At 73.8% G+C, this 56,431-nt stretch carries 54 protein-coding genes (1 of these 54 cut by a window edge); 23 read left to right on the top strand and 31 right to left on the bottom strand.

What is annotated here, in order from left to right:
• Positions 1-1,332, bottom strand: partial view of an acetate--CoA ligase gene (gene acs / locus AC2A1K_RS15885; protein WP_483897271.1) — the 5' portion only. The gene continues 606 nt to the left of window position 1, outside the view; 1,332 of the gene's 1,938 nt are visible here — the first part of the coding sequence; the start codon lies at positions 1,330-1,332; its stop codon lies off the left edge, out of view.
• Between the two features lie 173 nt (positions 1,333-1,505).
• Here acs and AC2A1K_RS15880 point away from each other — a divergent pair, with 173 nt between their 5' ends.
• From AC2A1K_RS15880 to AC2A1K_RS15870, 3 genes are all read left to right on the top strand, one after another.
• A complete protein-coding gene (locus AC2A1K_RS15880) occupies positions 1,506-3,071 on the top strand; it encodes a DUF7782 domain-containing protein (protein ID WP_483897270.1) in 1,566 nt (521 codons plus the stop codon).
• Entirely contained in the window at positions 3,068-3,532 is a 465-nt protein-coding gene (dtd, locus tag AC2A1K_RS15875) for a D-aminoacyl-tRNA deacylase (protein WP_483897269.1), read from the top strand. The genes AC2A1K_RS15880 and dtd overlap by 4 nt, the downstream gene beginning before the upstream one ends.
• Before the next feature lie 177 nt (positions 3,533-3,709).
• Positions 3,710-4,708 carry a sigma-70 family RNA polymerase sigma factor gene (locus AC2A1K_RS15870; RefSeq protein ID WP_483897268.1) on the top strand — a complete coding sequence of 333 codons (999 nt, stop codon included), beginning with the start codon at positions 3,710-3,712 and terminating at the stop codon, positions 4,706-4,708.
• Positions 4,709-4,943: 235 nt separating this feature from the next.
• Here AC2A1K_RS15870 and AC2A1K_RS15865 read toward each other — a convergent pair whose 3' ends face one another.
• Positions 4,944-5,366: a DUF4267 domain-containing protein gene (locus AC2A1K_RS15865; protein ID WP_483897267.1), complete on the bottom strand. Its 423-nt coding sequence runs from the start codon at positions 5,364-5,366 to the stop codon at positions 4,944-4,946.
• A gap of 84 nt (positions 5,367-5,450) precedes the next feature.
• Between AC2A1K_RS15865 and AC2A1K_RS15860 the strand changes: the two genes are divergently transcribed.
• Positions 5,451-6,026: a TetR/AcrR family transcriptional regulator gene (locus AC2A1K_RS15860; RefSeq protein WP_483897266.1), complete on the top strand. Its 576-nt coding sequence runs from the start codon at positions 5,451-5,453 to the stop codon at positions 6,024-6,026.
• Positions 6,027-6,030: 4 nt separating this feature from the next.
• Here the strand turns inward: AC2A1K_RS15860 and AC2A1K_RS15855 are convergent, their stop codons facing one another.
• The 4 genes from AC2A1K_RS15855 to AC2A1K_RS15840 form a co-directional block, all read right to left on the bottom strand.
• Entirely contained in the window at positions 6,031-6,549 is a 519-nt protein-coding gene (locus AC2A1K_RS15855) for a hypothetical protein (protein ID WP_483897265.1), read from the bottom strand.
• A gap of 82 nt (positions 6,550-6,631) precedes the next feature.
• Positions 6,632-9,322, bottom strand: a complete 2,691-nt coding sequence (locus tag AC2A1K_RS15850) for a bifunctional acetate--CoA ligase family protein/GNAT family N-acetyltransferase (RefSeq protein WP_483897264.1) — start codon at positions 9,320-9,322, stop codon at positions 6,632-6,634.
• A 48-nt stretch (positions 9,323-9,370) separates the two neighbouring features.
• Positions 9,371-10,570, bottom strand: coding sequence for an acetoin utilization protein AcuC (locus AC2A1K_RS15845; RefSeq protein ID WP_483897263.1), 1,200 nt, complete (start codon positions 10,568-10,570; stop codon positions 9,371-9,373).
• Positions 10,571-10,592: 22 nt separating this feature from the next.
• Positions 10,593-11,552, bottom strand: a complete 960-nt coding sequence (locus AC2A1K_RS15840) for a sulfurtransferase (protein WP_483897262.1) — start codon at positions 11,550-11,552, stop codon at positions 10,593-10,595.
• 85 nt (positions 11,553-11,637) lie between these two features.
• Between AC2A1K_RS15840 and AC2A1K_RS15835 the strand changes: the two genes are divergently transcribed.
• Both AC2A1K_RS15835 and galE read left to right on the top strand, forming a co-directional pair.
• Positions 11,638-12,363: an iron-dependent transcriptional repressor DtxR gene (locus AC2A1K_RS15835; RefSeq protein ID WP_483897348.1), complete on the top strand. Its 726-nt coding sequence runs from the start codon at positions 11,638-11,640 to the stop codon at positions 12,361-12,363.
• A 36-nt stretch (positions 12,364-12,399) separates the two neighbouring features.
• Positions 12,400-13,413, top strand: coding sequence for a UDP-glucose 4-epimerase GalE (gene galE, locus AC2A1K_RS15830; RefSeq protein WP_483897261.1), 1,014 nt, complete (start codon positions 12,400-12,402; stop codon positions 13,411-13,413).
• Between the two features lie 3 nt (positions 13,414-13,416).
• Here the strand turns inward: galE and AC2A1K_RS15825 are convergent, their stop codons facing one another.
• Positions 13,417-14,520, bottom strand: coding sequence for a DUF4192 domain-containing protein (locus AC2A1K_RS15825; protein WP_483897260.1), 1,104 nt, complete (start codon positions 14,518-14,520; stop codon positions 13,417-13,419).
• A gap of 143 nt (positions 14,521-14,663) precedes the next feature.
• Between AC2A1K_RS15825 and sthA the strand changes: the two genes are divergently transcribed.
• The gene (gene sthA, locus AC2A1K_RS15820; RefSeq protein WP_483897347.1) at positions 14,664-16,112 is read left to right on the top strand and encodes a Si-specific NAD(P)(+) transhydrogenase; all 1,449 of its coding nucleotides are present in this window, start codon (positions 14,664-14,666) and stop codon (positions 16,110-16,112) included.
• A 10-nt stretch (positions 16,113-16,122) separates the two neighbouring features.
• On the top strand, positions 16,123-17,295 hold the full coding sequence (locus tag AC2A1K_RS15815) for an aminotransferase class V-fold PLP-dependent enzyme (RefSeq protein WP_483897259.1): 1,173 nt from the start codon (positions 16,123-16,125) through the stop codon (positions 17,293-17,295).
• A 30-nt stretch (positions 17,296-17,325) separates the two neighbouring features.
• On the opposite strand, the gene AC2A1K_RS15810 is transcribed toward AC2A1K_RS15815, so the two are convergent.
• The gene (locus AC2A1K_RS15810) at positions 17,326-18,453 is read right to left on the bottom strand and encodes a baeRF2 domain-containing protein (protein ID WP_483897258.1); all 1,128 of its coding nucleotides are present in this window, start codon (positions 18,451-18,453) and stop codon (positions 17,326-17,328) included.
• A 375-nt stretch (positions 18,454-18,828) separates the two neighbouring features.
• Between AC2A1K_RS15810 and AC2A1K_RS15805 the strand changes: the two genes are divergently transcribed.
• From AC2A1K_RS15805 to AC2A1K_RS15780, 6 genes are all read left to right on the top strand, one after another.
• Positions 18,829-19,287: a cupin domain-containing protein gene (locus tag AC2A1K_RS15805; protein WP_483897257.1), complete on the top strand. Its 459-nt coding sequence runs from the start codon at positions 18,829-18,831 to the stop codon at positions 19,285-19,287.
• Positions 19,284-20,162 (top strand): endonuclease/exonuclease/phosphatase family protein, encoded by an 879-nt coding sequence (locus AC2A1K_RS15800; protein WP_483897256.1) that lies wholly within the window; start codon positions 19,284-19,286, stop codon positions 20,160-20,162. The genes AC2A1K_RS15805 and AC2A1K_RS15800 overlap by 4 nt, the downstream gene beginning before the upstream one ends.
• 33 nt (positions 20,163-20,195) lie before the next feature.
• Complete coding sequence (locus AC2A1K_RS15795) at positions 20,196-20,942, top strand: dienelactone hydrolase family protein (protein ID WP_483897255.1); 747 nt, start codon at positions 20,196-20,198, stop codon at positions 20,940-20,942.
• 5 nt (positions 20,943-20,947) lie between these two features.
• Complete coding sequence (locus AC2A1K_RS15790; RefSeq protein WP_483897254.1) at positions 20,948-21,205, top strand: DUF6295 family protein; 258 nt, start codon at positions 20,948-20,950, stop codon at positions 21,203-21,205.
• Between the two features lie 167 nt (positions 21,206-21,372).
• Positions 21,373-22,134 (top strand): PadR family transcriptional regulator, encoded by a 762-nt coding sequence (locus tag AC2A1K_RS15785; RefSeq protein ID WP_483897253.1) that lies wholly within the window; start codon positions 21,373-21,375, stop codon positions 22,132-22,134.
• 231 nt (positions 22,135-22,365) lie between these two features.
• Positions 22,366-23,214, top strand: coding sequence for an alpha/beta fold hydrolase (locus tag AC2A1K_RS15780; RefSeq protein WP_483897346.1), 849 nt, complete (start codon positions 22,366-22,368; stop codon positions 23,212-23,214).
• A 1-nt stretch (position 23,215) separates the two neighbouring features.
• On the opposite strand, the gene AC2A1K_RS15775 is transcribed toward AC2A1K_RS15780, so the two are convergent.
• The gene (locus AC2A1K_RS15775; protein WP_483897252.1) at positions 23,216-24,268 is read right to left on the bottom strand and encodes an alpha/beta fold hydrolase; all 1,053 of its coding nucleotides are present in this window, start codon (positions 24,266-24,268) and stop codon (positions 23,216-23,218) included.
• 40 nt (positions 24,269-24,308) lie between these two features.
• Between AC2A1K_RS15775 and AC2A1K_RS15770 the strand changes: the two genes are divergently transcribed.
• Positions 24,309-26,381, top strand: a complete 2,073-nt coding sequence (locus AC2A1K_RS15770; RefSeq protein WP_483897251.1) for a prolyl oligopeptidase family serine peptidase — start codon at positions 24,309-24,311, stop codon at positions 26,379-26,381.
• A 114-nt stretch (positions 26,382-26,495) separates the two neighbouring features.
• Here AC2A1K_RS15770 and AC2A1K_RS15765 read toward each other — a convergent pair whose 3' ends face one another.
• Positions 26,496-26,696, bottom strand: coding sequence for a DUF397 domain-containing protein (locus AC2A1K_RS15765; protein WP_483897250.1), 201 nt, complete (start codon positions 26,694-26,696; stop codon positions 26,496-26,498).
• A gap of 96 nt (positions 26,697-26,792) precedes the next feature.
• On the bottom strand, positions 26,793-27,632 hold the full coding sequence (locus tag AC2A1K_RS15760; RefSeq protein WP_483897345.1) for a helix-turn-helix domain-containing protein: 840 nt from the start codon (positions 27,630-27,632) through the stop codon (positions 26,793-26,795).
• 663 nt (positions 27,633-28,295) lie between these two features.
• On the opposite strand from AC2A1K_RS15760, the gene AC2A1K_RS15755 reads away from it, so the two are divergent.
• Positions 28,296-28,556, top strand: coding sequence for a plasmid mobilization protein (locus AC2A1K_RS15755; RefSeq protein ID WP_483897249.1), 261 nt, complete (start codon positions 28,296-28,298; stop codon positions 28,554-28,556).
• 3 nt (positions 28,557-28,559) lie between these two features.
• Here AC2A1K_RS15755 and AC2A1K_RS15750 read toward each other — a convergent pair whose 3' ends face one another.
• The 4 genes from AC2A1K_RS15750 to AC2A1K_RS15735 form a co-directional block, all read right to left on the bottom strand.
• Entirely contained in the window at positions 28,560-28,964 is a 405-nt protein-coding gene (locus AC2A1K_RS15750; protein WP_483897248.1) for a hypothetical protein, read from the bottom strand.
• 63 nt (positions 28,965-29,027) lie between these two features.
• On the bottom strand, positions 29,028-29,195 hold the full coding sequence (locus AC2A1K_RS15745) for a hypothetical protein (RefSeq protein ID WP_483897247.1): 168 nt from the start codon (positions 29,193-29,195) through the stop codon (positions 29,028-29,030).
• Between the two features lie 59 nt (positions 29,196-29,254).
• Positions 29,255-29,743, bottom strand: coding sequence for a GNAT family N-acetyltransferase (locus AC2A1K_RS15740; protein WP_483897246.1), 489 nt, complete (start codon positions 29,741-29,743; stop codon positions 29,255-29,257).
• A 21-nt stretch (positions 29,744-29,764) separates the two neighbouring features.
• Complete coding sequence (locus tag AC2A1K_RS15735) at positions 29,765-30,160, bottom strand: VOC family protein (protein WP_483897245.1); 396 nt, start codon at positions 30,158-30,160, stop codon at positions 29,765-29,767.
• A 65-nt stretch (positions 30,161-30,225) separates the two neighbouring features.
• Between AC2A1K_RS15735 and AC2A1K_RS15730 the strand changes: the two genes are divergently transcribed.
• The gene (locus AC2A1K_RS15730) at positions 30,226-30,969 is read left to right on the top strand and encodes a TetR/AcrR family transcriptional regulator C-terminal domain-containing protein (protein ID WP_483897244.1); all 744 of its coding nucleotides are present in this window, start codon (positions 30,226-30,228) and stop codon (positions 30,967-30,969) included.
• Between the two features lie 98 nt (positions 30,970-31,067).
• Here the strand turns inward: AC2A1K_RS15730 and AC2A1K_RS15725 are convergent, their stop codons facing one another.
• The 7 genes from AC2A1K_RS15725 to AC2A1K_RS15695 all read right to left on the bottom strand — a co-directional run bounded on the left by AC2A1K_RS15725 (position 31,068) and on the right by AC2A1K_RS15695 (position 38,654).
• Entirely contained in the window at positions 31,068-32,273 is a 1,206-nt protein-coding gene (locus tag AC2A1K_RS15725; protein ID WP_483897243.1) for a CynX/NimT family MFS transporter, read from the bottom strand.
• Entirely contained in the window at positions 32,270-33,169 is a 900-nt protein-coding gene (locus AC2A1K_RS15720; RefSeq protein WP_483897242.1) for a patatin-like phospholipase family protein, read from the bottom strand. Before AC2A1K_RS15720 ends, AC2A1K_RS15725 begins: the two co-directional genes overlap by 4 nt.
• Positions 33,170-33,228: 59 nt before the next feature.
• Entirely contained in the window at positions 33,229-34,191 is a 963-nt protein-coding gene (locus tag AC2A1K_RS15715; protein ID WP_483897241.1) for an esterase-like activity of phytase family protein, read from the bottom strand.
• A gap of 106 nt (positions 34,192-34,297) precedes the next feature.
• On the bottom strand, positions 34,298-36,736 hold the full coding sequence (ppsA, locus tag AC2A1K_RS15710) for a phosphoenolpyruvate synthase (RefSeq protein ID WP_483897240.1): 2,439 nt from the start codon (positions 36,734-36,736) through the stop codon (positions 34,298-34,300).
• Positions 36,737-36,853: 117 nt separating this feature from the next.
• Entirely contained in the window at positions 36,854-37,264 is a 411-nt protein-coding gene (locus AC2A1K_RS15705; RefSeq protein WP_483897239.1) for a DUF3037 domain-containing protein, read from the bottom strand.
• Positions 37,261-38,091 (bottom strand): HipA family kinase, encoded by an 831-nt coding sequence (locus AC2A1K_RS15700; protein ID WP_483897238.1) that lies wholly within the window; start codon positions 38,089-38,091, stop codon positions 37,261-37,263. The genes AC2A1K_RS15705 and AC2A1K_RS15700 overlap by 4 nt, the downstream gene beginning before the upstream one ends.
• A complete protein-coding gene (locus AC2A1K_RS15695) occupies positions 38,088-38,654 on the bottom strand; it encodes a nucleotidyltransferase family protein (protein WP_483897237.1) in 567 nt (188 codons plus the stop codon). The genes AC2A1K_RS15700 and AC2A1K_RS15695 overlap by 4 nt, the downstream gene beginning before the upstream one ends.
• Positions 38,655-38,707: 53 nt before the next feature.
• Between AC2A1K_RS15695 and AC2A1K_RS15690 the strand changes: the two genes are divergently transcribed.
• A complete protein-coding gene (locus tag AC2A1K_RS15690) occupies positions 38,708-39,466 on the top strand; it encodes an endonuclease/exonuclease/phosphatase family protein (protein WP_483897236.1) in 759 nt (252 codons plus the stop codon).
• Between the two features lie 106 nt (positions 39,467-39,572).
• On the opposite strand, the gene AC2A1K_RS15685 is transcribed toward AC2A1K_RS15690, so the two are convergent.
• The 3 genes from AC2A1K_RS15685 to AC2A1K_RS15675 form a co-directional block, all read right to left on the bottom strand.
• Positions 39,573-42,431 carry a vitamin B12-dependent ribonucleotide reductase gene (locus AC2A1K_RS15685; RefSeq protein ID WP_483897235.1) on the bottom strand — a complete coding sequence of 953 codons (2,859 nt, stop codon included), beginning with the start codon at positions 42,429-42,431 and terminating at the stop codon, positions 39,573-39,575.
• Positions 42,432-42,552: 121 nt separating this feature from the next.
• Positions 42,553-43,095: a transcriptional regulator NrdR gene (nrdR, locus tag AC2A1K_RS15680; RefSeq protein WP_483897234.1), complete on the bottom strand. Its 543-nt coding sequence runs from the start codon at positions 43,093-43,095 to the stop codon at positions 42,553-42,555.
• Between the two features lie 411 nt (positions 43,096-43,506).
• Positions 43,507-44,097: a LysM peptidoglycan-binding domain-containing protein gene (locus tag AC2A1K_RS15675; protein ID WP_483897233.1), complete on the bottom strand. Its 591-nt coding sequence runs from the start codon at positions 44,095-44,097 to the stop codon at positions 43,507-43,509.
• A gap of 216 nt (positions 44,098-44,313) precedes the next feature.
• Here AC2A1K_RS15675 and lexA point away from each other — a divergent pair, with 216 nt between their 5' ends.
• Entirely contained in the window at positions 44,314-45,078 is a 765-nt protein-coding gene (gene lexA, locus AC2A1K_RS15670) for a transcriptional repressor LexA (protein ID WP_483897232.1), read from the top strand.
• Positions 45,079-45,258: 180 nt separating this feature from the next.
• On the opposite strand, the gene AC2A1K_RS15665 is transcribed toward lexA, so the two are convergent.
• The 5 genes from AC2A1K_RS15665 to dapF all read right to left on the bottom strand — a co-directional run bounded on the left by AC2A1K_RS15665 (position 45,259) and on the right by dapF (position 50,175).
• Complete coding sequence (locus tag AC2A1K_RS15665) at positions 45,259-45,561, bottom strand: hypothetical protein (RefSeq protein WP_483897231.1); 303 nt, start codon at positions 45,559-45,561, stop codon at positions 45,259-45,261.
• Positions 45,562-45,619: 58 nt separating this feature from the next.
• A complete protein-coding gene (locus AC2A1K_RS15660; protein WP_483897230.1) occupies positions 45,620-46,519 on the bottom strand; it encodes a LysR family transcriptional regulator in 900 nt (299 codons plus the stop codon).
• Between the two features lie 108 nt (positions 46,520-46,627).
• Entirely contained in the window at positions 46,628-47,695 is a 1,068-nt protein-coding gene (locus AC2A1K_RS15655; RefSeq protein ID WP_483897229.1) for an NHL repeat-containing protein, read from the bottom strand.
• The gene (hflX, locus tag AC2A1K_RS15650) at positions 47,653-49,218 is read right to left on the bottom strand and encodes a GTPase HflX (RefSeq protein ID WP_483897228.1); all 1,566 of its coding nucleotides are present in this window, start codon (positions 49,216-49,218) and stop codon (positions 47,653-47,655) included. The genes AC2A1K_RS15655 and hflX overlap by 43 nt, the downstream gene beginning before the upstream one ends.
• Positions 49,219-49,317: 99 nt before the next feature.
• A complete protein-coding gene (dapF, locus tag AC2A1K_RS15645; protein WP_483897344.1) occupies positions 49,318-50,175 on the bottom strand; it encodes a diaminopimelate epimerase in 858 nt (285 codons plus the stop codon).
• An 89-nt stretch (positions 50,176-50,264) separates the two neighbouring features.
• On the opposite strand from dapF, the gene AC2A1K_RS15640 reads away from it, so the two are divergent.
• From AC2A1K_RS15640 to AC2A1K_RS15630, 3 genes are read left to right on the top strand one after another with little or no spacing between them, the layout of a single operon-like run.
• Positions 50,265-50,867, top strand: a complete 603-nt coding sequence (locus AC2A1K_RS15640; protein WP_483897227.1) for an acyl-CoA-like ligand-binding transcription factor — start codon at positions 50,265-50,267, stop codon at positions 50,865-50,867.
• A 56-nt stretch (positions 50,868-50,923) separates the two neighbouring features.
• Entirely contained in the window at positions 50,924-52,888 is a 1,965-nt protein-coding gene (locus tag AC2A1K_RS15635) for an MFS transporter (RefSeq protein ID WP_483897226.1), read from the top strand.
• A 42-nt stretch (positions 52,889-52,930) separates the two neighbouring features.
• A complete protein-coding gene (locus tag AC2A1K_RS15630) occupies positions 52,931-53,662 on the top strand; it encodes a VOC family protein (RefSeq protein ID WP_483897225.1) in 732 nt (243 codons plus the stop codon).
• Here AC2A1K_RS15630 and miaA read toward each other — a convergent pair.
• Positions 53,640-54,623 (bottom strand): tRNA (adenosine(37)-N6)-dimethylallyltransferase MiaA, encoded by a 984-nt coding sequence (gene miaA / locus AC2A1K_RS15625; protein WP_483897224.1) that lies wholly within the window; start codon positions 54,621-54,623, stop codon positions 53,640-53,642. The two genes, AC2A1K_RS15630 and miaA, sit on opposite strands and share 23 nt — an antisense overlap.
• A 128-nt stretch (positions 54,624-54,751) precedes the next feature.
• Here miaA and AC2A1K_RS15620 point away from each other — a divergent pair, with 128 nt between their 5' ends.
• Complete coding sequence (locus AC2A1K_RS15620; RefSeq protein ID WP_483897223.1) at positions 54,752-56,179, top strand: DUF349 domain-containing protein; 1,428 nt, start codon at positions 54,752-54,754, stop codon at positions 56,177-56,179.
• Positions 56,180-56,431: the final 252 nt, after the last annotated feature.

Genomic DNA, 56,431 nt, shown 5'->3' with positions numbered 1-56,431 from the left:
CACGCCCGGGAACGGCTGCTGGGCCATGCCCGGCTTGAGGGTGGTGATCCCGGGCAGCGGGGTGATGAGGATGTGCCCGGTCTCGGTCTGCCACCAGGTGTCCATGATCGGCGCCTTGCCGCCGCCGATGTGCTCCCGGTACCACTCCCACGCCTCGGGGTTGATCGGCTCACCGACGCTGCCGAGGATCTTGATCGACGACAGGTCGTGGGCCTGGGCGTGCTTCTCGCCGGCCTTCATGTGCGCGCGGATGGCCGTCGGCGAGGTGTAGAGGATCGAGACGCCGTACTTCTCGATGATCTTCCACCAGACCTCCTGGTCCGGGTAGCCGGGCACGCCCTCGAAGAGCACCTGGGTCACGCCGTTGGAGAGCGGCCCGTAGGTGATGTAGCTGTGCCCGGTGATCCACCCGACGTCGGCGGCGCACCAGTAGACGGAGTCGTCCTTCACGTCGAAGACGAGGTTGTGCGTCGCCGTGGTGCCGAGCAGGTAGCCGGCCGTGGTGTGCACGACGCCCTTGGGCTTGCCGGTCGAGCCCGAGGTGTAGAGGAGGAAGAGCAGGTCCTCCGAGTCCATCGGCTCGGGCGGGCAGCTCGCCGGGTCGTCGGAGACGTCGGCGACGAGGTCGTGGAGGTAGACGTCGCGGTCGTTCATCGGGATGTCCGCGCCGCTGCGCTTCACCACGACGATCTTCTCGACGGTCGTCGGGCCGGCGTCGAGGCCGTCGTCGGCGTTGGTCTTCTGCGCGCCGGCCTTGCCGCCGCGCATCGCCTCGTCCTGCGTGATGAGGACCTTGCACTCGAGGTCGTTGCAGCGCTCGGCCACGGCCTTGCCGCTGAAGCCACCGAACACGACGGTGTGCGGGGCGCCGAGGCGCGCGCACGCGAGCATCGCGACGACGGCCTCGGGGATCATCTGCATGTAGATGCCGACCGGCACGCCCTTGCCGACCCCGAGGTTCTTCAGGCCGTTGGCGAGCTTGACGACCTCGCGCTGCAGCTGGGAGTACGTGATGTCGCGGGCCTCGGACGAGTCCGGTCCGTCGTCGGGCACCACGTGCAGCGCGACCTTGTCGCCGCGCCCCTCGTCGACGTGGCGGTCGACGCAGTTGTCGCAGGCGTTGAGCTTCCCGCCGACGAACCACTTGGCGTACGGGAGGTCCCACTCGAGGACCTTGTCGTACGGCTCGATCCAGCGCAGGCGCGCCTTGGCCTGCTCGTCCCAGAACTCCTCGAGCCCCTGCTCCTTCATCTCCGGCCGCACGTTGGCCGTCTCCGACAGCTCCGGGTCCGGCGGGTAGGTCTTCCCCTCGGTGGCCGTCTGTTCCGACATCCGCGTGTGCCTCCCGGTCGATCTGCGGGCACCGGTCGTCACCGGTCGACGCCAGGTGCCCCCTTGCTGATGCGCAGCGTCTTGCACAACCCGTTCCGTGACAACGGTGCGTTCGGAGGGGTCGCGGACAGGGTGGCGAGGACCGACTGCGCGAGCAGTGTGACGATCTCACCGTGCCCCGACCCGACCCACCGGACGCGGACCGTCGCCCCGCGGACGGTGTCGACGTCTCAGATGCCCGATTGTGGCGTGGCTTACGCGCCGCTCTCGTCCGCGGCGGTTTCACCGTCGACGGGGTGGCCGAGCTGCTCGGTCCCACGGCCCGCGCCGCGCTCGACCGCGGGGAGCCCACGCCGGCCCGCCGGGCGGTCCGCCAGGCCGGCATCGCCGGCACGCTCGTGCGTCTGTTCCTGCTCGGCGACCCCGTCACCCGTGCCGAGGCCGCCGCCGCCCTCGAGCCCGTCGACGTCGACGAGGCGGTCGCCGTCGGGCTGCTGAGCGTCGACGGCGACCTGGTCAGCGCGGCCCTCGACCTGCGCCCCCACGGCGACGCGGCGCTCGCCGACGCGCCACCGTGGTGGGTGCTCTCGGACCTCGAGGTGGCCCCGCATGGTCGGACCGCCGACCGCGAGCACGTCCTCGGGACCGGGGCGGCGTCGCTCTCGCTGGCCCGCGCGACGGTGCGGCGCCCCGTCGCGACGCTGCTCGACGTCGGGACGGGGTGCGGGGTGCAGGTCCTGCACTGCTCGGGGCACGCCGCCCAGCTCACCGCCACGGACGTCTCGCGGCGCGCGCTGGACATGGCGCGGGTGACCTTCGCGCTGTCGGACGTCGACGTCGAGGTGCTCGCCGGGCCCTGGCTGGAGCCGGTCGGCGGGCGGCGCTTCGACCAGATCGTCAGCAACCCGCCGTTCGTACCCGGACCGCCGCAGGTCGACCACGTCTACCGCGACGCGGGGCTCGGCGGGGACGGGGCGTCGGCGCTGCTGGTCGGCGCCCTGCCGGCCCACCTCGCCGAGGGCGGGGTCGCGCAGCTGCTCGCGTCGTGGCTGATCACCTCGGAGGACTGGACCGAACGCCCGCGCACGTGGCTCGACGAGGCCGCCCGGTCGGCGGCACCGGGGGGGCTCGACGCCTGGATCGTGCAGCGCGACGTCGCCGACCCCGCCCTGCACGTCGGGACCTGGCTGCGCGACGCCGGCGTCGACCCCGCCTCGCCGCAGGGGACGGCCGTGTCCGAACGGTGGCTGGACTTCCTGACCGCCGAGGGCGTGCACGCCATCGGGTTCGGGTTCGTCACGCTGCGGCGCACCGCCCCCGACGTCGCGGGCACCGTCGTCTGCGAGGACCTGCGCCAGTCCCACGACGACCCCCTCGGCCCGGAGATCGAGGCCTGGCTCGACCGCACGGCCTGGCTGGCGCAGCACCCCGGCGACGCGCTGCTCGAGGCCCGCCTGCGGGTCCCGGACACCGTCGCGCTGGAACGCGGGCTCGTGGGCACCGACGAGGGGTGGGACCCGGTCGCCGCGACCCTCGTGCGCCTCGACGGGCCCCGGTGGCGCCACGACGTCGACGAGCTCGGCGTCGCGCTGCTCGCCGGCTGCCGCGGGTATCTCCCGCTGAGCGACCTCGTCGGGCTCCTGGCGCTCGCGCACGGGCGCGATCCCGACGAGCTCGCCGCCGCCGCGCTGCCCGTGGTCCGGGACCTCGTGCACCACGGGATGCTGGTGCCCGCGTGAGAGCCGTCGTGAGCCGGGTGGTGTGGGCACGGGTGGCCGTCGACGACGAGGTCGTCGGGGAGCTCGACGGGCCCGGACTGCTCGTGCTGCTCGGCGTGCACCGTGACGACGGCCCCGACGCGCCGGCCACCATGGCCCGCAAGCTGCACGAGCTGCGCATCCTGCGCGACGACGAGCACTCCCACGCCGATGCTCGAGAGCCTCTGCGCTCCGTCTCCTGCGCCGAGACGGGGGCCGGACTGCTCGTCGTCAGTCAGTTCACCCTGTACGGGGACACCCGCAAGGGCCGGCGTCCCTCCTGGTCCGCCGCCGCCCCGCCGGAGGCCGCCCGCGACGCCGTCGACGCGGTCGTCGCCGTGCTGCGTGATCGCGGCGCACCCGTCGCGACCGGGAAGTTCGGCGCGGACATGCGCGTTGAATCCTGTCACGACGGCCCGCTCACGGTGATCGTCGAGATCTGAACGTCGAGATCTTCAATCCCGCCCCACGTTGCCTCCGAGTGGCGTCCGCCATGCGTCACGCACGACACAGCGGGCACCCGTGACCGGAAGCCCTCGGCGGGAACGAACGCCGATCCCGACGCGTTCGACCTAGTGACGCGGCGCCCCAGCACCTTCGCGCCGCGCAGGGAGGAAGCAATGACGGCGACACTCGCACCGCAGACCGGGTCCGAGGCGGCTCTGCCTTCTGTGCCTGCTGAGAGCGACCTCGACGCCCAGGGCCCTGCGGCGGACCTCGTCCGCGTCTACCTCAACGGTATCGGAAAGACCGCGCTGCTGACCGCCGCCGACGAGGTGGAGCTGGCCAAGCGCATCGAGGCCGGCGTGTACGCCGCGCACCTGCTCGAGGAGTCCGGTCAGGACCTCGAGAAGCAGCGCGCCGCCGACCTGCGCGCGGTGGCCCGCGACGGCCGCCGCGCCCGTGCGCACCTGCTCGAGGCCAACCTGCGCCTCGTGGTCTCGCTGGCCAAGCGGTACACCGGACGCGGCATGCCGCTGCTCGACCTGATCCAGGAGGGCAACCTGGGTCTGATCCGGGCCGTGGAGAAGTTCGACTACACCAAGGGCTTCAAGTTCTCGACCTACGCGACGTGGTGGATCCGCCAGGCCATCACCCGCGGCATGGCCGACCAGGCCCGCACCATCCGACTGCCCGTCCACCTGGTCGAGCAGGTCAACAAGCTGGCCCGCATCAAGCGTGACCTCCACCAGACCCTCGGCCGCGAGGCGACCAACGAGGAGCTGGCGGAGGAGTCGGGGCTGACGCCGGAGAAGGTGGCCGACCTCCTCGACCACAGCCGCGACCCGGTCAGCCTGGACATGCCGGTCGGCTCGGAGGAGGAGGCCCCGCTCGGGGACTTCATCGAGGACGCCGAGGCCACCGACGCCGAGTCGACGGTCATCTCCGGCCTGCTCCACGACGACATGCGCCGTGTCATCGCGACGCTCGACGACCGCGAGCAGAACGTCATCCGCCTGCGCTACGGCCTCGACGACGGCCAGCCACGCACGCTCGACCAGATCGGACGCCAGTTCGGGCTGTCCCGTGAGCGGGTCCGCCAGATCGAGCGCGAGGTCATGGTCAAGCTCCGTGACGGTGACCGCGCCCGGCGGCTCAAGGCCTACGCCGCGAGCTGATCCGGACCGATCCAGATACACGCTGCGTGACCGGATCGGTCCGGCAGCGGCCACCGGGTCGACGCATTGACGGTGACTCGCCGGTAACGGCAGTCTGAAGCGCACGGGCCGGATGTGACCCCACTCACGTGGGGTCACCCGGCCCGGCCAATGCCACGGGACGGGCTGGCCCTCACAGCTCGTCGACGACGGGAGACCGGGACGGTCGGGGGCCGGCCCGGTCTTCCGGCTTTTCTCACTCCGCTCGCTCGACCGCCGGACCTGCGGCCACCAACGTCGCTCCGGCACCGGCGACCACGAGCGCCGTGGCGCCGTGGACACCGAGGGCGGTGCCGACCGTCCCGCCGCGGGCCAGCACCACGCTCATGTCCCCGGCCGGGATCGCGCTCGCGGCCACGAGTGCCCATCCGAGCGCGCGCCGGTCCCCGACGGCGAGCAGCGCGGCGATGATCAGGCCGGAGCCGAGGTCGCGGACGCCCTTGACCAGGAGGAACGCGTCGTCCGCCGGCGCGGGGACGCCGAAGCCCGCGGCCGCTTCGGCCGGCCGGCGCAGGAAACGCACCCCGATCGCCCCGATCCCCACGCCCACGAGGGCGGCGACGACCGTCGCGCTCCGAGCGAGGGGGCCGCCGGAGGTCGGACGAGCGAGCTTGGTCATGATGAGCTCCTAGCAGTGACAGATTTTCGGTCGATGATAGACAACCCTCGAGCTCGCTCGCTAGCGTTGCTAGCATTCCGGTCCGTGACAGCGTCGGAGCGACGGAGCCGCGAGCGGGCGCGACGGCACGCGACGATCCTCGACGCCGCGCGGGCCCTGGCCGAGGCGGACGGATGGGACGCGGTGACCACGCGCCGGCTCGCCGAGCGGATCGAGTACAGCCAGCCCGTGCTCTACAGCCATTTCGCGAGCAAGGGCGACATCGTCGACGCCGTGGCCCGCGAGGGGTTCGCCGACCTCGCGGCCGACCTGCGCGCCCGTGTGGACACCGCACCGGACCCCCGCGCCGCCCTGGCGCGCGTCGCCGAGGGCTACCTGGCGTTCGCCCGTGATCGGCCCGCGGTCTACGCCGCCATGTTCACTCGGCCGACCTCGCTGCCCTTCGCCGCGCCGGACACCCCGGCCGAGCTGGTCGCGGGGTTCGCCGCCCTGCGGGACGCCCTCGCCGGCGTCACCGCCGACCCCGCGGAGATCGACGTGCGCACCGAGCTGACGTGGAGCACCCTGCACGGCCTCGCCAGCCTCACCGCCGCCGGCCGCGTCCCGCGTGAGACCGAGGACGCGCGACTCGACCTCCTGGTCCGCTCGCTCGCCGGGTGAGCGGCTAGGGCACCGCTCCGGTCAGGACGACCGGACGCTCCCCCAGCGGCGACTGCAGCGTCGCTTCGAGCGGCGGGTACACGAGTTCCCGCGTGCACGGGCCCGGGCCGGTGCTGAACTGCTCCACGCGCAGCACGACGCGCTCCGCGCCCTGCTCCACCACGGTCAGGCGCGCGTCCGTGCAGCCGCCCGCACGCCCGTAGACGCCCACCACGTTCTGCCCGCGTGTCCACACCAGCGTCGGCAGACCGCCCGGGAGCGCGCTCGCGTCCACGCGCCCGGTCGGGAGCGCCGTGGCACCGGGCGGGGGTGCCGCGGTCAGCGGGTCGGGTTCAGCCGGGACCGGACGGTTCGACGGCGGCGGCGCGCCGGTCGGGATCAGCGGCGGGGTGCCGGGCGCACTCTGGGGTGTGCTCGGCGGCTGCTCGGGCGTGCCCGACTGCCCGCACCCCGCGGCGAGCAGCACGGCGGTCGCGAGCAGGCCGAGGCGCAGGGTCGTCGGGAGGGCACGAGGTCGGCGCATGGTCCGACCGACCGTAGGGCGAGCCGGACGCCGACGCCGCCCCGGCGCGGTCACTCCTTCGAGGCGTCCTGGGTGCGGCGCGTCAGCGCAGCCGGCGCGGACCGCCGTCGCGCGGCCCGGGCGGCGGGCCGAGGGTGACCGTGACGCCCGTGGGGTGCGCGCCCCGGTCGGCGGCGAGCACGGGGTCGAGCACGAGCGAGCGGATCTCCGGGATCGCGTCGGCGAGCACGCCGACGCGCAGCACCAGGTCCTCGAGGGCCGGGAGATCCGCGCGGCGGGCACCCCGGTAGCCGTCGAGCAGCGGGGCGGCGCGGGGTGCGCGCACGAGCGTCGCGGCGTCCATCGTCGACAGCGGGGTGGCCCGATAGGCCCGGTCGCTCAGCAGCTCGCTGACCACGCCCGCGAGGCCGAACGAGACCAGCGACCCGAACGACGGGTCGTCGCGGATCTCGACCACGCACGGGATGCCCGGGGGCGCCTGCACCTGCACGTACACCTCGTCGGTGCCCGAGAGCTCCACGAGCTGGTCGTAGGCGCTCGTGATCGCCGACGACTCGGTGAGCCCGACGTGGACGCCGCGCAGGTCGGTGCGGTGCCGCCAGCGCCGGTCGGCGGTCTTGAGCACCACCGCGCCGCCGAGCTCGCGGGCCACCGTCACGGCCGCGTCGGCCGAGTGGACCCGGCGGAACGGGGCGACGACGACGCCGACGCAGCGCAGCAGCGCGTCGGCCTGCTCGTCGCTGAGCACCGTGCGCGGCCCCGGGGCGATCTCGTCGACCAGCGCCCGGGCGGCGTCGACGTCGACGCTCTCGGGGACGACGAAGTCGCCGACGGGCCGCGAGCGCCACTGTGTGTACCGCACGGCCCGGGACAGGGCCAGCACCGCGCGCTCCGGGCTCGGATACGAGGGGATGCTGCCGCGCTGGGGCCCGGCGTCCCCGTCACCGACCGTCAGCACCTCGGGCACGCCCTCGGAGGCGAGGAACGTCGAGACCACCGGCTTGTCGGCGCCGCGCACGGCGTCGGCCAGGGCGCGGGCGTGATCGGTCGGGTCGGTGGTGACCGCGGGGACGAAGACGACGACCAGCGAGTCGCACTGGTCGTCGGCGAGCAGGTCGGCGACGGCGGCGTGGAGCTGCTCGGCACCGGCCGACGTGCCGAGGTCGACGGGGTCGCGCGCCAGGAACAGCCCCTGGGCGAGGACGACGTCCGCGGCGAGGATGCCGAGCGCGGTCGAGTTGCCGACGATCCCGACCCGCGGGCCGGGCGGCAGCGGCTGGTGGGCCAGCAGCTGAGCGGCGTCGAAGAGCTCGTCGACCGAGTCGACGCGGATGACCCCGGACTGGTCGAACACCGCGGCCACGGCGGCCTCGTCGATCGGCTGCGCGCTGGCCGCGAGGCCCGGCGCCGCCGCGACGTGGCGGCCGCTCTTCACCGCGACCACGGGCTTCTGCCGGGCGAGCCGGCGGGCGACCCGGGCGAACTTGCGCGGGTTGCCGAAGGTCTCCAGGTAGAGCAGCACGACGTCGGTGTCGGGGTCGGTGTCCCAGTACTGCATGAGGTCGTTGCCGGACAGGTCGGCGCGGTTGCCGGCCGACACGAACGACGAGAGTCCCAGGCGCCGCTCGGCGGCGGCGGCGAGGATCTGGATGCCCAGCGCACCGGACTGGCAGAAGAACCCGACCCGGCCCGGCGGCGGCAGGTGCGGCGCCAGCGAGGCGTTGAGGGACACCTTCGCGTCGAGGTTGACCACGCCCAGCGCGCTCGGCCCGACCACCCGCATCCCGTTCGCGCGGGCTTCGGTGACGAGCTCGCGCTGCGCGGCGAGCCCGGTCGGGCCCTTCTCCCCGAAGCCCGAGGTGATGACGACGAGCGCGCGCACGCCCTTCGACAGGCAGGCGTCGAACACGCCCGGCACCTCGTCGGGCGGCACCGCGAGCACGGCGAGGTCGACGTCGTCGGGGATGTCGGTGACCGACGGGTACGCCCGCACGCCGCGCACCGACCGCGCCTCGGGGTGCACCGGGTACACCGGGCCGGTGAACCCGCCGCGGAGCAGGTTCGCGAGGACGACGTGGCCGATCTTGGTCCGGTCCGGCGAGGCCCCGACGACGGCCACCGACCGCGGGGTGAGGATGTTCGCGACGCTGCGGGCCTCGGCGCGCTGCTCGCGGGAGAGCTGCACCTCGCGGGCGCGGGGGGTCGAGGCGACGTCGAACTCCAGGTGCAGCGTCGAGCCCTCGAGCGCGCGGCTGACCTCGAACCCGGCCTCGCGGAACACCCGCACCATCTGGTGGTTCTCGGTGAGCACTTCGGCGACGAAGCGCGTCAGCCCGCACTCGCGGGCGGCCGCCGCGAGGTGCTCGAGCAGGATCGAACCGAGCCCGCGACCCTGGTGGTCGTCGCGCACGACGAACGCGACCTCGGCGGCGGGCGACTCCGCGAGCCGCACGTAGCGCCCGATCGCGATGATCTCCCGGCCGAGCCAGACGACGAGGGCGACCCGGTCGTGGTGGTCGACCTCGACGAAGTTCTTGAGGTCGCGCTCGGGGATCTGCGGGTAGGGGCTGAAGTACCGGAAGTAGCGGGTGCGGTCCGAGAGCTGCCCGTGGAAGGCGACCACGGCCTCGGCGTCCTCGGTGGAGATCGGCCGCAGATGGGCCGTCGCCCCGTCGGAGGCGACGACGTCGGCCTCCCAGTGGGCGGGATAGGGCGCGTCCGGTACCGCCCGGACCTCTGCGGTGATGGCGTCGGGGTCCGCCGTCTCGGTCATCCTCGCCCTCGGGGGGTCTCAGGGGGCCCGCTGTCGAGCCCGCTGTCGTCAGTCGCGGGAGTCCGCGGGATCGAGGCCGTGCAGCGGGAACACCGCGCGCCGGGTCTCGAGCAGGAACGGGTCGACCTCGACCTCGGTGAACCCGCCCCACGGCTCGAAGTCGGTGGGCGCGTCCTCGGTCATGGAGGTCGGCAGGGGCCGCCGGGTCTTCTGGGTCGCGTAGGACGTCCAGTCGGCCGGGATGGTGCGGTTCGGCTCGACGTCGCGGTCGAGCACCGTGGCCAGCAGGTGGGTCCACGACCGCGGCACCGCCCGGAACAGGCCGTAGCCGCCTCCGCCGAGGGCGAGCCACTTCCCGCCGCTGTGCTCGGCGGCCAGCCTGCGCAGGCTCCGGTAGATCGTCCGGTGCCCGTCCACGGACAGCGAGAGCTCGGCCAGCGGATCCTCGTGGTGGGTGTCCACGCCGCACTGCGTCACCAGGATCTGGGGCTGGAACGACCGCAGCAGCCCGGGCACCACCGCGTGGAAGGCGCGCAGCCAGCCGGCGTCGCGCGTGCCCGGCGGGAGCGCGAGGTTCACCGCGCTGCCCGACGCGCGGCCGCTGCCGAACTCGGAGGCGAAGCCGGTGCCCGGCCACAGGGTGCGTGGGTGCTGGTGCAGCGAGATCGTCAGCACCCGGTCGTCGTCGTAGAACGCGGCCTGGACGCCGTCGCCGTGGTGGACGTCGGTGTCGATGTAGCAGATGCGCTCGTAGCCGTGGTCGAGCAGCCAGGAGATGGCCACGGCGCAATCGTTGTAGACGCAGAAGCCCCAGGCGTGGTCGGCCATCGCGTGGTGCAGGCCGCCCGCGATGTTGACCGCCCGGTCGGCGCGCCCCTCGGCGATCTCCCGGGCCGCGGCGATCGAGCCGCCGCACACGAGGGCACTCGCCTCGTGCATCCCCTCGAAGATCGGGTTGTCGGACGTGCCGAGCTGGTGGACGGGGTCGTCACCGCTGGTCGGGGCCCGGCGCACCGCGTCGAGGTACGACGCGAGGTGGATGCGCTCGACCTCGGAGTCCGGGGCGGGTGCGGGCACCAGCGGCTCGATCCCCTCCAGCACCCCGAGGGAGCGGGCCAGGCGCATGGTGAGGTCGAGACGCACCGGGTGCAGCGGGTGCTCCTCGGAGAGCTTGTAGCCCAGGAGGCTCTCGTCCCACACGACGGCCACGCGGGCCGGGTCCACGGTCGGCGCGCCGGAGCTCGTCACGGACCCGACGGTACCGGTCGCGCTACGTCTCCCCCGTCTCGATGGGCCGCCCGGTGCCGCACCAGTGCGACCAGCTGCCGACATAGAGCCCGGCGGGGTCCTCGGGCGGGCGCAGGCCGGCGTGCTCGAGGCCGAGCACCAGCATCGCCGCGCTCACCCCGGACCCGCAGTACGCCCCGACCGCCCCGGCCTCCTCGACCAGCGGGCGCAGGACCGCGGCCGCGTCGTCGGGGGCACGCCAGTGACCGTCGGCGACCAGCGACGCCGCCGGGAGGTTCGCCGCGCCCGGGACGTGTCCCGCGACCGGGTCGATGGGCTCGGTCTCGCCGCGGAAGCGCTCGGCGGCCCGGCCGTCGAGCAGCACGCCCTCGCTGCCGGCGGCGAGGCCGGCCGCGTCCTCCGCGGTGAGCACGGGCATCGCCCCGGTCCGGATCTGCAGGCCGCCGGGGCGTCGGACCCCGCCGCCGGTGGTCGACACCTCGCCGCCGGCGGCGACCCACGCGGGGAACCCACCGTCGAGCACGGCGACCTGGCCGGGGCGCAGGCCCGCCCAGCGCAGCACCCACCACGCGCGCGCCGACGCCATTCCGTCGCCGCCGTCGTAGAGGACGATCTCGGAGTCGGCGTCCGCACCGGCGCGCTGCAGCGTCTCCTCGAGCACGTCGGGATCGGGCAGCGGGTGGCGGCCCGCGGGCCCCGGCGGACCGGCGAGCTCGGTGTCGAGGTCGACGTAGACCGCGCCCGGGACGTGGCCCGCGTCGTGCTCGACGAGACCCGGCGGGTCCTCCCGCGCGGCGGCCTTGCGTTCCTTCGCGGTGCGGGGTGGCGGGCGCAGCGTCCAGCGGACGTCGAGCACGACCGGGCGCCGCCCGCCGTCGGTCGAGCTCCGCTCTGGTTCGTCTCCCCCGGGGCGCTCGAGTGCGTCGCGCAGCCACGCGACGGGGACGACCGGCGTGGGCAGGGGACCCGGCGAGGTGGCCATGGGACGATCGTGCCCTGCCCCACGCCGTGACCGCCGTCCGGTGTCTGGCGTCGTCGGTACCATGGGTGTGCAGAAAGGGGTGGGCATGAACGACCTCATCGACACCACCGAGATGTACCTCCGCACGATCTACGAGCTCGAGGAGGAAGGGGTCGTCCCCCTCCGAGCCCGCATCGCCGAACGTCTCGAGCAGAGCGGGCCGACCGTGAGCCAGACCGTGGCGCGCATGGAGCGCGACGGTCTCGTCCACGTGGCCGGCGACCGCCACCTCGAGCTCACCCCTGCCGGCCGCGCCAAGGCCGTGGCGGTCATGCGCAAGCACCGCCTCGCCGAGCTGCTCCTCGTCAACGTCATCGGTCTCGAGTGGGAGCACGTCCACGTCGAGGCGTGCCGCTGGGAGCACGTCATGAGCGACGCGGTCGAACGCAAGCTCTTCACGCTGCTCGGCGAGCCGTCGGTGTCGCCCTACGGCAACCCGATCCCCGGCCTGGAGTCCCTGCGGAGCAACGACGGGGACGGCGAGGCCGCGCTGCCGGCGCGCACGCCGACACCCGACGAGGCGGGCCTCGTGCGCCTCGACGAGTTCGCGCGCAGCGGAGGCGGCAAGGTCGAGGTGCGCCGCATCGCCGAGCACATCCAGCTCAACGAGCCGCTCATGGCCCACCTCAAGAAGGCGGGCGTCCTGCCGGGCAGCGACGTCGACGTCGTCGCCATCCCTCGCTTCGGGGACGCCGTGGGCGTGGGGCACAAGGGCTCGCGCTCGGAGGTCGACCCGCTGGTGGCCCACGCCGTGCTGGTGCGGGCCCAGTAGCGGATCCGCCGCACCGCGCCCGGCACACTGACGTTCATGACGTTGGTGGTCACGGGCGGGGCGGGGTATGTCGGCAGCGTCTGCGCGCAGCACCTGCTCGACGCCGGGCACGACGTGGTGGTGGTCGACGACCTCTCCACCGGCCACGAGGACGCCGTCCCCTCGGGCGCGCGGCTCGTGGTGGGAGACGTCGCGGAGGTCGCCGACGAGGTCCTTGACGCCGGCGGGATCGACGGCGTGATCCACTGCGCGGCGCGCTCGCTGGTCGGCGAGTCGGCCGAGAAGCCCGCGAAGTACTGGCACGGCAACGTCGTCACGACGATCCGGCTGCTCGACGCGCTGCGCCGGCACGAGGTGCCGCGCCTGGTGTTCTCGTCGACCGCGGCGACGTACGGCGAGCCGGAGTCCTCGCCGATCACCGAGGACGCGCCGACCCGGCCGACCAACACCTACGGGGCCACGAAGCTCGCCGTGGACCACGCGATCGGCACCTACGCCGCGGCGTCGGGGCGGGCGTTCGGCGCGGTGAGCCTGCGCTACTTCAACGTCGCCGGCGCCCACGGCGGGACGACCGGGGCCCCGGCACTCGGCGAGCGGCACACCGTCGAGACCCACCTCATCCCGCTCGTGCTCCAGGTCGCGCTCGGGCAGCGCGAGGAGATCGCGATCTTCGGTGACGACTGGCCGACCGCCGACGGCACCTGCGTGCGCGACTACATCCACGTCGACGACCTCGCCGAGGCCCACCTCCTCGCGCTCGACCTGCTCGCCCGCGGCGACGCCCCTGCGATCGACGAGGCGGGCGGGCACCTCGTGTGCAACCTCGGCAACGGCACCGGCTTCTCCGTGCTCGAGGTGATCGAGGCGTGCCGGCGGGTCACCGGCCACCCGATCCCGGCGCGCGTCGCGCCCCGGCGCACCGGCGATCCCGGCGTCCTCGTCGCCTCGTCCGCGCGCGCTCGCGACGAGCTGGGCTGGAAACCGACCCACACCGACCTCGACGGCATCGTGGCGGACGCCTGGGCCTTCGCCCGGTCCCGCGCGAGCTGAGGATCACCCCGCCCGTCCCCACCCGGCCCGCCCGCGCAGGCGCTCGGCGGTCTCCGCGCTGGAGTCGCGGATGATCGAGCGCACGGCGTCCGGGCCGGCCCCCGTGGCCAGGAGCGCCTCGACGATGGCCGCGAGACGGTGCCCGGGGTCGGCGCGTCGGGCGCGGTCGAGCGCGATCCGGACCAGCGCCCCGCCGCCTCGCACGAGCAGCGCGCAGGCGAGCAGCACCGCCGGGTCGGCGACCGCCGGAGCCGGCACCACGCGCACCAGCAGGGTCCACAGCTGCTGCGCAGCGCCCGCCACGGCCTCGTCGGGGTCGAGCGCCCAGCCCATGGCGACGTCGCGCACCGCCGGGTCGCCCAGCGCGACGGCGAGCCGCGCGATCTCGACGTCGGTCAGCACGCGGCCGGCCGCCACCTCCTCGCGGGCGGCGACCACGGCGGCGAGGTCGCGGCGCGCGGCCGCCGGACCCCCGAGCTCGCGGTCGAGGACCGCCGCCTCGAACTCGGCGCGGATCAGCTCGACGAGGCGCGGGTTCGGCGGACCCGGGGCCAGCGAGGCCTCGAGCTCGGCGCGGGAGCCGTACGTGACGTGACCCAGCCAGGCCGCCGCGGCCGCGAACGGCGAGTCCTGCGTCGGGCCGACCGTGCCCCGGCAGTCGCAGGGCGGGTAGCAGCGCCACGGCGCCCCGCCGGCGATCCGCGGCACCCACAGCCGCGTGGGCGCGCCGATCCGGTGGCCGGCGAAGGCCTCGCCGACGGCGTCGGCGACGTCCTGACGCGGGGGCTCGTCGGTGTCGTCGGTCTCACCGCCGCCCACCACGATCGCGATGACCTCGCGCGGACCGGTCGGCGCCATGCGGGCGGCCGTGCCGTGCACGGCGTCGTCGACCTCGGGCGGGGGCGGCAGATCGGTGCGAGCGACCGCCCCGAGGCGACGGCCTCCCGGCGGGCCCTCGGTGCCGTGGACGGCGACGAGGACCAGGGACTCGGCGGGCGGGAAGCCGATCAGGTGCGGGACGGCGGCCACGAGCTCTCCGGGGTCGCGCAGGCGCAGCTCCAGGCGATCTCCGGCGTCGGGCGGGCGAGGGCGGTGGTCGGTGCTCATACGGTCTCGGACGCTGCCGCGGTTCCCACGGATCCCTCGGATTCCGGGCCTGTGGACAACTCCCCACGCGGTGTTCGCGCGACCGTCACGGCGATGCGCTTGCCGGGGTGCGCGGCGACGGCGAGGGTGAGCACGTGCACCCGGTGGATCCGCCCGCTGAGACCTCGCCCGAACCCGCTCCCGAGCCCCGCCGCGACTACGACCTCGTCGTCATCGGCTCCGGACCCGGCGGGCAGAAGGCAGCGATCGCCGCGGCCAAGCTGGGCAGGCGCGTCGCCGTCGTCGAGCGCCGCGGCATGATCGGCGGTGTCTGTACGCAGACCGGCACCATCCCGTCGAAGACGCTGCGCGAGGCCGTCCTGTACCTCACCGGCTACGCGATGCGCGGGCTCTACGGCGAGAGCTACCGCGTCAAGCAGGACATCACCGTGCAGGACCTGCTCGCGCGCACCCATTTCGTCATCGGCCGCGAGGAGGAGGTGATCCGCGCGCAGCTGCAGCGCAACCGGGTCGACCTGCTCGCGGGCGCCGCCCGGTTCGTCGACGACCACAGCATCGAGGTCCTCGGTGAGCGCCGCGGCGAGCACCAGATCGTCACCGCCGACCGCATCGTCATCGCCACCGGTACCCGGCCCGCGCGGCCGCCGCAGGTCGAGTTCGACGACCGCCGCGTGCTCGACTCCGACGGCATCCTGACGATGGAGCACATCCCGTCGAGCATGGTCGTCGTCGGTGCCGGGGTGATCGGCATCGAGTACGCCTCGATGTTCGCCGCGCTGGGCACCCGCGTCACCGTCGTCGAGAAGCGCCCGCAGATGCTCGACTTCTGCGACGCCGAGGTGGTCGAGTCGCTGAAGTTCCACCTGCGGGACCTCGCGGTCACCTTCCGCTTCGGCGAGGAGGTCTCCGGGGTCTCGGTGTCCGAGCGCGGCACCGTCACGACGCTCGTGTCCGGCAAGAAGATCCCGGCCGAGACGGTCATGTACTCGGCCGGGCGCCAGGGCGTCACCGACGAGCTCGACGTGGAGCGCGCCGGGCTCGAGGCCGAAGCGCGCGGCCGCATCAAGGTCGACGAGCACTTCCGCACCGCGGTCCCGCACATCTACTCGGTCGGCGACGTCATCGGCTTCCCCGCGCTCGCGGCCACGTCGATGGAGCAGGGCCGGCAGGCGGCGTACCACGCGTTCGGGGAGCGCGTCCACTCGATGGCCGAGGTGTCGCCGTACGGGATCTACACGATCCCCGAGGTCAGCTACTGCGGGGCGACCGAGGCCGAGCTGACGGAGGAGGCCATCCCGTACGAGGTCGGCATCTCGCGCTACCGCGAGCTCGCGCGCGGCCAGATCGTCGGCGACGACTACGGCATGCTCAAGCTGCTGGTGTCGCCGGACGACCACGCGCTGCTCGGGGTGCACGTCTTCGGCACGTCGGCCACCGAGCTCGTGCACATCGGGCAGGCGATCATGGGGTGCGGCGGGACCGTCGACTACCTCGTCGACGCCGTCCTGAACTACCCGACGCTCTCGGAGGCCTACAAGGTCGCCGCCCTCGACGCGACGAACAAGATCCGTGCCCTCGAGCAGTTCGCCTGAGGCCTCCTCGATGGTCGAGCGCCCCTCTGCTCCGTCTCCCGGCTGGGCGCGCTCCCGGTTCTCGCTCCCGCGCGCTCCCGACGGCTCCGACGCGGTGTACCTGGCCGGCAACTCGCTGGGCGCGCAGCCCCACACCGCACGGTCGGCGCTGCTGTCCGCCGTCGACGAGCAGTGGGCGGCGGTGGGCGTCGCGGGCTGGGAGGAGTGCGGCTGGTGGGCGACCCCGCAGCGACTCGGCGACCGGGTCGGCGCGCTCGTCGGGGCGGCGCCGGGCCAGGTCGTCGTCGGCGATTCGACGTCGGTGCAGCTCTTCGGCGCGCTGATCGCGGCCGCGCGACTGCGTCCGGAGCGCCGGGTGCTGCTCTCCGACGGCGGCCACTTCCCCACCGACCGCTACCTCGCGGCGTCGGTGGCCCGGCTGACGGGGCTCACGCTGGTCACCGCCGCGCCCGACGCGATGACCCCGGACACCGACACCGCGGTGGTCGCCGTACCCGCCGTCGACTTCCGCACCGGGGAACGCTGGGAGCTCCCCGGCATCGTCCGGCGGGCCCACGAGGCGGGCGCCGTCGTGCTCGTCGACCTCTCGCACGCGGTCGGCGTGATGCCCGTGGCGCTCGACGCGCTCGGCGTCGACCTCGCCGTGGGCTGCACGTACAAGTACCTCAACGGCGGGCCCGGCGCGCCGGCGTTCGCCTACGTCGCGGCGCGCCACCACCAGACCCTCGATCCCCCGCTCACCGGCTGGACCGGGCACGCCGACCCGTTCGCCATGACCGAGGTCTGGACGCCGGCGCCGGGCGTGGGGCGCCTGCGCGTCGGGACCCCGCCGATGCTCTCGATGCTCGCGCTGGACGGGGCGCTCGAGGTGTTCGACGGCTCCGACAGCCCTGACCTCGCCGGCGTCCGCGCGGCGTCGCTGGCGCTCGGCGACGCGTTCCTCGACGCGCTGCCCGCGAGCGCTTCCGGGGCCGACGTCGTCACCCCGCGGGAGCACGAGCGGCGGGGCGGGCACGTCGCGGTCCGGGTCCGCGACGCCGACGGTCTGTGCGCGGCGCTGGCCCGGCGGGGCGTCGTCGTGGACGCGCGGCCGCCGGACCTGCTGCGCTTCGGCTTCGCAGCGCCGTACGTGACGCTCGGCGACGCCCGCACCGCGGCCGGCGAGCTCGCCAACCTGCTCTGAGCGTCACCTCGAGAGCAACCGACGGAGTGCTCAGCTCCCGGTCGGGAAGCGCAGGTTCGCGCCGACGCCGTCCTGCAGCGACGCGCCGCCGCCGAGGACCTCCACGTCGCCGCCGAGCGCGCCGACGGCACGCAGCAGCACCTGCTCGGCCGGGCGGGCGACGGGCTCGACGTCCGAAATCTCCTTCAGGTTCTTCGGGTCCGTCGAGATCTGCTCGGGCGACGACCCGACGTAGAGCTGGCCCGGCACCTCCTGGCCGTCGACCAGCAGCAGCGTGTCGACGGCGCCGGTGCGCGCGGCCGCGAGGACCGGCTCGAGGCCCTCGACGGCGTTGGCGTGGCCCTTGCCCTCCTCGAACCGCTGGCGCACGCGCGACTCGCGCTCGGTCGCGACCTCGCCGGCGACGGTGAGCAGCGCGTCCTCGAGCGCGTCCTCCGAGGCGCCCGCGGCGCGGCTGCCCGCCTCGATCTCGCGGGTGATGTCGGCGAGGTCGCCGGTCAGCTCGTTGCGCACCGCCGAACGGCCCTGGATCTCGCCGGCGATGGCGATCACCTCGGGCCGGAACTGCGACGCCGCGCTGCGGATGCCCTTGACCACGGCGGCGGCGTTCTCGTAGGACGCCATCTCGTGGCGGTTCTGCCGGGTGCGGTTGCCGACACCGCCGCCGCGCGCCTTGTGCACGCTCTCGATGGCGTCGCCCGTGACGGTTTCCTCGCCGAGCTCGCGCGCGCCCTCGGCGTTGTCGGCGATCACCTGGTAGAGGTCACCGCCGGTCTGGTCGACGACCGCGAGCAGCACGCGGACCGAGCCCGTCTGGCTGCGGTAGTAGCGCCCGAGCTCGGGCAGCGGCGACCACACCGCGAGATCGCCGGCCGCGTCCACGGCCTCGACCTCGTCGTCGAAGAGCACGCCGTCGGCCGACGCCACGAGGACGCGGCCGACCCCGGTCACCGAGCCGGCCCGCTCGCCGCTGAGCTCGTCGTCGAGCGCCGCGAGGGTCTTGTCGTCCGCGCCGTCGTTCTTCAGCTGCTTCTGCAGGTCGCGCCAACGGAGCTCGACCTGCTTGGCCGAGTTCTCCCCGGCCTGCACGGCCTCCAGGTAGACCGTCGCGAACGGCCCCGGCCGCTCGACGATCTCACGAGTGCGCGACAGGTCCATCCGGTGTTCCTCCTTGCGGTCCCGCGGGGGTCGCGGGGTCGTTTCTCGGGGTGTCCCCTCGCCTACCCGATGGCCCCGTGGCACATGCGTCTTCGCCCCCGGTGCGGCAAGCCGGACGGCGTGCGGCAGATACCGGTCGACGAGATGGCCGACACCGTCCGGCGTACCCGACGCCCATCGCCGCCTTCCCCGTCGCGATCAACCTCGACTGCCACTCCCACCGCGTGCGGAGTGACCCCCTGTGACCGGCCCGTCGGCCCCACCCCGCGCTCGTCGTCAACGACCTCCACGGCGGCGACCTACCGCGACGGCCCGGCCCGCTGGCGGCGCACGCCTTCCTGAGGCGGCCGGAGGCCGGGAGGAATCATGGACGGCATGAGCACGATCGCGTTCCCCGACGGCCAGGTGATCACCGTCGAGGCCTCCGGCCCCGACTTCGTGTTCTCGGCGGTCCTGCCGCCCCAACACGGCGGTCCGCCCGCCCATCGGCACCGCCGCGAGACCGAGGTGTTCACCGTCGAGTCCGGGCTCCTCGAGGTGCGGCTCGGGCGCGAGCGGCGACTGCTGCAGCCCGGCGAGACCGTCGCCGTACCGCCCGGCACGACCCACGGGTTCGCCAACCCGTTCGACGAGCCGGTCCGCCTGCGCACCGTCGAGACCCCGGCCGGCCCGCTCCAGGCCCAGCTGCGTGCCCTCGCCGCCGCGCCCGGGCGACCGCCGCTGCTCGAGCTCGCTCGCATCAACGCCGAGCACGGCTTCTCGTTCACCGCGGCCGGTCTCCCCGACCGCCCGCAGCGGGTCCTCTGGGCGCTGCTCGCCCGGTGGGCCCGGTGACGGCCCTGCGCGTCGCCACCTGGAACCTCTGGTGGCGGTTCGGCGACCCCGAGCGGCGCCGGCCGGCGATCACGGCCGCGCTGCGGGAGCTGGACGCCGACCTCGTCGGGCTCCAGGAGGTCTGGTCGCGCGACGGGCACCATCTCGCCGACGACCTCGGGGAGGAGCTCGGGCGCCACGCCGTCTTCGCCGCTGTCGAGGACCCCTCGCCCTGGACCGGGCGGCTCGGCGACGACGCCTTCGGCATCGGCAACGCGGTGCTGAGCCGGTGGCCGCTGCGCGACGTCCACACCGAGATCCTGCCGACGGGAGGCGGGCCGGAGGCGCAGGTGCTGGTCTCCGTCGTCGCCGACACCCCGGCCGGCTCGCTACGCCTCCTGACGACACACCTCACCCCGGCGCTGACCGACTCCGCCCGGCGCGTCGCCCAGGTCCGGGCGATCGCCCGGCACGTCGCGCACGCCGCCCCGACCGACCTCCCGTCGATCGTGACCGGCGACTTCAACGCCGAACCGGCATCCGACGAGATGCGTCTGCTCGAAGGCCACCTGACCGCGCCGGCGCAACCTGGCCTGCTGCTCGCCGACGCGTGGCGCTGGGCGACGGGTGCCGATCCCTTCGACGGGGCCACCTGGCGGCCCGACAACCCCTATGTCGCCGAGCGCGGGGACCCGCCCTCCCGCGTCGACCGCGTCCTGCTCGGGCTCGGCCGCGGCTCGGTGCCGGTGCGCGTGGACGGTGTGGGGCTCTTCGGGACGCGCCCCGAGGAAGACGTGTGGCCCTCCGACCACGCCGGGGTCGTCGTCGACCTGCGAGCGGGGCACTTCGGTCGAACCGCTCCCCCGTGCGGTGCCGCCGGGCCGTCAGTGCTCTGATCGACCTCACCAGACGAGAGCGGAGGTCGGAGCATGCAGTACGACGCGATCCTGGCCGAGACGATCGGCATCCGCGGGCACGCGGACGACGCGATCGAGGCCTACACCGCGCGACCGATGGACGGCGGGTCCCGCGGCGGCATGATCGTCATTCACCACATGCCGGGCTACGACGCCGGGACGAAGGAGATCACCCGACGGTTCGCGACGATGGGCTACAACGCCGTCTGCCCCAACCTCTACACGCGCGAGGCCCCCGGCGCCGACCCCGACGACGCCGCCGCCACCGCCCGCGCGCAGGGCGGGGTGCCCGACGAGCGGTTCGTCGGCGACGCCGCGGGGGCTGCGCGCTGGCTGCGCTCGCTGCCGACGTCCAACGGCAAGGTGGGCGCGATCGGGTACTGCTCCGGCGGGCGCCAGGCGGTCCTCGCCGGCATCGACGTCGACATCCAGGCCGCGGTCGACTGCTACGGCGCCTTCGTCGTCGGCACGCCCCCGGAGGGCTTCCCGCTGCAGGTCGCCCCGCTCGCCGACCGCATCCCCGAGCTGGGCGCGCCGCTGCTCGGACTCTTCGGCAACGAGGACTCGTACCCTTCCCCCGACCACGTCGACGAGCTCGAGAAGCTGCTCAGGGAGAACGGCAAGACCTACGAGTTCCACCGCTACGACGACGCCGGCCACGCGTTCTTCTCCGTCGACCGCCCGGCGTACCGCGTCGCGGCCGCCGTCGACGGCTGGGAGAAGATCCGCGACTTCCTCGCGCGCCACCTGGGGGCCTGACGACCATGTGCACCTACAGCACCGAGAAGCTCGCCCTCGCGAAATCCAGTGGCAAGGGCCCCGACGGCTGGTTCCCGCTCGAGGCGGCGACGGTCTACTACGACCACCCCGTCCACGCGCCCGACGCGCACACCGTCAACATCGACTTCCTCAACCCCGACCGCGGCCCCGGCGCGCGGGTGGCCGTCGAGCTGAGCCTGGACTCGGCCCGCGAGCTCCTGGCCGCCCTCGCCGTCACCGTGGAGCGCGCCGCCCACCATTGAGCCGCTGACCCCCTCCTGGTGATCAGGGGCGACGTCGGGTGCACCCCCGGGCCGCCTCGAGGTGTACGGCGCCGCCCCTGATCACGGTTCGGACACGGCTTCTTGCTCTGCCGACAGTCGCGATATATCGTTGACGTGTCGCGACCGAACGAAGAAGGAGGAGCGACATGACAACCCACGAGATTCCCGGCGGACGCCGGGACGTCGGAGGCGGCCCCGACGACGAGGGCCGCGGATTCGACGGTCGACACGGACACGGTCCGCACCGCCACGGCGGGTTCGCCCGCGAAGCGATGTTCGGCGAGTTCCCGGGCGGCCCGCGCGGCAAGTTCCGCCGCGGACGGCGGGGCGGCCCCTTCGGCCGGCCGGGTGGCCCCGGCTTCGGCCCTGGAGGGTTCGGACCGGGCTTCGGGCCCGGCTTCGGCGGCCCGCGCGGCGGGCACCGCGGACGCCGGGCGCGCGGGGACGTGCGCACGGCGGTGCTCGCCCTCCTCGCGGAGGAGCCGATGCACGGCTACCAGATCATCCAGGAGATCGGCGAGCGCTCCGGCGGGTCCTGGCGGCCCAGCCCGGGGTCGGTCTACCCGACCGTCTCCCAGCTCGCCGACGAGGGTCTGGTGCGCACCGAGAAGGCCGAGGGCCGCTCGGTGATCCACCTGACCGACGCCGGTCGCGCCTACGTCGACGAGCACCGCGAGGAGCTCGACGCCGTCTGGAACACCGCGGCCGCCGAGGACGGCTTCAGCGCCCTGCGCGAGGCCGGGGCCGGGCTGGCCGGCGCGGTGGCGCAGGTCGCCCAGGTCGGGCGGGACGAGCAGGTCGCCGAGGCGGTGCGCCTGCTCGACGAGACCCGCCGACGCCTCTACCTGCTGCTCGCGGGTGAGGAGACGACCACGGCCACGGAGCCCGACCCGGACGACGAAGGGTGAACGTCACCGGCCGGCAACACACGCGACACATCGCGACACACGGTCGGCCTAGCCTCAGGGTCCCGCTGACCTTGCTGTCCCCGCGAGACCGAGGAGGCCGCAGAACCGGCCGTGTTGCTGCGCCGACCGCCGTCCGGACCCCCCTCGCCCGGCCCCGTCCTGCGGGACGTGCCGGGCGAGGAGTGGGGCCTGCAGTACCGCACCGTGCACGGGTATCGTCGCGCCTTCCGCATGGCGGGCTCGGGCCCGGTGCTGCTCCTGATCCACGGCATCGGCGACGACTCGTCGACGTGGGCTCCCCTGCTCGACGACCTCGCCCGTGACCACACCGTCCTGGCCCCCGACCTGCTCGGTCACGGCGGCTCGGACAAGCCCCGCGGCGACTACTCCGTCGCCGCCTACGCCAACGGGATGCGGGACCTGCTCGGGGTCCTCGACATCGACCGGGCCACCCTCGTCGGGCACTCGCTCGGCGGCGGCGTGGCGATGCAGTTCGCCTACCAGTACCCCGAGCGCACCGAACGGATCGTCCTCGTCGGCGCCGGCGGGGTCTCGCAGTCGGTGAGCCCGGCGCTGCGTGCGGCGTCGCTGCCCGGCGCGCAGCTCGTCCTCGGGATGCTCGGGCTGCCCGGCGTGCGCCTCCCGACCGAGGCCGCCATGTGGACGCTCGCCCGCCTCGACCACCCGCTGGGCCGCGACGCCGAGGACCTCGTCCGGATCGTCGACGCCCTCCCCGACGCCACCAGCCGCAGCGCGTTCCTGCGCACGCTGCGCGCGGTCGTCGACTGGCGCGGGCAGGTCGTCACGATGCTCGACCGCTGCTATCTCACCGCCGGCATGCCGACGCTGTTGCTGTGGGGTTCCGACGACATGATCGTGCCGACCGAGCACGCGCAGACGGCCCACGAGGCCATGCCCGGCAGCAGGCTCGTCGTGTTCGAGGGGGCGGGGCACTTCCCGTTCCACACCCACCCGTCGCAGGTGCTGGCGGCGCTGCGCGACTTCCTCGCCGACACCGAGCCCGCCCACTGGAGCCCCGCCGAGTGGCGCGAGCTGCTCCGTCGCGGCCGGGAGACCTAGACTAGCCGGCCGAGCCCAGCATCTCGGCCATCACCTCGTGGATGCGCCGGGTGTCCTCCTCGAGGAGCCCGAACATCGCGAAGTGCCCGGCCGGGGTGTCGATCACGCGCAGCTCGCCGTGCGGCAGGTGCCCCGCCTCGGTCTCGCAGTCCTCGACCGGGAAGAACTGGTCGCCGCCGAAGGGCACGACGAAGAAATGCGCGGGGATCCGCCCGAGCGCCTTGTGCAGCGAGCCGTTGCCGTGCGGGGAGAGGTCGCCGTGCCACCACTTCGAGGCCTGGCAGATCAGGTTGTTGGGGTCCATCGGCGCGAAGTAGCCGCGGACGAAACCCTGCCGGAAGTCGTCGACGCTCGCGAACCCGAGCCGGCGCCAGTGCTCCCCGCGGTACCACTCGGGGGTGAGGCCCTGCAGCGAGAACGCCAGCGCGTGGCGGGTCAGGCCGAGGCGGACGTCCGCGGAGTCGGCGTAGAAACCGCCGGCGAAGGCCGGGTCGGAGCGCAGGAGCTCGAGGTGCAGGTCGATGAAGATCCGGTTGTGGATCGGGGTCCGCGCCGTGCCCGCGAAAGCCGCGGCGCGCGGGACCATCGCGGGGAACCGCACGGCCCACTCGTAGGTCTGCTGCGCGCCCATCGACCAGCCGAGGACCGCGTGCAGGCGCTCGATCCCGAAGTGCTCGGTGACGAGGCGATGCTGGGCGATCACGTCGTCGGCGATGGACACCGACGGGAACTGGCCCCGGTCGAACGGCGCCGCGGTGTTCGACGGCGAGCTGGACATCCCGCCACCGAGCTGCCCGGGGCACACGATGAACCATCGCTCCGGGTCGAGCGGCAGGCCGGGCCCGATGTGCATGTCCAGCGACGACGGCGTCCCCGAGTACATGTGCGGGAAGACCACCGCGTTGTCCCGCGTGGCGTTGAGCGTGCCGTGGGTGCGGTAGCCGAGCGTGGCGCCGGGCAACGTGTACCCGGACCGGAGGACGAACGAGCCGAGGTCGAAGTACTCGTGCTCGCCCTGCTGCGCGTGGGTGTAGAAGCCGCGCCCGTCGGTCACGGGCACATGAGATCACGCCCGCGAGCCTCGCCGTCCCGCGATGGGTGAGGATGGACGGGTGAGCTCCCCGGCAGGCACGTCAGACACCCCCGACGACCCCTACCTCTGGCTCGAGGACGTCACCGGCGACGACGCGCTGGCCTGGGTGACGGAGCGCAACGACGAGACGCTCGGCGTCCTGACCGGCGGTGGGGACACGGGGCGGTTCGCCGAGCTGCGCGACGACCTGCGGGCGATCCTCGACGCCGACGACCGCATCCCCTACGTCCGCCGGCGCGGCGAGCTGCTCTACAACTTCTGGCAGGACGCCGAGCACCCCCGCGGGCTCTGGCGCCGCACGACGCTCGAGAGCTACCGCACCGGCGACCCCGACTGGGAGCTGCTGCTCGACGTCGACGCGCTCGCCGAGGCCGAGGACGAGAACTGGGTGTGGGCCGGCGCGGGCGTGCGCTACCCCGACTACTCGCGCGCGCTCGTCCAGCTCTCGCGCGGCGGCGCCGACGCGACCGTCGTGCGCGAGTTCGACCTGCCCACCAAGGGCTGGGTCACCGACGGTTTCACGCTCCCCGAGGCCAAGAGCCGGGTCGGCTGGATCGACGAGGACACCGTCTTCGTCGGCACCGACCTCGGGACCGGGTCGCTGACGACGTCGGGCTATCCGCGGGTGATGCGCCGGTGGCGGCGCGGGCAACCGGTCGCCGAGGCCGAGGTCGTGTTCGAGGCGGCGGAGAGCGACGTGTCGGCCTTCGCCGGCCACGACCACACCCCGGGCTACGAGCGCGACTTCGTCGGGCGCAGCCCCGACTTCCACACCACCGAGGAGTTCCTGCTGCGCCCCGACGGCACGCAGGTGCTCATCGACGTCCCGTCCGACGCCGACACCGACATCGAGCGGGAGTGGCTGCTCGTCCGGACCCGCTCGCCGTGGTCGGTGGAGGGCGTGGAGCACCCGGCGGGCGCGTTGCTCTGCTTCGACTTCGAGGCCTACCTCACCGGCGACCGGACCGCGCGCGTGCTGTTCGCGCCCACGCCGAGCCGGTCGCTGAGCTCGCACGCGTGGACCCGGAACCACCTCGTGCTGTCGGTGCTGACCGACGTCGTGACCCGCCTCGAGGTGCTGACACCGTCGCGCGACTGGGCGCGTCGGGAACTGCCTGCCGGACCGGACCTCGGCTCGGTCGACCTCGTCGGCGTCGACCCCGACCAGAGCGACGAGTACTTCCTCGACACCGACGGGTACACGCAGCCGTCGACGTTCCTGCGCGGCGAGCTGGGTCTGGACAGCGATCCCGACCCCGAGGTGCTGCGTACGGCGCCGGCACGCTTCGACGCGACCGGGCTCGAGGTACGCCAGTTCTTCGCCACGTCCGACGACGGCACGCGAGTCCCGTACTTCGTGGTGGGCCGGCCCTCCGACACCCCCGGCCCGACGCTGATGACCGGCTACGGCGGCTTCGAGATCGCGCTGACGCCGGGCTACAGCGGGCTCGTCGGGCGCGCCTGGCTCGCCCGGGGTGGCACGTACGTCGTCGCCAACATCCGCGGCGGCGGCGAGTACGGGCCGACCTGGCACACTGCGGCGCTGGGCGAGCACCGACATCGCGCCTACGAGGACTTCGCCGCCGTCGCCCGCGACCTCGCCGACCGCGGGATCACCACCGCGCGGCAGCTGGCGATCCACGGCGGCAGCAACGGCGGGCTGCTCATGGGCGTCATGCTCACGCGCTACCCGGAACTGTTCGGAGCGATCGTGGTGATGGTGCCGCTGTTCGACATGCGGCGGTTCCACCTGCTGCTCGCGGGGGCGTCGTGGATGGCGGAGTACGGCGATCCGGACGACCCCGTCGCGTGGGAATGGATCTCGCAGTACTCGCCGTACCAGAACCTGCACGCCGACGAGGCCTACCCGCCGGTGCTGGTGACGACCTCGACGCGCGACGACCGCGTGCACCCCGCCCACGCACGCAAGGCCGTCGCGCGCCTGCGCGAGCAGGGCCACCAGGTCGAGTACTACGAGAACATCGAGGGCGGGCACGGCGGCGCGGCCGACAACGCCCAACGCGCGTTCCAGTGGGCGCTCGTGTTCGAGTTCTGCTGGCGCCAGGTGGGCTGAGCGCGCGCTGTCAGCCAACGGGCGCGCGCCCGAGCTCGACGAGGGCCCGAAGGCGCGCATGGCCACCAGCCCCTTGCGGGGCCGGTGACCACCGCTACCTTCCTCTCGGCCGAGCTAGAGGATGTCCCGGTCGAACTCGCCGGCCTTCACTCCGGCGATGAAGGCGTCCCATTCCTGCGGCGTGAACACGTGGGGAGCGCCGCTGTGATCTTTCGCGTCTCGGACGGCCACCTGCCCGGCAGGGAGCAGTCCCACCTCGACGCAGGCACCGCCTGCGCAGAACGAGGAACGCACGTACTGGGAAGCATCGGACACGAAGGATCTCACCTCTCTCTCGAGGTCCCGTCCGGCTGGTGGACGGCAACCCTGCTCCTACGAGCAGCTGGGAAGATCGGACTCGATGAGGTCCGATCATGGTGGGTCCTCTCGGTCAGCCAGCCGCTGAACGAGAGCCTTGCTCTCGCGGTGAGAGAGGGAAGTCTCGTGGAGCGCGTCGAATGACGCGATGAATCGTGCGACGTCCTCGCGGTCGTCGAAGTAGGCATCGTGGAAGGCGCTCTCGAGATTGACCACGATCGGGTCGACGTCCTCCCGAGGCATGAAGATCGTGAACGGACTCTGCAGCGCCAGGTGCGGTGGCGCCTGGAACGATCGGACCCTGAGATCGGCGGTGTCCATGAGCTCGACGATCCGTTCCAGCTGTCGACGCATGAGGGCATCGCCGCCGATCTGCCTCCGGAGAACCGCCTCGTCGAGGATGAAACGAAGGCGGGGGGCGTCCTGCGCACGAAGAAAGAGCTCCTGACGCTTCATCCGGATGTCGACGAGACCCTCCAGCTGGCCCTTCGACAGAGCCGGCAGTGTTGTCGCCAACAACGCGCGCGCGTACTCCTCGGTCTGGAAGAGACCATTGAGGTACGGGGCGCAGTAGCCGCGAATCTCCGCCGACTCCGACTCCAGTGAGACGTAGTGGTCGAGATCGGCCGGGCTCGCGTCCGAGTAGGGATGCCACCATCCTTCGGCCTTGCTCTCGGCCACCCAGCGTTCGGCCTTGCGCCGGTACTCCTCGTCCTCGACGCCGTAGAGCGTCAGGAGGTTGCGGACGTCCCACACCTTGGCCGGGATCTGACCGTTCTCGAGCCTGCTGATCTTGCTCGGGGAGACCTCGAGCTCACGAGCCGCCTGGTCCAGGCTCATGCCCGCGTCGCCGCGAAGACGGCGTAGTTCGGAGCCGAGCCGCTGCCGGACCACCACCGGTCCGAAGGAGCGCTCGGCCACCGACTCCCCCTCTCGCCGGCCGACTCATCAGGTCTGACTTATGCATTCATTCGGTTCGCGTGTGCAACTTGCACGGTAACGGCCTTGCTCAACCGTTGCCTCTCACGACGGCGCACTTTAGCGTTGGGTCATCGCACGGTCGCACCGGGTCGCCCCCGACACGCGGGGCCACTCGATCGGCGACAGGGACGAGCCGACGACGGGGAGCGCACCCAGCACACGACCTCACGGGGGAGGCACTCATGGCAGGCGACCACGCCCCACGGGCAACCGCTGACGAGCGGGGTCCACAACGGCCCCGCGACGTGCTCGCACGGGCGATCAGGACCGCCGGCGCCGAGTTCAACCTCCGCCGTCGGATCGAGGCGATGGTCGCGAACATGCGTGCCTTCGGTCGCCAGCAAGAGCTGGGGCACGCGGATCAGCGGTGCGTCGTCATGGCCTACCAGCTCAGTCGCCTGCGCCCGCCGTGGCCTGACCTCGATCCCCGACCCGCTCCCCCGTCGACGCTGGAGCCGACCGCCTGAGCAGACGACCGCAGCGGACGCCCCTGCCTTCGGACGTCCGATCATTCTGGACTGTCGTCTGTGCTACGTAATACAGTCACGGAATGCGAGCTGTTCCGGGAACCACCTGATGCCGGCCGCCGACACGTCGCCGGCGACGTTCCGCGTGAGCCCGCAGGAGCGCTACCTCCTCGAAGCCGTCGCGCACTACACCGGGAAGACGATGTCGGCGTTCGTTCGGGAGGCCGCGCTCGGCGTCGCACGGGATGTCGTCAAGGATGTCGGCACCGAGACGGTGCTCGAGGGCGACCGCCAGTGGAGCCAGAAGGGCCGGCTGACGATCGAGGAACGCCGCGAAGCCCTGGAGCAGCAGCGCGAGCACAAGAGCTGACGATCACGTGACCGTGAAGAGGCCACCGGGCGGGCCGCCCGTGTCGCGCACGATCGACCAGGCGGCCTCGTAGAGCCGCTCCCGCGCGAGGTTCAGCAGGCCGCGGTTCCCCTCGGAGCGGGTCGCAAGTTCCTCCAGGACCGGGTCGAGCAGCACGAGCACGCCGACCAGGTTCTCCGTGTCGACCGGGCACCCGGGCGCGGCGTAGTGCCGCACGATCTGCAGATAGCGCATCGCGTAGGCCGCGATCTCGACGGTCGGTGCGCCGTTCGCGACGTGGTCCACGTCGTGGAGCAGCAGCGGGTACTCCGTCGGCACGTCGAAGTCGTCGCGCAGCGCATCGAACACGCGCTCGGCCAGTCCGTGGAGGTCGAGCACCTCCTGGGGCTTGTCGCCCTCGGATCGCACTCGGTCACCCCCGAACCCCGCCATGAGGAACGGTAGGCATTCACTCGGCCGAATGACAGGGGGTCAGACGAGCCCGTGCGCCAGCGACATCGCCGCGACGCCCGCGGCGACGCCCAGCGCGAGCACCGGGACGACGATCGGACCGACGACCGGGATGCGCGAGCAGACGACCGCCACCAGCAGCGCGACGACGATGACCACGACCGCGACGGTGTGCGCTGACAGGTTCATGGGGCCTCCTCTGTAGTACGTATTACAGACTACAGAGACGGTTGCGCGCCGCCAAGTCCTCACCAGAGGTCGCGGGTGAACCAGTGGTGCGCGTAGGGGTTGGCGTTGTAGGGCTCGGTCTCGACGAAACCCTCGCGCACGTAGAGCGCACGGGCCGCGGCCAGGTCCTCGGCGGTGTCGAGCACGAGGCGGCGCAGCCCCGCCTCGCGGGCCAGGTCGGTCAGGTGCGCGAGCAGCCGCCGGCCCAGGCCCTGTCCGCGGACCATCGGGTCGACCCACATACGCTTGACCTCCCCCGCGCCCGGCGGGACGTCGGCGCCCTCGAGGCGCAGCCCCGCGCAGCCGACGACGCGGTCGCCGGCCTTGGCGACGACGAAGACGCCCGACGGCGGGGTCAGCGCCATGGGGTCGTCGGCGAGGAACTCCTCCGACCACGTCGGCTCCGGTGCCTTCCCGGGCCACCGCCGGGCGAGCTCCCCCGCGTAGGCCCGCAGGGCGGTGAGCCCGTCGGGCGAGTCGGGCCGCACGGGGGCCAGGGCGATCTCCACGCCCCCATCCTCGCTTCGGACTCAGGAGCCCTCGGCCACCGGGCCGTTCCAGTCCACCAGCTGCACGATCACGTGGTTCGGGTCGCGCACCTGGAACGCGCGCTCGCCCCAGGGCTCCGCGGTCAGCGGCATCGTGATCGCCACGCCCTCGCGCTCGAGCCGGGCGAGCTCGCCCTCGAGGTCGTCGACGACGAACGCGAGGATCAGGCCGGCGGCGTGGTCGTCGCGCTGATCGGCGGGCAGCGACTCCAGCCCCGTCCGCAGGAACACGACCGCCATGCCGGCGTCCTCGCGCGCCAGCGAGGCGAAGCCGTCGGCGGCCATCGTCGGCGCGAACCCGAAGTGGTCGACGAGGAAGGCCGCCGACGCCCCGGGGTCGGCGACGGTGAGCGAGACCGCGGACGCGGTGATCTTCATGGGTATCCCCTCTCCGTACGTTGTACAACGTACGTCGTACAGAGAAAATGTGCCAGGATGATCCGGTGGCCACCGACCCCGCCCGGACGCTCGCCCTGCTCTGGCGGGTCGAGCAGCCCACCGGCACGCGCGGACCGCGGCGAGGGCTCGATCTCGACGACGTCGTCGCCCGGGCGACCGCGCTCGCGGACGCGGGCGGACCGGACGGGCTCGCCGGGCTGACCGTGCGTGCGCTGGCCCGCGAGCTCGGCGTCGCCCCGATGACGCTCTACACCTACGTGCCCGGGCGCGAGGAGCTGGCCGACCTCGTCGTCGACGCCGCCTACGCCGCCATGCCCCGCCGGGACACCACGGGCCATGGATGGCGCGAGCGCCTCACCGCCGTCGCCGAGGAGAACCGCGCCCTGCACCGCGCCCACCCGTGGACCGCGCGCGTCGACCCGGGGCGGCCGGTGCTCGGGCCCGGCGAGACCGCGAAGTACGAGCACGAGCTCGCCGCGTTCGACGAGCTCGCCGACCTCACGGGGCTCGACGATGTCGACCGCGACGCCGCCCTGACCTTCCTGCTCGACGTCACGCGGGCAGCAGCGCTCGTGGAGCAGCAGTCGGCGGACAGCGGCGACACGGCGGCCTGGTGGGCGGCGCGGGCCCCGGTGCTCGAGCAGGTCCTCGACCCCGAGCGCTTCCCCCGCGCCGTGCGGGTCGGCGCGGCCGCGGGCGCCGTCCAGAGCTCCGCGCGCGACCCGGACCACGCCTGGCGCTTCGGCCTCGCCCGGATGCTGGACGGGCTCGCGGCCCTGGTGGGGTGACTGCGCCGTCGACGTCCTCGACGCCGGCCACGACGCTCGCCCGAGACAGGACCCGAGCTGGCGCGGCGTCGGGACCGCCCGGGTGCTCCTGGCGATGTTCAGCTGAGCACGTGCCGGTCCCGCCCGGCGCCCCACCCCACGACGAGCAGCGGCACGACGAGCAGGAGCATCACCACGATCGGAACCGTCCAGCCGCCACTCGCGTCGTGCAGCGCGCCGAGGGCGAACGGGCCGATCGCGGCGAGCGTGTAGCCGACGCCCTGGGCCATCGCGGAGAGCTCGGCGGTGTGCTCGGTGTCGGGCGAGCGCAGCGTGATGAGCAGCAGCCCGAGGGCGATGTTCGAGCCCTGCGCGATCCCGATCAGCACCATCCAGAGCGCGGCCAGCGACCCGGGCGCGGCGAGCAGCCCGCCGTAACCGACGACGTAGAACACGCTCGTCGTCACGACGACGGCGCTCTGGGACGGGCGGCGCATGGCGAACGACGGGGCCGTCGCCGAGAAGACGAGGCCGACGAACCCGGCGAGCGAGAGCAGCAGCCCGCCCTCGGCCGGCGTGCGCCCGGCGTCGACGAAGATCGTCGGGATCCAGGCCGACAGCGCGTAGAACTGCAGCGACTGCAGCCCCATGAACAGCGTGACCTGCCACGCGAGCGGATCGCGCAACAGCGCGCTGCGCAGCGTCGGCCCCTCCCGCTCGGGCGGCGGCACCGTGCGTCGCCGCGCCCGCGGGAGCCACACCACCAGCGTCACCAGCGTGAGCAACCCCCAGAGCCCGAGCGTGTCGCTCCAGTCCAGCCCCGTGACGCGCTGCATCGGCACCGTGACCGCGGCCGCCACCGCGCCGCCGCCGGTCAGCACCATCGAGTACGCGCCGGTCATGGCGCCCGTGCGGTGCGGGAAGTCGCGCTTGACCAGCGTCGGCAGCGACACGTTGCCGATGGCGATGGCGGTGCCGACGAGGATGCTGCCGACGAGGATCACCGCCAGCGCCGAGACCAGCCGCAGCGCGATCCCCACCGCGAGCACGACGAGCGCCGCCACGAGCAGCCGCTCGAGACCCCAGCGCCGGGCGAGGCGGGGTGCGACCGGCGCGAGCAGGCCGAAGCAGAGCACCGGGAGGCTGGTCAGCAGCCCGGCGACGCCGCTGGAAACACCGAGCGCCTCGCGGGCCTGGTCGACCAGCGGCGCGAGGCCGACCACCGGCGGACGCAGGTTGGCCGCGAGGAGCAGGACCGCGAACGCGGCGAGCACGCCGCCGCGGCGCACGGCCGTGGAGTCGGCGGTGGGGGTCGGTGCGCTCACGACCAGGCCTGCGCGATCTCGCCGGCCCGGGCGCGCCCCTGCTCCCGGCCGGCGCGCGCGGACGCCGGCATCGTCGACGGGTCGAGGACGTTGGTGCCGAACGCCGCGACGGCGGTCTCGTCGGCGAGGATCACGACCGCAGTGGTGTCCGGGTGCCGCTCCTGCCGGTGCTCGATCTCCTGGGTCACCGAACGGAACGGTCCGCCCGCCGGCGGATCGAGCGGGGCGACGACGAGCAGGCGGTCGGCCGGTCCCAGGATCTCGAAACCGTCGTCGTCGGCGCGCGCCACGTGCACGATCGACGCGACGCCGCCGTCGATGTAGCGCCGGGTGCCGGCCGTCATCGGCGGCCACACGCCGGGCACGGCACAGCTCGCGGCGACGGCGTCGACCAGCCCGACGCGGGCATCGCGGGTGAACACCGCGAGATGACCGGTCTCGGCGTCGACCGCGGAGATCCGCAGGTCGGTCTTCGGCCACTCCTTCACCGGCAGGCGGGCGTCGATCACCGCGCGGCGCTCGGACTCGGAGGGCGTGTCGGCGGCGAGCGCCCACGCGCCGAGCCGGGCGCGCATCTCGCCGGCGTTGCGGGCGCCGTCCATCGCGGCGGCGAGCTCGGCGCCGAGGGCCTCCATGTCGAGGTTCGCGGGGGGACCGGAGCCGCCGGACGTGCCGGCGAGGTGCTCCTCGTGGACCGCGGCGAGATCGACGCCCGTGGTGAGCAGGGTGCCGACGACGGAGCCGGCCGAGGTGCCGACGACGCGGTCGGCGAGCCCGAGGTCGACGCCGCCCTCGGCGAGACCGACGAGGACGCCCACCTCCCACGCGATGCCGGCGAGGCCGCCGCCACCGAGGACGAGCGCGCGGACGGGACGGGAGCGATCGGCGTCGGTCACCGCGCCACCCTCTACCCCGTCGGCACGTCGCGCACAGCCGGTGTCACGGATGGCACGATTCACGCCGGCGGCAGGCGCACGAGGACGTCGTAGAGCCGGGTCGTCTGGTCGGCGTCCAGGTTGTCGTCGCTGACGAGCAGGACCCGCAGCGCGCCGTCCGGGGTGCGCCCGAGCACCGCCATGCCCTCGATGTTGTCGAGCAGCGGGTTCGTCTGGGCCTGCCGGGTGCCGGCACCGAGACCCGGGCACGCGCCGAGGTCGGCGAGGAGGGTGCGCGGGAGGTCCGTCGGGGCCGTGCCGCGAGGGTCGGCGAGCGCGAGGTGCACGGTGTTGCCGACGCCCGAGGTGTAGGAGCGCTCGACGACCAGCAAGCGCCCGTCGCCGGTGGCGGCGAGCTCGGAGACGTCGAGGCCGGCGGCGGGGCGGTACTCCCGCTGCCCGTCGGGCCACGTGAGGAAGCGGCGCACTCCGGGGTCGTCGCCGTCGAGCGGGCCTTCCACGGCGGCGACGACCGTGCCGTTCCCGAGGACCGCGACGCCTTCGAAGGTCTTGTTGTCGCTCGCCCGATCCGCGACGTCCGGCGGCACATCGAGCCGTCCGACGACCCGGCCGCGCGCGTCGAACCGGTACACCGCGGGCTCGGTCTCCGACGTGACGAGCCGCGTGCCGTCGGCGTCGACGGCGAGCCCCTCGGCGTCGAGGGCGTCCCCCGACTCGTCGGCCAGCGGGAACGCGCCGGTGGGCTCGCGGGTGCGGGGGTCGAGGGTGAAGAGGACCGAGCGGTCGCTCAGCGCGAGCAGCGTGCCGTCGCGGTCGACGGCGAGCCCCGAGAACCCGCCGACCGGCCACGTCCGGCGCGCCCCGTACTCGCGTCCGTCGAGCACGTCGGAGAAGCCGGTGATCGCCACGCTCGGCGAGCAGGGCTGCGGGGCGACGAGGGCGGACCGGACGCCGGGCGTCGACCCGCCACCGCACGCGGCCAGCACGATCAGCAGGAGCACGAGCGCCGCTGCCCTGGTCACCCTGCGCAGCGTGCCGGATCGGGGTGAACGGCGGGGAACCAGGGCTCGCTCATGATCGACGTGGCGTTACGGACACTGGGTGTCAGCGACGCCACGCCGCTGACATCTACTCGCCGGCCCGGGACTCGGCGTCGGCGACGCGTTCGATCACGGTGAGCACGCTGTCCGGGTTCAGGGACATGCTGTCGATGCCCTGGTCGACGAGGAACTCCGCGAGGTCGGGGTGGTCGCTCGGGCCCTGGCCGCAGATGCCGACGTAGCGGTCCTTGGCGTGGGCCGCCTCGATGAGCATCGTGATCATCTTCCTGACCGCGGGACTGCGCTCGTCGAACAGGTGGGCCAGGCGGTCGTCGTCGCGGCCGATCCCGAGGGTGAGCTGGGTGAGGTCGTTGGAGCCGATCGAGAAGCCGTCGAAGCGGTCGGCGAACTCGTCGGCCTGCAGCACGTTCGACGGGATCTCCGCCATCACGTAGACCTGCAGCCCGCCCTGCCCGCGCTCGAGACCGAGCTCGGCCATCGTCTCGAGCACCCGGTCGGCCTCCTCCGGGGTGCGGCAGAACGGCACCATGACGATCACGTTGGTGAAGCCCATGCCCGTGCGCACCCGTTGCAGCGCCCGGCACTCGAGCGCGAAGGCCTCGCGGTAGTCCTCGCTGTAGTACCGCGAGGCGCCCCGCCAGCCGAGCATCGGGTTCTCCTCGTCGGGCTCGAACTGCCTCCCGCCGAGCAGGCCCGCGTACTCGTTGGTCTTGAAGTCCGACAGGCGCACCACGACCGGCTCCGGGTACTGCGACGCCGCGATCGTCGCGATCCCGCGGGCGAGGTGGTCGACGAAGTACTCGCCCTTGTCCTCCCAGCCCGCGGTGAGCTCCTCGATCTCGCGGCGCGCGTCCTCGTCCTCCACCGAGTCCAGGTGCAGCAGCGCCAACGGGTGGGCCTTGATCACGTTGTTGACGAGGTACTCCATGCGCGCCAGCCCGATGCCGTGCGCGGGCAGCCGCCACCACTGCATCGCCGCGGCCGGGCTGCCGATGTTCATCATCACGCGCGTGCGCGCCTGCGGCACCGACTCGAGGTCGAGCTCCTGCTCCTCGTACGCGAGTCGTCCCTCGTAGACGTGCCCCTCGTCGCCCTCGACGCAGGAGATCGTGACCTCGCGGCCGTCGGCGAGCTTCTCGGTCGCGTCGCCCGTGCCGACGATCGCGGGCACGCCCAGCTCGCGGCTCACGATCGCGGCATGCGACGTGCGCCCGCCCCGGTCGGTGACGATCCCGGCGGCGCGCCGCATGATCGGCACCCAGTCCGGGTCGGTCATCTCGGTGACGAGCACCTTCCCGTCCTCGAAGCTGTCGACGTCGTCCGCCGACGCGATCACCTGCACCTCGCCGGCCGCGATCGCCTGGCCGATCGCGAGGCCCGAGACGAGCACCTCGCCGGACTCGGTGAGGCTGAAGGTCGACAGCGTCCCGGCCCCGGCCCGCGACTGCACGGTCTCGGGGCGGGCCTGGACGACGAACAGCTCGCCGCTGCGCCCGTCGCGCGCCCACTCCACGTCCATCGGGCGCTCGTAGTGCTCCTCGATGACCGTGCCCCATCGGGCGAGCTGGAGGATCTCCTCGTCGCCCAGGACGACGGCGCGGCGCTCCTCGTCGGTGGTCTCGACGTTCTCGGTCGGCTCGTCCCCCGAGTCCGTGTAGACCAGCTTGCGCTCCTTCGCCCCGACCGTCCTCGCGATGATCGGAACGAGCTCCTCGTGGTCGAGGAACGGCTTGTAGACCGTGTACTGGTCCGGAGTGACCTCGCCGCCGACGACGTTCTCGCCCAGCCCCCAGGCGGCGTTGATGATCGCGGTGTCGGGGAAGCCGGTGTCCGAGTCGATCGTGAACATGACGCCCGCCGACCCGAGGTCGGAGCGCACCATCTTCTGCACGCCGATCGAGAGCGCGACGTCGGTGTGCTCGAAGCCCTGCTCGACGCGGTAGCTGATCGCGCGGTCGGTGAACAGCGACGCGTAGCAGGCCTTGCAGGCGGCCAGCAGCGCGTCCGCGCCGCTGATGTTGAGGTAGGTGTCCTGCTGGCCGGCGAAGCTCGCGTCGGGCAGGTCCTCGGCGGTCGCGCTGCTGCGCACGGCCACGTCGACGTCGCTCGTCTCGTACCGCTGCCCCAGCTCGGCGTACGCCGACCGGATCGCCTCGGCGGTCGGCTCCGGGAACTCGGCCTGGTCGAACAGGTCGCGGACGGCCGCGCCGGCGTCGGCGAGCTCCCGCGACCCGTCGGCGAGCTCGCCGAGGATGTCCGCGATCTTGTCGTTCAGCTGGTTGGCCTCGAGGAACGAGCGGTAGGCCCTCGCCGTGGTCGCGAAGCCGCCCGGGACCCGGATGCCCTTGCCCGCCAGGTTCCCGATCATCTCGCCGAGCGAGGCGTTCTTGCCGCCCACCTCCTCGACGTCGCCGGAACCCACCGTCTCCAGCCAGCGGACCTCGTCGGCCACCGTGTCCACCGTGTCCACCGTGTCCACCGTGTCCACCGTGTCCACCGTGTCCACCGTGTCCTCCTCGTCCGGGGGCCGCGCGCACCGTCGTTCCCGCCACGACGATTGCGCACGGCCGAGCCCACCGGACGGAGTCCCCCGCGGGCCGCCCACGGGAAACGGGGGAACGATTCAGGTCGGGCGAACGAGCCGAGCGACGAGGCGCTCGATCTCGGCGTCCGGGTCGTCGGTCAGCCCGGTGTGCACCGGACCGGGTTGCAGGACGGTGCTGCGCGGCGCGGTCAGCCAGCGGAACCGCTCGCCGGGCGACAGCACCGCCGCCGGCCCCTCGCCCCGCACCGCCCGTTCCCACGCCTCGACGGCGTCGCGCACCGCGTCGAGGTCGGCACCGGCGTCGAGGGCGTGCACGCGGTCGACGTCGAGGGCGGTCCGCGCGTCGAGGTGCTCGCGGTGGCGGCAGTAGAGCAGGACGCCGACGTTGACCAGCTCGCCGCGCTCGATGTCGGGCACCACGCGCAGCAGCGCGTACTCGAACGTGTCTCTCTCGTCGGTTCGAGCTCCGGCAGGTTTCGTCTCCGTCATCTCGGCACCCACGCACTCCGGGCGGCGAGGCGTCCGAGCAGATGCTCGACGTAGGCCTCGCGGAGGGCGTCGGGGGGCCGGTCCGGGTCGTGACCCGCCTCTGGCGCGGCGCCTCCCCTACCGGCGAGCTCCCCTGGTCGCTCCGGGCCGCCCAGCCAGACATCCGGGACCCGGTAGACGACGTCGGTGAGCAGGCCCCGGTCGATCTGCCCGGCGAGGTCGGCGTCGGCCTCGGCGCGCGCGGTGGCCGCGGGCGCGAGGACGTGGTCGCTCGTGTCGTAGGGCCGCGCGACGGCGGCGGCCGCGCGCGCCCAGGAGTGGTGGAAGTACAGGCAGGCGCCGTGGTCGATCAGCCACAGGTCGCGGTGCCAGCGCAGCAGGTTCGGGTTGCGCCAGGACCGGTCGACGTTCTCGACGAACGCGTCGAACCACAGCACCCGCGACGCTTCGGCCGCGTCGATGCGGTGCGCCACGGGGTCGAAGCCGATGGCGCCGGGCAGGAAGTCCATGCCGAGGTTGTCGCCGCCGCTGCGCGCGAGGAGCTCCTGGACCTCCCAGTCGGGCTCGGCGCGGGCGATGACGGGGTCGAGCTCGAGCACCACCAGCTCGGGGACCCGCAGGCCGAGGCGCCGGGCCAGCTCGCCGGCGATCACCTCGGCGACCAGCGCCTTCGGCCCCTGCCCGGCCCCGACGAACTTGGCGACGTAGGTGCCGAGGTCGTCGGCCTCGACGAGCCCGGGCAGCGACCCGCCCTCGCGCAGCGGGGTGACGTACCGGGTGGCGACGATCCGGCGCAGCTCGGACACGGGGCCATCCAACACGGTCATCCCGGTGTCGCCTCCGGAGCGACGCGCAGTCGCCGCAGGAGGAACAGGCAGGCGACCGCGATGTCGTTCCACGCCGTCGCCGCCTCGGCCCGCGACCAGTCGATCTTCTCGCGGAGGGCGCGCGCGGTCGGGAGGACCTTGGACAGGTCGCAGGCGTGCTCGTTGAGCGCGGCGAGCTTGCCGATGATCAGGTCGGTGGCATCGACGACAGGCATGCGCACCGAGAGCACCTCCTGCTCGACGGCCCGGTCGAGCAGCGCCTCGTCGACGGGCTCGCTCGCCAGCCGGAACAGGAGGTCGACGAGCGCGCCGTCGCTGTCCACCTTGTACAGCCAGTCCTCGGGCGGCCGGCGCACGACGAGGCCGGCGCCGACCAGCACCTCGGCGGCCCGCTCGGCCTGCGACTCGGCGACGACGAAGTCGACGTCGTTCTCCGGTTCCGGGCCGCCGAGGGCCCAGCCCGCGTAGCCGCCGGCCAGCGCGAACCCGATCCCGCCCGTACGCAGGGTGACCGCGACCCGCTTGAGCGCCTCTCGGCGCTGCTCACCGTCCGGTTCGCTCATGCCGTGATCGCTACCCGCGTGGGTGCGGCCCGAACCGGGGAACCATGGGCTCCGTGCTCCTGGGGACCTGGAACGTGCTGCACGGTGCCGCGACCGCGGCCGGCCCCGTCGACCTGTCCCTGTTCGCCGACGCCGTCGCCGCGCTCGAGGTCGACGTGCTCGGGCTGCAGGAGGTCGACCGTGCCCAGCCGCGCTCCGGCGAGGCCGACCTCACGAAGGCGGCCGCCGAGGCGATGGGCGCGACCGAGTACCGGTTCGCGCCGACGCTGCACGGCGTGCCGGGCGCGTGGGCGCCCGCGCCGGACGGGGAGCCGGGTGACACGCCGGCCTACGGCGTCGCCCTGCTGTCCCGGTTCCCGGTCACCGCGTGGCGCGTGGTGCCCCTGCCGCGGCTGCCCCGCGACGTGCCGCTGGTGCTCGGGCACCCCCGCCGCCTCGTCGTCGTCCGCGACGAGCCGCGCACCGCGCTGGCCGCCCGCGTCGAGGGCCCGCAGGGCCCGATCACCGTCGTGACCACGCACCTGTCGTTCATCCCGGGCTGGAACCTGCACCAGCTGCGCCACCTCGTGCGGGAGCTGCGCGACGAGGCCCCGCTCGTCGTCACCGGCGACCTCAACCTCGGCGTCCGGCGGGCCCGGCTCGGCAGCGGTCTGCGCGCGCTCGCGCGCGGGCGGACGTTCCCCGCCGACGCCCCGCGCCGCCAGATCGACCACCTGCTCGGGCGCGGCGTCGTCGCCTCCGCGCCGCGGGTGCACCACCCGCCACTCTCGGACCACCGCGCGCTCGCGGCGACCGTGGTGCCCGCGCCCTGAGGGTCCGAGGGACTCACCGCGGGGGGCGCCCGGCGTCGGAGGTGACGCCGAGCGCCCCGGGCGGGTGGGGAGCGGACTGGTCGTCGGGCGGCTCCCGGCCGATCGGCTAGCTGCAGCCGCTGGTGGAGCCGCAGCCCTCGCAGACGTAGCAGGAGCCGGCGGGCCGCATCTTGGTGCCGCAGGTGAGGCAGAGCGGCGCGTCGGCCGCCTTGCCCTGCTGGAGCTCGAGCAGCTCGGTGGAGCTGCCGACCGACACGTCGGCTTTCCGCGCCGCCGGGCTCTCGTCGGCCTCGGGAACCGACACGTCCACCGACGTGCGCAGCGAGTCGACGTCGACCGCCGGCTCGGCCGCCGGAGCCGCGGCGGCCGGCGCCCCGGTGCCGTAGTCGGTGGCCGCGACCTGGGCCGAGCGCTCGTCCGCGGAGAAGATGCCCAGCTGGGCGCGCTTCTCGTACGGCAGGTGGTCGAGCGCGATGCGACGGAACAGGTAGTCGACGACGCTGGTGGCCATGCGGACGTCGGGGTCGTCGGTCATGCCCGCCGGCTCGAAGCGCATGTTGACGAACTTCGAGACGTAGGTCTCCAGCGGCACGCCGTACTGCAGCGCGATGGAGATCGCCATCGAGAAGGCGTCCATGACCCCGGCGAGCGTCGAGCCCTGCTTCGACATCTTGACGAAGATCTCGCCGAGCCCGTCGTCGGGGTAGGACCCTGCCGTCATGTAGCCCTCGGCGCCGGCCACCGCGAACGACACCGTCTCGCTCGGGCGCTTCTTCGGCAGGCGCTTGCGCACCGGGCGCTGCTCGACGACCGCGGGCGCGGCCTCCGCCGTCTTCTCGCTGCTCGACGACTTGCCGGTGGACAGCGGCTGACCGACCTTGCAGTTGTCGCGGTAGATCGCGAGCGCCTTGAGCCCCATCTTCCAGGACTCGAAGTAGATCTCCTCGACGTCCTCGACGCTGGCCCGCTCGGGCATGTTGACGGTCTTGGAGATGGCGCCGGAGATGAACGGCTGCACCGCCGCCATCATCCGCACGTGACCCATCGGGGCGATGGAGCGCTGGCCCATCGCGCAGTCGAACACCTCGTAGTGCTCGGGCCGCAGACCCGGGGCGTCGATGACGTGACCGTGCTCGGCGATGTACTCGACGATGGCCTCGCTCTGCTCGGGCTGGTAGCCGAGAAGGTCGAGCGCGCGCGGGATGGTCTGGTTGACGATCTGCATCGAGCCGCCGCCGACCAGCTTCTTGAACTTGACCAGCGAGAAGTCCGGCTCCACCCCGGTGGTGTCGCAGTCCATCATGAAGCCGATGGTGCCGGTGGGCGCGAGCACGCTGGCCTGGGCGTTGCGCCAGCCGTTCCTCGCCCCGATCTCGAGGCCGTTCTGCCACTGCGCCGTGGCGGCCTCGCGGACGCGGGCGTCCTCGCGGTGCATGGTGCGGATGGCGTCGTTGGCTGCGGCGTGCTTGCGCATGACGCGGCGGTGGGCGTCGGCGTTGCGGGCGTAGCCGTCGTACGGGGCGACCGCGCCGGCGAGCTCGGCGGAGCGCCGGTAGGCGGTGCCGGTCATCAGCGAGGTGATCGACGCCGCCAGCGCGCGGCCGCCCTCGGAGTCGTACGCCCGGCCGGTGGCCATGAGCAGCGCGCCGAGGTTGGCGTAGCCGATGCCGAGCTGACGGAAGGCGCGCGTGGTGTCGCCGATCGCCTCGGTCGGGAAGTCGGCGAAGCAGATCGAGATGTCCATCGCGGTGATGACCAGTTCGACCGAGCGCACGAAGTCGTCGACGCGGAAGGTGTTGTCGTCGTCGAGGAACTTCATGAGGTTCAGTGACGCGAGGTTGCAGCTGGAGTTGTCCAGGTGCAGGTACTCCGAGCACGGGTTCGACGCCGTGATGCGCCCCGACTCCGGCGAGGTGTGCCAGTCGTTGATCGTGTCGTCGTACTGCAGACCGGGGTCGGCGCACTCCCAGGCGGCCTCGGCCATGCTGCGGAACAGCGACTTGGCGTCGACGGTGTCGATCACCTCGCCGGTCATCCGCGCCCGCAGGCCGAACTCCGTGCCCGACTGCACCGCGCGCATGAACTCGTCGGAGACCCGCACCGAGTTGTTGGCGTTCTGGTACTGCACCGAGGCGATGTCGGAACCGCCGAGGTCCATGTCGAACCCGGCGTCGCGCAGCACGCGGATCTTGCGCTCCTCGTCGCGCTTGGTGGCGACGAACTCGGCGACGTCGGGGTGGTCGACGTCGAGGACGACCATCTTCGCCGCGCGGCGGGTGGCCCCACCGGACTTGATGGTGCCCGCCGACGCGTCTGCGCCGCGCATGAACGACACCGGGCCGGAGGCCGTGCCGCCCGAGGACAGCAGCTCGCGCGACGACCGGATGCGCGAGAGGTTCAGGCCGGCGCCCGAGCCGCCCTTGAAGATCAGCCCCTCCTCGCGGTACCAGTTGAGGATCGACTCCATCGTGTCGTCGACCGACAGGATGAAGCAGGCGCTGACCTGCTGCGGCGAGGTGGTACCGACGTTGAACCACACCGGCGAGTTGAAGCTGAAGTACTGGTGCAGCAGCATCCAGGTCAGCTCGTGGGCGAAGACCTCGGCGTCCTCGGGCGTGGCGAAGTAGCCGTGCTGCGTGCCCGCCGCGGTGTAGGTGCCCACCACACGGTCGATGAGCTGGCGCAGGCTCGACTCGCGCGCGTCGGTGCCCTGGGCGCCGCGGAAGTACTTGCTGGTGACGATGTTGACGGCGTTGACCGACCAGGCCTGCGGGAACTCGACGCCACGCTGCTCGAAGTTGATCGAGCCGTCGCGCCAGTTCGTCATCACCACGTCACGGCGTTCCCACACGATCTCGTCGTAGGGGTGGACCCCCGCGGTGGTGTGGACACGCTCGATCGTCAGGCCCCGCCGCGGCGCGGCGGTTCCCGACTCCTCGGACGTGGTGCCGACGGTCTCCGTCATCGGTGCCATCCCTCTGTTCGTCGCTCGCGACGGTCCGGCGGCGCTTCCCCACGCACCCGACCCGCCACTGTGTTCCCCGACTGTGTTCCCGACTGTGTTCCGAACTGTGTATCCCCGACCGTCAGTCCCCGGACCGTGCCGCCGGCACGTCCCTCACGTCCTCCACGTCCGGCGCCTTCTCCCCCGCAGGGTCGCCCCGACCCCCGACATCGCCGTCCCGCGCCGCAGCGCGCAGGTCGGCGATCTCGGCCTCGAAGTCGGCCACGCAGGAGAAGTTGCGATAGACGCTGGCGAAACGCAGGTACGCCACCTCGTCGAGCTCGCGCAGCGGCCCCAGGATGGCCATGCCGACCTCCTGGCTGGGCACCTCCGCGGTGCCCGCGGCCCGGATGGTCTCCTCGACCCGGTGGGCCAGCTGGGCCAGGGCGTCCGGATCGACCGGGCGTCCCTGGCAGGCCCGGGCCACACCGCGCACGACCTTGTCGCGGCTGAACGGCTCGGTGACCCCGCTGCGCTTGACCACGGCGAGCACCGGTTCCTCGACGGTGGTGAAGCGCTTCCCGCACGAGGAACACGATCGGCGCCGCCGGATCGCCTGCCCCTCGTCGGCCTCGCGCGAGTCGACGACACGGGAGTCGTTGTGCCGGCAGAACGGACACCGCATGTCGACTCCCCTCCCGCGTCACGGCCCCGGGCGGAGTTGTCCCCAACCCCCGGGACAGAAGCCCCGGATCCCCGCCGTCCTGGGGACGGAGCTGGGGAGAACCGGGCCCGGTCCGTGGATCGAGCGCCCCCGCCGGTGGAGCACCACCGTCGTTCCGGTGGAAGACCCTGTGGAAGGACCTTCACCAGTATGCACAAGCTGTGGACTAACTACACCAGTGTAACCACTAGATGTTGGGGTGGGACGGTAGCGACGCGCCGACGCCCGATGCAACTCCCCAGACGCGCGCCGGCCACCCGGGCGCCGAGCGGGCGTCACCCGTGGATCAACGGCCCGCGAACTGGGACAGCGGGGCGGGCGGTGCCCGAGTGGGTGTACGGACGACGCAGCGACCATCCGGCGAGCCGGGTCTCATCCGGCGGGCACCACGAGCGGCCGACCGGGGACGACGGCCGACCCCTGCAGGCCGTTGAGCTCCTGGATCCGGGTGACGACGGCCCCGATGTCGGCGCCGGGGGCGACGCGGCCGGCGACGTCGCCGAGCGACTCCCCCGTCCCCACGACGGCGACCGTGGTGCCCGTCGGGGCCGGACCGGTGGGGGCGCCGGACGGCACGACGAGCCCGAGGAGCGCGCCGACCAGGACGCCGAGCAGCACACCCAGCACGGCGACCGCCGCGACGCGCCGTCGACGCAGGACGACGGGCGCGACCTCGACGCGGGCGCGCTGCTCGCGCGCCGGATGCGTCGCCCCGCCACCGGCCACGCGCGGGCGCACCGGGGGCGGCATCGTGGGCGCACGACGACCCGCCGGACGGACCGGCCCGTGCACGTCGTCCGGGCGCGCCGGGCGCGAGCCGGCGGGCCGCGGGCGCCCGGCCGGGCGAGCGGTCGGGCGCGGCGGCACACCGTCGGGCGACACGGGTCCGGCCGCCTCCCCGTTGCGCGGACCCGGGACCTCGGCGTCGCAGCGGCCCCGCGGACCGGTCGTCCCCACGGACATGTCGACCTCCTCGCATCGCACAGGCGTTCGATCGAACGCGTGTGCGATGTCTAGCATCGACCCCCGACAACGTCGACGAATCGCACGGCGTGTCGTTCGAACACGTGTTTGATCCTGCCGGTGCTCGGCGCTAACTTCGCCGTCGAACCCCCCGCCACCTGCGCGGGGCGCGGCGCCCTCCCGGGTGCCGCGGACGACGTCGGAAAGGACACGGCCATGGCACGCACGCCCCAGGGCCCGGGCGGCCCCGAGGAGCCGGGGGCAGCGGCCGACGCCGTCGTGCCCGCCCGGGTGCACCCGTTCCCGGAGCCCGCGGACGCCGACGCGTCGCCGGGCCTCACGCCGCGCCAGCGCAAGGTCCTCGAGGTCATCCGCGACCACGTCGAGCGCAACGGCTACCCGCCGAGCGTCCGCGAGATCGGTGACGCGGTCGGGCTGACCTCGACGTCCTCGGTGGCCCACCAGATGCGCACCCTGGAGAAGAAGGGCTACCTGCGCCGCGATCCCAACCGGCCGCGCGCGCTCGACGTCCGCCTCCCCGAGGAGCTCGAGGGCGCCGGAGTCGAGGTGGCGGAGCACACCGAGGAGATCCGCGCGGATCGCCCCACGCCGACCTTCGTACCGGTCGTCGGCCGCATCGCCGCCGGTGGCCCGATCCTCGCCGAGCAGGCCGTCGAGGAGGTCTTCCCCCTGCCGCGCGAGCTCGTCGGCGAGGGCTCGCTGTTCCTCCTGCGCGTCGCGGGCGACTCGATGGTCGACGCCGCCATCACCGACGGCGACTGGGTGGTCGTGCGCCAGCAGCCCGTGGCCGACAACGGCGAGATCGTGGCCGCGATGATCGACGGCGAGGCGACCGTCAAGACGTTCAAACGCAAGGACGGCCGCGTCTGGCTGCTGCCCCACAACGACGACTACGAGCCGATCCCGGGCGAGGACGCCACGGTGCTCGGCAAGGTCGTCGCGGTGCTACGGCGCCTCTGAGCCTTCCTCACCAGCCGTCGGCCGTCCCGCGGAGGTGCGCGCCGGACCGCGGGACCGTCCTGCCCGGCCGTGAGATCGGGGCCCGGCCCTCGGCGCGCTCGCCGACCACCGGGGCCACCACCGTCGCGCTCGCGGTCCTCGTCGCCGGGCCGGTGCTGGCCGCGCTGCTGACGCTGGCGCTCAGCGCTCCGGGCCGGGAGCGAACGGAGCCGTCGGACGCGGAGAGCCAGCGAACCCTCTCGGCGCGCTCCCCTGGACGTCCGCTGGATCACGCGCGGCGGATCGGCGGGCACGCGCCAGGTGCCGGACGCCGACGGCGACGACGACCACGCCGACGGCGAGCACCGCGAGGGAGACGCCGAGCCCCCAGAACCGCTCGGCCGCGCCGCCGCGGGACGCGACGAGCCCGCCGACGATCACCAGCGGGACGAGCAGGGCCGGCAGCACGCGGTGCAGGGCGGCGACGGGGTCGGGGCGCTCCATGCGCTCGAGCGTGGTCCTCGGCGCGCGCCGGCACCATGCGCGATCCCCGCAGTCAGCCTCAGACTGTCACTGAGGCTGTGTCCTGAGCGGCTCGCCGCAGGTGCTCGGCGAGGTCCTCGACCCCGGGCGCGGGGCGGGCGCCGCGAAGCAGGACGAGCGTGCGGCGGGCGAAAGGTTCGGCCAACTCGCACACCGCGAGCCCGCGGGCCGGGTCGACGACGTGGCGCGGGACGACGGCGAGCCCCACCCCGGCCGCGGCCAGGTCGACGACGGTGCCGAGGTCCACGGCGCGCCCGCGGTGGCGGGGCACCGGGGCGTGCTCGCCCAGGTTCGCCGCGAGGGTCAGCGTGAGCGGCGCGTCGGGCTCGAGGCCGACCAGCGGATGCTCGGCGACCTCGGCGAACGGCATCGCCTCCCGCCCGTCGGGCGGGCCACCGGCCGGCCCGACGACCACGAGCGAGTCGTCGGTGAGGCGGTCCTCGGCGCGCGGCGGGTCCTGCCGCGCGTCGACGACGACCACCCCGAGGTCGGCGTCTCCGTCGGCGAGCAGGCGGACGCTGTCGGCGCTGCGGCGCTCGCGGGTGACGACGTCGACGTCCGGGTGCGCGACGAGGAAACTCACCAGCGCGCGGGGCACGAGTCTGCGCATCGCGGAGCTCCCGGCCAGGAGGGTCACCGGGGTGCCGGCCGGGCGCCGGTAGCCCGCCACCGCGCCCTCGAGCCGGCCCAGGTCGTCGAGGACGTCCCCGGCGTGGCGCGCCAGCGCGCTGCCCGCGGGCGTCGGGCGCACCCCGCGGCGTCCGCGCACCAGCAGGTCGACGCCGGCGTGGTGCTCGAGCGCCCGGATGCGCGCGCTCGCCGAAGGCAGGCTGAGGTGCAGCCGCGCCGCGCCCGCGGTGATCGAGCCCTCGGCGACGACCGTCCGGAACAGGCGCAGGTCGATCAGGTCATAGCGCACGCCGCGCAGCCTACGGTCAGGACGCAGGCTGGGCGCCGGAGCGAACGCGGACTTCGCGCGCATAGAAGCAGCGAACCGCCCGTTCGCTGCGGAAGGCTCGGGGACAGGTCAGCGCCGCCGGCGCACCACCGCGACGACGGCGACGAGCGCGAAGGCGCCCGCCGCCACGGCAAGCACCACGCCGATGCTGGCCAGCGGCTCCGGGAGGCCGGCGCGGTCGGCAGAGGACGTTGAGGGGGACGTCGAGGGGGACGTCGAGGGGGACGTCGAGGGGGGCGGCGAGGACACCAGCCCCGTCGCCCCCGGCACCGCGTGCAGCGGCGCCGGCGGGGCGTCCTCCGGAGTCTCGCCGGTCGAGAGCAGCGTCCCGTCCGGGGCGAAGGCCAGCGCCTCGCCCTGCGTCTCGCCCGGCAGCGGGACGCGCACGGGCGTCGCGCGCAGGGCGGCCGCGACGTCGTCGGCGGTCGCGGTGCCCCCGGGCGCCGGGTAGAGCCAGGCGTCGGCGTAGGTGCGCAGCGCGACGACGCGACCGTCGGCGGAGATCGCGCCGCCGGTGTAGGCCCCGGAGCCCAGTGACGTGATCGCCTCCCCGGGCACGACGACCTCGCCGACCCGTCGCAGCGCGACGGTGCCGCCGTCACCGACCGGCGACTCGGCCGCGTAGACACCGCTGCGCCCGCTCAGATCCTTCGTGACGATCACCGGGCGGTCGTCGCCGGGCATCAGCAACGACTCGGCGTCGTGCGCACCGTCGGGATAGGTGAGCCGGGTGATGGTCTCGTCGCCGGAAGGCGACACCCGCAGCAGCGCCACCGTCCCGCGCTTGCGGTCGTTGTCGCCGATGTCGGCGAGCCACAGCGTGCCGTCGGCGCTACGGGCGAGGTCCTCGACGTCGCGCCCCCGGTCCGGCACCTCGATCTCGCCGACCACCGCGCAGGAGTCGTCGAGCCGGTACACGGTGCTCGGGTTGCCGCTGTCGTTGACGACCTCGAAGGTGCCGTCGTCCGCCACGACGAGACCCGACGTCTCCGCCAGACGGGGGTCGTCGAGCGCGCAGCGCTGCACCGGGTCCGCCCACGCCACGCCCGGTACGACCAGGCCGGCCGCGACGACCAGCGCCAGCACGACCTTGCTCAGGGTACCCGCGCCGGATCGACTGCCGCGGCGCGCAGGCATGCCGCGAGCTCCTCCGAGACGCGGGCGTGCAGCACCGTGCCCTCGGCGGTGTGGCGCTCGGCGAGCACCTCGCCGTCGGAGTGCGCCCGGGCCACCAGGGCGCCCTCGGTGTAGGGCAGCAGCACCTCGAGCTCGACGTCGGGGTGCGGCAGCTCCTCGGCGAGGCGCGCCTCGAGCCGATTGAGCCCCTCTCCGGTCCGCGCCGACACGAACACCGCGCCGGGCAGGGCCCCGCGCAGCTCGGCGAGCGCCATCGGCTCGGCGGCGTCGACCTTGTTGACGACCAGCAGCTCCGGCGGCACCGGGGAGCCGCCGTTCGAGGTCGAGCTCCGCGGCGCTCCGTCTCCCGAGACGTCGGCGATGACCTCGCGCACCGCGGCGATCTGGTCCTGCGCCGACGGGTCGGAGCCGTCGACGACGTGGAGCAGCAGGTCGGCGTCGGCGACCTCCTCCAGCGTCGAGCGGAACGCGTCGACGAGCTGGTGGGGCAGGTGGCGCACGAAGCCGACAGTGTCGGTGAGCGTGACCTCGCGGCCGTCCTCGGTCTCCCAGCGCCGCGTGGTGGGGTCCAGGGTCGCGAAGAGCGCGTCCTGCACCAGCACGCCGGCATCGGTGATCGCGTTGAGCAGGCTGGACTTGCCGGCGTTGGTGTAGCCGGCGATCGCCACCGACGGCACGGCGCGCGACTGGCGGCGCCCCCGCTTGGTGTCGCGGACCGTCGACATGTCCTCGATCTCGCGGCGCAGCTTGGAGATGCGGCGGTGGATGCGGCGGCGATCGGTCTCGAGCTTGGTCTCGCCGGGACCGCGGGTGCCGACGCCTCCGCCGCCGGCGCCACCCCCGCCGCCGGCGCCACCGCCCTGCCGGGACAGCGACTCGCCCCAGCCGCGCAGACGCGGCAGGAAGTAGCGCAACTGGGCCAGCTCGACCTGCGCCTTGCCCTCCCGGGAGCGCGCGTGCTGGGCGAAGATGTCGAGGATCAGAGCGGTCCGGTCGACGACCTTGACCTTGAGCTTCTCCTCGAGGTTGCGCAGCTGCCCGGGCGAGAGCTCGCCGTCGCAGATGACGGTGTCGGCGCCGGTGGCCTGCACGGTCTCGCGCAGCTCCACGACCTTGCCGGAGCCGACGAACGTGCCGGGGTCGGGCGTCCGGCGGCGCTGGATGAGGCCGTCGAGCACCTCGGAGCCCGCGGTCTCGGCGAGCCGGGCCAGCTCGACCAGCGAGGCCTCGGCCTCGCGGGAGGTGCCCTGGGTCCAGACGCCGATGAGCACCACGCGCTCGAGGCGCAGCCGCCGGTACTCGACCTCGGTGACGTCGGTAAGCTCGGTGGACGACCCGGCGAGCCCGGGGACCCGTCGCAGCGACGTGCGCTCCTCGAGGTCGAGGGCGCCTCCCGTGGGCTCGTCCGGCGCGGCGGCGAGATCGGTCGGCCCGGCCGACGTGTCGAGCCGGATGTCGCTGGAGCGGCCCGACGCACGGGTCGGGGTGTACGGGCGAGGGTCCTGCGGTGCGGGTTCTGTCATGTTGCCGCCCATGGTTCCACGACCGGCGACGGGAAGACCACCACACGCGCGACGTGGCATCGAGGGGAGCACGCCGATAGGGGAGCTCGACCTCGGAGGTCAGACGCGCGCCGGGACCGCGGCGCCCCACGTGCCGTGGGCGACCAGCTCGGCCGGGCCGGTCAGGGTGGTCGTCGCGCCGCCGACGCCGACGACCAGCGTGCCGCCCGGTGTGTGCACGGTGACGGTGCCCGTGTGCCGCCCGGCCGCGTCGAGGGCGGCGACCGCCCCGGCGACCGTGCCGGTGCCGCACGACCGGGTCTCGCCCGAGCCGCGCTCGTGCACCCGCAGGCGCACCGCCCCGTCGGTGAGCGGCGTCAGGACCTCGACGTTCACCCCGTGGGGGAACAGCGTCCGGTCGTAGGCAGGCGGCGCGGCGAGGTCGAGACCCTCGAGTTCGGTGCCAGTCACGCACGCCAGGTGCGGGTTGCCGACGTCCACGGCGACACCGGTGAGCTCGAGGCCGTCGACCACGGTCGTCGAGGCGGGCCCGAGCACGGCGGGGCCCATGTCGACGGTGACGGGGCCGGTGCGGTCGACCGTCACCCAGCGCGTGCCCGCGCGCGTGGCGACGGGGTGGGTGCCGGGTGCGACGAGCCCGGCCTCGAGGAGGTAGCGCGCGAAGACCCGCACGCCGTTGCCGCACATCTCCGCCGGCGAGCCGTCGCCGTTGCGGTAGTCCATGAACCAGGTGGCGTCACCGTTCCGGTCGCCGTCGATCCCCGCCGCGACGGCGACCGGCGTGTCGGTGCGGACGACGCGCAGCACCCCGTCCGCCCCGATGCCGCGCCGGCGGTGGCACAGCGCGCGGACCAGCAGGCCGTCGTCGCTGTCCAGGTCGATCGAGCCCTCGGGGTCGGGCAGCACGACGAAGTCGTTCTCGGTCCCGTGTCCCTTCACGAACTCCACGCCGTCCAGCGTATCGACCGCGACCGCGCTGCGTGATCTGCAAAACATCTCGTTCGGCAAAAGTGCAGAGACTGCAAGATCGGCCTATCGTCGACGGCGTGACCACGGGACTGCGCGAACGCAAGAAGCTCCGGACGCGCCGGGCGCTCGGCGCCGCCGCCCTGGAGCTCGCAGTGACCCACGGGCTCGCCGAGATGACGGTCGAGCAGATCGCCGAGGCCGCCGACGTCTCGCCGCGCACCTTCTTCAACTACTTCTCGTCGAAGGAGGAGGCCGTCGTCGCCGCCGACGTCGAGCGCACCCGCGACATGGGCGAGCGCCTCGCCGAGCGCCCGGCCGGCGAGCCGGTGCTCGAGTCGGTCCGCGCGGTCATGCGCGAGATGGTCGGCGACGCCCCACGCTCGCGGGAGTGGATCGCCCAGGCCCGCCTCGTGAAGTCGGAACCGAGCCTCGTGCCCCAGCAGCTCGCGGCCTACGCCGCCGCCGAGCAGCACCTCACGACGGTCATCGCCGAGCGCACCGGCCTCGGCGCGCAGGACCTCTACCCGGCGCTCACCGCCGCCGCGGTCATGTCCGCGATGCGCGTGGCCACCACCCGCTGGCTCTCCTCCGACGAGCACGGCGACCTCGTCGGCGTGGTCGACCAGGTGATCGACCTCCTCGCCGTCGGTCTGCAGTCCCCGCCGTCGCGGGCCCCCTGAGCCCCGCCGGCACCGGCCCGTCCACCACCCCCGCGCTCCCCTCCCGGAGAACCCTGATGTCCGCACCGGCGACGACGCCGCCCGCCCCGAGCAGCGGCGCCGAACCCCCCGCCACCCGCCACGTGCTGGTGGCCCTCTCGGGCCTGCTCATGGCCCTGTTCGTGGCGATCCTGTCCTCGACGATCGTGTCCAACGCGCTGCCCCGGATCCTCGCCGACCTCGGCGGGACCCAGGCCCAGTACACGTGGGTGGTCACCGCCTCGCTGCTCGCGATGACGGCCTCCACGCCGATCTGGGGCAAGCTCGCCGACCTCTTCTCGAAGAAGCTGCTCGTCCAGATCGCGATCTCGATGTTCATCGTCGGGTCGATGCTCTGCGGCCTGACGACGGGCACCGCCGAGCTCATCGGCTTCCGCGTCATCCAGGGCCTCGGCATGGGCGGGCTGATGGCGCTGGCCCAGGTCGTGATCGCCGCGATCATCCCGCCGCGCGAGCGCGGCCGGTACTCCGGCTACCTCGGCGCGATCATGGCCGTGGCGACGGTCGGCGGCCCGCTCATCGGCGGCGTCATCGTCGACACCATCGGCTGGCGCTGGTGCTTCTACGTCACCGTCCCGATCGCGGTCCTCGCGCTCGTCGTCCTCCAGCGCACCCTGAGCGTGCCGACGGTCAAGCGCGAGGTGCACATCGACTACCTCGGCGCGATCCTCATCGCTGCCGGCGTCTCCGCGCTGCTCATCTGGACCTCGCTGGCGGGCCACCAGTTCGCCTGGGGCTCGTGGACCTCGGTGGCCGTCGTGGGCGGCGGCGTCCTCGCCCTCGTGCTGGCCGTGGTCGTCGAGTCGAAGGTCCGCGAGCCGATCGTGCCGCTGCACCTGTTCCGCAACCCGACGGTCGCACTGGCCACGATCGCCGGTCTGTTCGTGGGCGTCGCGATGTTCGGCTCGACGGTCTACCTGAGCCAGTTCTTCCAGCTCGCCCGCGGCGCGACGGCCACCGAGGCCGGCCTGCTCACGCTCCCGATGATCGCCGGGCTGTTCCTCGCCTCGACGATCGTCGGCCAGCTGATCACCCGCTACGGGCGATGGAAGCCCTACCTCGTCGGCGGCGGGGTGCTGCTCACCGCCGGCCTCCTGCTCGAGGGCCTGTTCGTCAGCGCGACCGTGCCCTACCCGCTGCTCGCGGTGTTCATGGCGATGGTCGGCCTCGGCGTCGGCGCCACCCAGCAGAACCTCGTGCTCGCGGTGCAGAACCAGGTCGCGATGAGCGAGATGGGCGCGGCCAGCTCCACGGTCGCGTTCTTCCGCTCGCTCGGCGGCGCCGCCGGCGTGGCCGCGCTCGGCGCGCTGCTCAGCACGCAGGTCACGAGCTCGATCACGTCCGGGCTCGCGAACCTCGGCATCCCGGCCTCCGGCGTCTCGGGCGGGGAGATCCCGAACCTCGCGACCCTGCCCGAGCCCGTCCGCGCGGTGATCGAGAACGCCTACGGCGACTCGATCGGCACGCTGTTCCTCGTCGCGGCGCCGCTGGCGCTGATCGCCCTGGTCGCGATCCTGTTCCTGCGCGAGGTCCCGCTGCGGCACACGATCGACATCGAGAAGGCCGGGGCGGACTGGTCGGACTCCGGCACCCCGGCTCTCCCCGCCGTCACCGAGACCGAGACGGGAGCGACCGGCGCCGACACGGTCCGCCTGCGCCGACCCGCCCTGCGCGGCACCGTGCGCCACGACGGCGAGCCCGCCCCGTACGCCGTGCTCACGGTCGTCGACGCCGACGGGCGCCAGCTCGGCCGGGCGATCAGCGACGCCGAGGGCACCTACTCCGTCGACGCCGCGGCCGGGCGCCCGCACCTGCTCGTCGTGCAGTGGCAGGGCGAGCCGCACGTCGAGGCGCTGGGCGGGGCCACCGGGCCGCAGCGGCGGGACGTTGCGCTGACCACCCGGAGCACGGTGCACGCCGGCCGTCACGCGCAGCCGAAGGCGCTCGACGCCCCCACGGTCAGCCTCGGCGCCGACCACTAGCGATCGCTCGGGCAGCCCATGAGGTGAGGTTAGGCTCACCTCATGGTCCTCCCCGCGTCCGAGAACCCCGTCTTCGACCATCTCCTGCACTCCGTGCCCGACCTGGACGCCGGGATCGCGGCGTACCGGGCCGCGGGGCTGCCGGCCCGTCCCGCGGCCACGATGCCGGGCTTCCGCAACGCCGCGTGGGGCATCGACGAGCGCTACGTCGAGATCCTCACCGTCGACGACTGGGGGTCCGTCGAGACCGCGCTGTTCGCCGAAGGGCTCGCCCACATCCGCCCGGCCGTCGAGGCGCTGCGCGGGCCGGCGGGCGCGATCACGTTCGCGGTCGACGTCACCGACGCCCGCGCCACCGGGGAGCGGCTGCGCGCGGCCGGGCACGAGGTCGCCGAGGTCCACGTGGAGGTGCCCGGCCACGACGTGTCGTTCGTCGAGGTGTTCGTGCTCGACACCCCGCCGTGGTCGCCCTTCTTCATCACCTACGACCCGCCGCGCGAACAGCTGCACGCGATGCGGGACCCCAGCCTGCTCGACCCGGGGCCCCACGACCTCGCCGGGATCGTCGTCACCAGCCCCGACCCGGCCGGAGCGGCCGCACGCCTCGCCGTCCTCGTCGGGCTCGAGGCCGACGGCACCCGGGTGCCGCTGCGCGGGGCCGCGATCACGTTCGAGCCCGGCGAGCACGAGGAGATCGCCGCGGTCGAGCTGACGAACGGCCCGGGTCGCGGCCCGGTGGACGTCGAGGGCCTCAGCCTGCGGTTCCGGGACTGACCCACGCATCCAGCACGGAGCCGACGAGGTCGGGCGCGCCGGCGTCGAGCCACCGGACACGGGCGTCGCGCCGGAACCACGAGCGCTGGCGGCGCACCAGCCGCCGGGTGGCGACGACCGTGCGCCGGCGGGCCTCGTCGAGGTCGATCGCGCCGTCGAGGTGCTCGAGCACCTCGCGGTAGCCGACGGCGCGCGAGGCCGTCGCCCCTTCCCGCAGGCCCCGGGCCGCGAGCGCGGCGACCTCGGCGACGAGCCCGCCGGCGAGCATCGCGTCGACGCGGGCGGCGATCCGCTCGTCGAGCACCTCGGTGTCGCGGTCCAGGCCGACCAGCAGGGCGTCGTGCCGGGGCGCACCGGGGACCGGCAGGCTCGCGGCGAACGGACGCCCGGTCAGCTCGACGACCTCGAGGGCGCGCACGATGCGCCGCCCGTTGCTCGTGAGGATGCCGCGCGCAGCGTCCGGATCGCGGGCGGCGAGGCGGGCGTGCATCGCGACCGCCCCGACTTCGGCGAGCTCGGCGTCGAGGCGGGACCGCAGCGCCGGGTCGGTGCCCGGGAATTCCAGGTCGTCGAGGACCGCCTGCACGTAGAGCCCCGACCCGCCGACCACCAGCGGCACCCGCCCGCGCGTCCGGATCGCCTCGACCGCGGTGCGGGCGTCGCGCTGGTAGGCGGCGACGGTGGCCGTGTCGGTGACGTCGAGGACGTCGAGCAGGTGGTGCGGCACGCCGCGGCGCTCCTCGGTCGGGAGCTTGGCGGTGCCGACGTCCATGCCCCGGTAGAGCTGCATCGCGTCGGCGTTGACGACCTCCGCGCCCGTCCCGCGTCGGGCCAGCTCCTCGGCGAGGGCGAGCGCGAGGTCGGACTTGCCGGTCGCCGTGGGGCCGACCAGGGCGATCGGGCGGGAGACGCCGTGCGGGGCGCCCGCCGAGAGGGGCGCTCCACCGGTCGAGAGGGTCATCGTCCCCCAGGATCCCAGACACCCCGGTGGGGTGCGGCGGGAGCGTCGTGACGGGGGAAGGGAGTTCCGACGCGCTCGGCGGACCTGCTTGAATGCCCGAACCGTAGGAGCTGGAGGTGTCGGGGCCGATGACCGACGAGCAGGCTGCGGAGGCCGTCGACGGGGCGGACCCCGACGGCGCCACCGAGGCCGCACCCGACGCCGTCACCGAGACCGCGCCGACCCCGGTGGCCTCCCTGGAGTCCGCGCCCCCCGAGGTCTCGACGACCGACCAGGCTCCGCCGGCACCGCCGGCACCCACCCGCGGTCCCGCCGGTGCGCCGGCGTTCCCGTCCGTGACGTCGGCGGCGTCGGACCCGGGGCGCTGGGGCCGGGTGGACGACGACGGCACGGTGTGGGTGACGACCGCCGACGGCGAGCGCGCGGTCGGGTCGTGGCAGGCGGGCGACGCGATGGAGGGCCTCGCCCACTTCGCGGTGCGCTTCGACGACCTGCGCACCGAGGTCGACCTGCTCGTCCGGCGCCTCACCGGCGGGCGCGGCGAGGCCCGGACGATCCTGCGCAGCGCCACCACCCTGCGCGAGCGTCTCGTCGACGCGGCCGTGGTCGGCGACGTCGTGGGGCTCGGGCACCGCCTCGATGCGGTGATCGCGGCCGCCGAGGGCGCCGAGGAGTCCGAGCGGGCGGCCCGCGCGGGGGCCCGCGACGAGGCCGTCGCCCGCAAGGAGGCGCTCATCGCCGAGGCCGAGACCCTCGCCGAGGAGACCACGCGCTGGAAGCACGCCGGCGACCGGTTCCAGGCGATGATCGAGGAGTGGAAGTCGGTCAAGGGGATCGACCGCAAGACCGACGACGCGCTGTGGAAGCGGTTCTCCCGCGCCCGCGAGACCTTCGCCCGCCGCCGGGGCGCCCACTTCGCCGAGCTCGACCGCGCCCGCACCGCGGCGAAGGCGCGCAAGGAGGAGCTGGTCGTCGAGGCGGAGTCGCTCACCGAGTCCACCGACTGGGGGCCCACGGCCGGGCGCTACAAGGAGCTCATGGCCGAGTGGAAGGCGGCCGGGCGCACGAGCAAGGACGCCGACGACGCGCTGTGGGCGCGGTTCCGGGGTGCCCAGGACACGTTCTTCTCCCGGCGCTCGGAGGCGTTCTCCGCCCGCGACGCCGAGTTCACCGACAACGCCCGCGCCAAGGAGGCCCTGCTCGCCGAGGCGGGGCGCATCGACCTCTCCGACGTCGACGCCGCCCGGGCCGCGCTGCGGGACGTGCAGGAGCGCTGGGACGCGATCGGCAAGGTCCCGCGGGAACGGGTGCGGGAGTTCTCGGCGCGTCTCAAGGAGGTCGAGGACCGCGTTCGCGCGGCCGTCGACCGCCGGTGGCAGGCCAGCGACCCCGAGACCGAGGCCCGGGTCGGGCAGTTCCGCGCCCGCGTCGAGCAGTTCGAGGCCCAGGCGGCCAAGGCGCACGCCGCGGGTGACCGCCGCCGTGCCCAGGAGGCCGAGCGCCAGGCCGCCCAGTGGCGGGAGTGGCTCGCCGCCGCGGAGGACGCGACGCGCTGACGCCTGGCGGCACGCCGCGACTGGCGCAGATCGCGTCGAGCTGTTGGATGAGCGCGAGGGTGTAGCGGCCCATGGCCTGCTCGATCACGGGTGGTCGGCGCAGCGCTGTGGTTGCGGTGAACAGGGCCAGCAGGCGGTCGGTTTCGGTGTCGAGGGCGTGGTGTGATCGAGCGCGGGTGGCCGGCAGTGCGCGCACTGCCGGCCAGGTGAGCTCGGCGGCGGCGGTGGGAGTCGGTGCGGCGCCCAGCACGC

It is taken from the genome of Actinomycetospora sp. 2LY8.5 (genome assembly GCF_057180585.1).
The sequence above is the reverse complement of the archived record's forward strand: the minus strand, read 5'-3'. Positions and strand labels throughout refer to the sequence as shown.

Bases quoted from the DNA above. Each gene is read 5' to 3' on its own strand.
- AC2A1K_RS15785 (WP_483897253.1), top strand. From the start codon at position 21,373: ATGACAACCCACGAGATTCCCGGCGGACGCCGGGACGTCGGAGGCGGC.
- AC2A1K_RS15770 (WP_483897251.1), top strand. From the start codon at position 24,309: ATGGGTGAGGATGGACGGGTGAGCTCCCCGGCAGGCACGTCAGACACC.
- lexA (WP_483897232.1), top strand. From the start codon at position 44,314: ATGGCACGCACGCCCCAGGGCCCGGGCGGCCCCGAGGAGCCGGGGGCA.
- miaA (WP_483897224.1), bottom strand. From the start codon at position 54,623: ATGACCCTCTCGACCGGTGGAGCGCCCCTCTCGGCGGGCGCCCCGCAC.
- AC2A1K_RS15840 (WP_483897262.1), bottom strand. From the start codon at position 11,552: ATGGCCACCTCGCCGGGTCCCCTGCCCACGCCGGTCGTCCCCGTCGCG.
- AC2A1K_RS15705 (WP_483897239.1), bottom strand. From the start codon at position 37,264: ATGACGGAGACGAAACCTGCCGGAGCTCGAACCGACGAGAGAGACACG.
- AC2A1K_RS15825 (WP_483897260.1), bottom strand. From the start codon at position 14,520: ATGAGCACCGACCACCGCCCTCGCCCGCCCGACGCCGGAGATCGCCTG.
- AC2A1K_RS15805 (WP_483897257.1), top strand. From the start codon at position 18,829: ATGAGCACGATCGCGTTCCCCGACGGCCAGGTGATCACCGTCGAGGCC.
- AC2A1K_RS15620 (WP_483897223.1), top strand. From the start codon at position 54,752: ATGACCGACGAGCAGGCTGCGGAGGCCGTCGACGGGGCGGACCCCGAC.
- AC2A1K_RS15795 (WP_483897255.1), top strand. From the start codon at position 20,196: ATGCAGTACGACGCGATCCTGGCCGAGACGATCGGCATCCGCGGGCAC.
- AC2A1K_RS15700 (WP_483897238.1), bottom strand. From the start codon at position 38,091: ATGACCGTGTTGGATGGCCCCGTGTCCGAGCTGCGCCGGATCGTCGCC.
- AC2A1K_RS15685 (WP_483897235.1), bottom strand. From the start codon at position 42,431: ATGACGGAGACCGTCGGCACCACGTCCGAGGAGTCGGGAACCGCCGCG.
- AC2A1K_RS15745 (WP_483897247.1), bottom strand. From the start codon at position 29,195: ATGAACCTGTCAGCGCACACCGTCGCGGTCGTGGTCATCGTCGTCGCG.
- AC2A1K_RS15665 (WP_483897231.1), bottom strand. From the start codon at position 45,561: ATGGAGCGCCCCGACCCCGTCGCCGCCCTGCACCGCGTGCTGCCGGCC.
- AC2A1K_RS15835 (WP_483897348.1), top strand. From the start codon at position 11,638: ATGAACGACCTCATCGACACCACCGAGATGTACCTCCGCACGATCTAC.
- AC2A1K_RS15695 (WP_483897237.1), bottom strand. From the start codon at position 38,654: ATGAGCGAACCGGACGGTGAGCAGCGCCGAGAGGCGCTCAAGCGGGTC.
- AC2A1K_RS15815 (WP_483897259.1), top strand. From the start codon at position 16,123: ATGGTCGAGCGCCCCTCTGCTCCGTCTCCCGGCTGGGCGCGCTCCCGG.
- AC2A1K_RS15735 (WP_483897245.1), bottom strand. From the start codon at position 30,160: ATGAAGATCACCGCGTCCGCGGTCTCGCTCACCGTCGCCGACCCCGGG.
- nrdR (WP_483897234.1), bottom strand. From the start codon at position 43,095: ATGCGGTGTCCGTTCTGCCGGCACAACGACTCCCGTGTCGTCGACTCG.
- AC2A1K_RS15780 (WP_483897346.1), top strand. From the start codon at position 22,366: ATGGCGGGCTCGGGCCCGGTGCTGCTCCTGATCCACGGCATCGGCGAC.
- AC2A1K_RS15755 (WP_483897249.1), top strand. From the start codon at position 28,296: ATGCCGGCCGCCGACACGTCGCCGGCGACGTTCCGCGTGAGCCCGCAG.
- AC2A1K_RS15850 (WP_483897264.1), bottom strand. From the start codon at position 9,322: ATGACCGAGACGGCGGACCCCGACGCCATCACCGCAGAGGTCCGGGCG.
- AC2A1K_RS15675 (WP_483897233.1), bottom strand. From the start codon at position 44,097: ATGTCCGTGGGGACGACCGGTCCGCGGGGCCGCTGCGACGCCGAGGTC.
- AC2A1K_RS15790 (WP_483897254.1), top strand. From the start codon at position 20,948: ATGTGCACCTACAGCACCGAGAAGCTCGCCCTCGCGAAATCCAGTGGC.
- AC2A1K_RS15855 (WP_483897265.1), bottom strand. From the start codon at position 6,549: ATGCGCCGACCTCGTGCCCTCCCGACGACCCTGCGCCTCGGCCTGCTC.
- AC2A1K_RS15865 (WP_483897267.1), bottom strand. From the start codon at position 5,366: ATGACCAAGCTCGCTCGTCCGACCTCCGGCGGCCCCCTCGCTCGGAGC.
- galE (WP_483897261.1), top strand. From the start codon at position 12,400: ATGACGTTGGTGGTCACGGGCGGGGCGGGGTATGTCGGCAGCGTCTGC.
- AC2A1K_RS15635 (WP_483897226.1), top strand. From the start codon at position 50,924: ATGTCCGCACCGGCGACGACGCCGCCCGCCCCGAGCAGCGGCGCCGAA.
- AC2A1K_RS15870 (WP_483897268.1), top strand. From the start codon at position 3,710: ATGACGGCGACACTCGCACCGCAGACCGGGTCCGAGGCGGCTCTGCCT.
- AC2A1K_RS15630 (WP_483897225.1), top strand. From the start codon at position 52,931: ATGGTCCTCCCCGCGTCCGAGAACCCCGTCTTCGACCATCTCCTGCAC.
- AC2A1K_RS15810 (WP_483897258.1), bottom strand. From the start codon at position 18,453: ATGGACCTGTCGCGCACTCGTGAGATCGTCGAGCGGCCGGGGCCGTTC.
- AC2A1K_RS15655 (WP_483897229.1), bottom strand. From the start codon at position 47,695: ATGCCTGCGCGCCGCGGCAGTCGATCCGGCGCGGGTACCCTGAGCAAG.
- hflX (WP_483897228.1), bottom strand. From the start codon at position 49,218: ATGACAGAACCCGCACCGCAGGACCCTCGCCCGTACACCCCGACCCGT.